At 38.6% G+C, this 57,671-nt stretch carries 44 protein-coding genes, 1 tRNA gene and 1 pseudogene (2 of these 46 running past the window's edge); 25 read left to right on the top strand and 21 right to left on the bottom strand.

The window, feature by feature from the left end; translation table 11 throughout:
• Together I6F42_RS09025 and I6F42_RS09020 are read right to left on the bottom strand one after the other, a co-directional pair.
• Positions 1–715: the 5' portion of an ABC transporter ATP-binding protein gene (locus I6F42_RS09025; RefSeq protein ID WP_010553107.1), read on the bottom strand. Its footprint begins 20 nt before the window's first position; 715 of the gene's 735 nt are visible here — the first part of the coding sequence; it begins with the start codon at positions 713–715; its stop codon lies beyond the left edge, outside the window.
• An 11-nt stretch (positions 716–726) separates the two neighbouring features.
• Positions 727–1,977, bottom strand: a complete 1,251-nt coding sequence (locus I6F42_RS09020; RefSeq protein ID WP_010553106.1) for an efflux RND transporter periplasmic adaptor subunit — start codon at positions 1,975–1,977, stop codon at positions 727–729.
• Positions 1,978–2,333: 356 nt separating this feature from the next.
• Between I6F42_RS09020 and I6F42_RS09015 the strand changes: the two genes are divergently transcribed.
• The 3 genes from I6F42_RS09015 to I6F42_RS09005 all read left to right on the top strand — a co-directional run bounded on the left by I6F42_RS09015 (position 2,334) and on the right by I6F42_RS09005 (position 5,384).
• Positions 2,334–3,683, top strand: coding sequence for a sigma-54 dependent transcriptional regulator (locus tag I6F42_RS09015; protein ID WP_010553105.1), 1,350 nt, complete (start codon positions 2,334–2,336; stop codon positions 3,681–3,683).
• Positions 3,680–4,963, top strand: coding sequence for a PAS domain-containing sensor histidine kinase (locus tag I6F42_RS09010; RefSeq protein ID WP_010553104.1), 1,284 nt, complete (start codon positions 3,680–3,682; stop codon positions 4,961–4,963). Before I6F42_RS09015 ends, I6F42_RS09010 begins: the two co-directional genes overlap by 4 nt.
• 336 nt (positions 4,964–5,299) lie before the next feature.
• A tRNA-Leu gene (locus I6F42_RS09005) sits at positions 5,300–5,384 on the top strand.
• Between the two features lie 218 nt (positions 5,385–5,602).
• Here the strand turns inward: I6F42_RS09005 and I6F42_RS09000 are convergent.
• The 4 genes from I6F42_RS09000 to I6F42_RS08985 form a co-directional block, all read right to left on the bottom strand.
• Positions 5,603–6,076: a VOC family protein gene (locus tag I6F42_RS09000; protein ID WP_010553103.1), complete on the bottom strand. Its 474-nt coding sequence runs from the start codon at positions 6,074–6,076 to the stop codon at positions 5,603–5,605.
• A gap of 100 nt (positions 6,077–6,176) precedes the next feature.
• A complete protein-coding gene (locus tag I6F42_RS08995; RefSeq protein ID WP_010553102.1) occupies positions 6,177–6,647 on the bottom strand; it encodes a GFA family protein in 471 nt (156 codons plus the stop codon).
• A 105-nt stretch (positions 6,648–6,752) separates the two neighbouring features.
• Positions 6,753–8,819 carry a catalase gene (locus I6F42_RS08990; protein ID WP_197151862.1) on the bottom strand — a complete coding sequence of 689 codons (2,067 nt, stop codon included), beginning with the start codon at positions 8,817–8,819 and terminating at the stop codon, positions 6,753–6,755.
• A gap of 242 nt (positions 8,820–9,061) precedes the next feature.
• Positions 9,062–9,895: a mechanosensitive ion channel family protein gene (locus tag I6F42_RS08985; protein ID WP_010553100.1), complete on the bottom strand. Its 834-nt coding sequence runs from the start codon at positions 9,893–9,895 to the stop codon at positions 9,062–9,064.
• 301 nt (positions 9,896–10,196) lie between these two features.
• Between I6F42_RS08985 and gss the strand changes: the two genes are divergently transcribed.
• The 5 genes from gss (at position 10,197) to I6F42_RS08960 (ending at position 19,052) form a co-directional block, all read left to right on the top strand.
• Positions 10,197–12,065, top strand: coding sequence for a bifunctional glutathionylspermidine amidase/synthase (gss, locus tag I6F42_RS08980; RefSeq protein ID WP_197151861.1), 1,869 nt, complete (start codon positions 10,197–10,199; stop codon positions 12,063–12,065).
• 133 nt (positions 12,066–12,198) lie between these two features.
• Positions 12,199–12,567 (top strand): DUF2237 family protein, encoded by a 369-nt coding sequence (locus I6F42_RS08975; protein WP_197151860.1) that lies wholly within the window; start codon positions 12,199–12,201, stop codon positions 12,565–12,567.
• 235 nt (positions 12,568–12,802) lie between these two features.
• Positions 12,803–13,327: a DNA starvation/stationary phase protection protein Dps gene (gene dps / locus I6F42_RS08970; RefSeq protein ID WP_010553097.1), complete on the top strand. Its 525-nt coding sequence runs from the start codon at positions 12,803–12,805 to the stop codon at positions 13,325–13,327.
• Positions 13,328–13,951: 624 nt separating this feature from the next.
• Positions 13,952–16,891 (top strand): TonB-dependent receptor, encoded by a 2,940-nt coding sequence (locus tag I6F42_RS08965; RefSeq protein ID WP_197151858.1) that lies wholly within the window; start codon positions 13,952–13,954, stop codon positions 16,889–16,891.
• A gap of 421 nt (positions 16,892–17,312) precedes the next feature.
• Positions 17,313–19,052 carry a SulP family inorganic anion transporter gene (locus tag I6F42_RS08960; protein ID WP_010553094.1) on the top strand — a complete coding sequence of 580 codons (1,740 nt, stop codon included), beginning with the start codon at positions 17,313–17,315 and terminating at the stop codon, positions 19,050–19,052.
• 52 nt (positions 19,053–19,104) lie between these two features.
• On the opposite strand, the gene I6F42_RS08955 is transcribed toward I6F42_RS08960, so the two are convergent.
• Entirely contained in the window at positions 19,105–19,782 is a 678-nt protein-coding gene (locus I6F42_RS08955; protein WP_197151856.1) for a glutathione S-transferase family protein, read from the bottom strand.
• A 488-nt stretch (positions 19,783–20,270) separates the two neighbouring features.
• Between I6F42_RS08955 and I6F42_RS08950 the strand changes: the two genes are divergently transcribed.
• Positions 20,271–22,448, top strand: a complete 2,178-nt coding sequence (locus tag I6F42_RS08950) for a response regulator (protein WP_197151854.1) — start codon at positions 20,271–20,273, stop codon at positions 22,446–22,448.
• Between the two features lie 284 nt (positions 22,449–22,732).
• The gene (locus I6F42_RS08945) at positions 22,733–24,091 is read left to right on the top strand and encodes a serine hydrolase (protein WP_197151852.1); all 1,359 of its coding nucleotides are present in this window, start codon (positions 22,733–22,735) and stop codon (positions 24,089–24,091) included.
• A gap of 161 nt (positions 24,092–24,252) precedes the next feature.
• On the opposite strand, the gene I6F42_RS08940 is transcribed toward I6F42_RS08945, so the two are convergent.
• Complete coding sequence (locus I6F42_RS08940) at positions 24,253–25,074, bottom strand: AraC family transcriptional regulator (protein WP_197151850.1); 822 nt, start codon at positions 25,072–25,074, stop codon at positions 24,253–24,255.
• Positions 25,075–25,200: 126 nt separating this feature from the next.
• Here I6F42_RS08940 and I6F42_RS08935 point away from each other — a divergent pair, with 126 nt between their 5' ends.
• The gene (locus I6F42_RS08935) at positions 25,201–25,671 is read left to right on the top strand and encodes a YHS domain-containing (seleno)protein (protein ID WP_008165251.1); all 471 of its coding nucleotides are present in this window, start codon (positions 25,201–25,203) and stop codon (positions 25,669–25,671) included.
• A gap of 112 nt (positions 25,672–25,783) precedes the next feature.
• Here the strand turns inward: I6F42_RS08935 and I6F42_RS08930 are convergent, their stop codons facing one another.
• The 7 genes from I6F42_RS08930 to I6F42_RS08900 all read right to left on the bottom strand — a co-directional run bounded on the left by I6F42_RS08930 (position 25,784) and on the right by I6F42_RS08900 (position 31,436).
• Entirely contained in the window at positions 25,784–26,125 is a 342-nt protein-coding gene (locus tag I6F42_RS08930) for a YajD family HNH nuclease (protein WP_007581433.1), read from the bottom strand.
• 37 nt (positions 26,126–26,162) lie between these two features.
• Positions 26,163–27,098, bottom strand: coding sequence for a hypothetical protein (locus I6F42_RS08925; protein WP_197151848.1), 936 nt, complete (start codon positions 27,096–27,098; stop codon positions 26,163–26,165).
• 85 nt (positions 27,099–27,183) lie between these two features.
• Entirely contained in the window at positions 27,184–27,798 is a 615-nt protein-coding gene (locus I6F42_RS08920) for an ACP phosphodiesterase (protein ID WP_197151846.1), read from the bottom strand.
• A 224-nt stretch (positions 27,799–28,022) separates the two neighbouring features.
• Positions 28,023–28,256 (bottom strand): ChaB family protein, encoded by a 234-nt coding sequence (locus I6F42_RS08915; RefSeq protein ID WP_197151845.1) that lies wholly within the window; start codon positions 28,254–28,256, stop codon positions 28,023–28,025.
• A 16-nt stretch (positions 28,257–28,272) separates the two neighbouring features.
• Complete coding sequence (sodC, locus tag I6F42_RS08910; RefSeq protein ID WP_197151844.1) at positions 28,273–28,842, bottom strand: superoxide dismutase family protein; 570 nt, start codon at positions 28,840–28,842, stop codon at positions 28,273–28,275.
• 663 nt (positions 28,843–29,505) lie between these two features.
• Positions 29,506–30,000 (bottom strand): hypothetical protein, encoded by a 495-nt coding sequence (locus tag I6F42_RS08905; RefSeq protein WP_169044172.1) that lies wholly within the window; start codon positions 29,998–30,000, stop codon positions 29,506–29,508.
• 221 nt (positions 30,001–30,221) lie between these two features.
• On the bottom strand, positions 30,222–31,436 hold the full coding sequence (locus tag I6F42_RS08900; protein ID WP_197151843.1) for a cytochrome C: 1,215 nt from the start codon (positions 31,434–31,436) through the stop codon (positions 30,222–30,224).
• Between the two features lie 337 nt (positions 31,437–31,773).
• On the opposite strand from I6F42_RS08900, the gene I6F42_RS08895 reads away from it, so the two are divergent.
• The 4 genes and pseudogenes from I6F42_RS08895 to I6F42_RS08880 all read left to right on the top strand — a co-directional run.
• Positions 31,774–32,019, top strand: a complete 246-nt coding sequence (locus I6F42_RS08895; RefSeq protein ID WP_002958040.1) for a DUF4235 domain-containing protein — start codon at positions 31,774–31,776, stop codon at positions 32,017–32,019.
• Positions 32,020–32,410: 391 nt separating this feature from the next.
• The gene (locus tag I6F42_RS08890; protein WP_007579961.1) at positions 32,411–32,719 is read left to right on the top strand and encodes a hypothetical protein; all 309 of its coding nucleotides are present in this window, start codon (positions 32,411–32,413) and stop codon (positions 32,717–32,719) included.
• A gap of 304 nt (positions 32,720–33,023) precedes the next feature.
• A complete protein-coding gene (locus I6F42_RS08885; RefSeq protein WP_197151842.1) occupies positions 33,024–34,172 on the top strand; it encodes a hypothetical protein in 1,149 nt (382 codons plus the stop codon).
• A 400-nt stretch (positions 34,173–34,572) separates the two neighbouring features.
• Positions 34,573–35,670, top strand: a pseudogene (locus tag I6F42_RS08880) (AAA family ATPase); the annotation flags it as partial.
• 73 nt (positions 35,671–35,743) lie between these two features.
• On the opposite strand, the gene I6F42_RS08875 reads toward I6F42_RS08880, so the two are convergent.
• Both I6F42_RS08875 and I6F42_RS08870 read right to left on the bottom strand, forming a co-directional pair.
• Positions 35,744–37,078, bottom strand: coding sequence for a hypothetical protein (locus I6F42_RS08875; RefSeq protein WP_197151840.1), 1,335 nt, complete (start codon positions 37,076–37,078; stop codon positions 35,744–35,746).
• On the bottom strand, positions 37,069–37,983 hold the full coding sequence (locus I6F42_RS08870; protein ID WP_197151839.1) for a TnsA endonuclease N-terminal domain-containing protein: 915 nt from the start codon (positions 37,981–37,983) through the stop codon (positions 37,069–37,071). The genes I6F42_RS08875 and I6F42_RS08870 overlap by 10 nt, the downstream gene beginning before the upstream one ends.
• A 249-nt stretch (positions 37,984–38,232) precedes the next feature.
• Here I6F42_RS08870 and I6F42_RS08865 point away from each other — a divergent pair, with 249 nt between their 5' ends.
• The 8 genes from I6F42_RS08865 to I6F42_RS08830 all read left to right on the top strand — a co-directional run bounded on the left by I6F42_RS08865 (position 38,233) and on the right by I6F42_RS08830 (position 49,151).
• Positions 38,233–38,469 carry a hypothetical protein gene (locus tag I6F42_RS08865; protein ID WP_197151837.1) on the top strand — a complete coding sequence of 79 codons (237 nt, stop codon included), beginning with the start codon at positions 38,233–38,235 and terminating at the stop codon, positions 38,467–38,469.
• Entirely contained in the window at positions 38,466–38,960 is a 495-nt protein-coding gene (locus I6F42_RS08860) for a hypothetical protein (protein ID WP_197151836.1), read from the top strand. Before I6F42_RS08865 ends, I6F42_RS08860 begins: the two co-directional genes overlap by 4 nt.
• A 141-nt stretch (positions 38,961–39,101) precedes the next feature.
• The gene (locus tag I6F42_RS08855; protein WP_197151835.1) at positions 39,102–40,031 is read left to right on the top strand and encodes a restriction endonuclease; all 930 of its coding nucleotides are present in this window, start codon (positions 39,102–39,104) and stop codon (positions 40,029–40,031) included.
• Between the two features lie 43 nt (positions 40,032–40,074).
• Positions 40,075–42,165, top strand: coding sequence for a class I SAM-dependent DNA methyltransferase (locus tag I6F42_RS08850; RefSeq protein WP_197151834.1), 2,091 nt, complete (start codon positions 40,075–40,077; stop codon positions 42,163–42,165).
• Positions 42,165–43,448 carry a restriction endonuclease subunit S gene (locus I6F42_RS08845; RefSeq protein ID WP_197151833.1) on the top strand — a complete coding sequence of 428 codons (1,284 nt, stop codon included), beginning with the start codon at positions 42,165–42,167 and terminating at the stop codon, positions 43,446–43,448. The genes I6F42_RS08850 and I6F42_RS08845 overlap by 1 nt, the downstream gene beginning before the upstream one ends.
• A gap of 69 nt (positions 43,449–43,517) precedes the next feature.
• Positions 43,518–46,733, top strand: a complete 3,216-nt coding sequence (locus I6F42_RS08840) for a type I restriction endonuclease subunit R (RefSeq protein WP_197151832.1) — start codon at positions 43,518–43,520, stop codon at positions 46,731–46,733.
• 8 nt (positions 46,734–46,741) lie between these two features.
• On the top strand, positions 46,742–48,289 hold the full coding sequence (locus I6F42_RS08835; RefSeq protein WP_197151830.1) for an AAA family ATPase: 1,548 nt from the start codon (positions 46,742–46,744) through the stop codon (positions 48,287–48,289).
• Position 48,290: 1 nt separating this feature from the next.
• The gene (locus tag I6F42_RS08830) at positions 48,291–49,151 is read left to right on the top strand and encodes an HNH endonuclease (protein ID WP_197151829.1); all 861 of its coding nucleotides are present in this window, start codon (positions 48,291–48,293) and stop codon (positions 49,149–49,151) included.
• A gap of 121 nt (positions 49,152–49,272) precedes the next feature.
• On the opposite strand, the gene gcvP is transcribed toward I6F42_RS08830, so the two are convergent.
• From gcvP to I6F42_RS08810, 4 genes are all read right to left on the bottom strand, one after another.
• The gene (gcvP, locus tag I6F42_RS08825; protein WP_197151828.1) at positions 49,273–52,164 is read right to left on the bottom strand and encodes an aminomethyl-transferring glycine dehydrogenase; all 2,892 of its coding nucleotides are present in this window, start codon (positions 52,162–52,164) and stop codon (positions 49,273–49,275) included.
• 161 nt (positions 52,165–52,325) lie between these two features.
• Positions 52,326–52,715: a glycine cleavage system protein GcvH gene (gcvH, locus tag I6F42_RS08820; protein WP_002958029.1), complete on the bottom strand. Its 390-nt coding sequence runs from the start codon at positions 52,713–52,715 to the stop codon at positions 52,326–52,328.
• A 73-nt stretch (positions 52,716–52,788) separates the two neighbouring features.
• On the bottom strand, positions 52,789–53,871 hold the full coding sequence (gene gcvT / locus I6F42_RS08815) for a glycine cleavage system aminomethyltransferase GcvT (RefSeq protein WP_121955113.1): 1,083 nt from the start codon (positions 53,869–53,871) through the stop codon (positions 52,789–52,791).
• A 117-nt stretch (positions 53,872–53,988) separates the two neighbouring features.
• Positions 53,989–54,588 carry a hypothetical protein gene (locus I6F42_RS08810; RefSeq protein WP_002958026.1) on the bottom strand — a complete coding sequence of 200 codons (600 nt, stop codon included), beginning with the start codon at positions 54,586–54,588 and terminating at the stop codon, positions 53,989–53,991.
• 126 nt (positions 54,589–54,714) lie between these two features.
• Here I6F42_RS08810 and I6F42_RS08805 point away from each other — a divergent pair, with 126 nt between their 5' ends.
• Entirely contained in the window at positions 54,715–55,566 is an 852-nt protein-coding gene (locus I6F42_RS08805; RefSeq protein ID WP_007579940.1) for a LysR family transcriptional regulator, read from the top strand.
• Positions 55,567–55,754: 188 nt separating this feature from the next.
• Positions 55,755–57,671: the 5' portion of a TonB-dependent receptor domain-containing protein gene (locus I6F42_RS08800; RefSeq protein ID WP_169044164.1), read on the top strand. 240 nt of this gene lie beyond the right edge of the window; the window shows 1,917 of its 2,157 coding nt (coding positions 1–1,917); its start codon is at positions 55,755–55,757; the stop codon falls past the right edge of the window.

The following is a 57,671-nucleotide window of genomic DNA, read 5'->3' as shown; positions in this document are numbered from 1 at the left end:
TTACCGCCATTTCGCCAAGCAATTCACCATCAAGAAGCTTTAGCTGACGACTTGCCATATCTGCATAGCGAGGGTCATGGGTGACCATGCAAATAGTTGTTCCCCCATTATTTAAGTCAGTCAATATTTGCATTACTTGGTCACCCGATTTTGAGTCAAGATTGCCTGTTGGCTCATCCACCAGCAAAATTGTGGGCTCCGCCACCAAGGCACGCGCTATGGCAACACGTTGCTGCTGACCACCTGAAAGCTGGCTTGGTTTATGGCTCATTCGATGTCCAAGCCCCACTTTTTCAAGGCACGCTTTTACTTTTTCAGCAATCTCATCCTTGCTCGGTTTAGAGTGATGGTAGCGAAGTGGCAATGCCACATTATCAAATACATTTAATTCATCAATTAAGTTAAATGACTGAAAAACAAACCCTATTTTAGCGTTTCTAATGTCAGCGGCTTGATTCTGCGTAAGCTTAGAAACATTCACACCATCAACAAAATACTCACCACTCGTTGGCATATCAAGTAAACCTAGAATTGATAATAAGGTTGATTTCCCGCACCCTGATGGCCCAGATATAGACAAGTATTCACCGCTGTAAACTTTTAATTCAATGCTACGAAGCGCATATGTTTGCAGCTCATCCGTTTCAAATACCTTACTAAGTCCTTTCATTTCTAGCACGACACTTTTAAGGGCTTTAGTTTTTTGTTCTGCCATTGTATTCATCCTTAATTTATATGAATTGTTTGGTTGGTTTGAGTAAGGTTGGCTAAATCTGAAATTATTAACTGCTGGTCAACAGCTACACCGCTTAATACTTCAATATAACGCCCAGCTAAACGACCAATTTTTACTTTAACTAGACTTGCATCGCCTGATATTGGATTAAGCTGATATAGCGTAACTTCGGTATATGGTTTAACGTTTGCAGGGCGCTCTATGTAGGTAACATTGGTGAGCTTTGCAATAATGATATTTGCATCAACACTCAGTTGCGGTCTCACGTTTTCGGGTAATATTTTAGGCAAAGCAAGCTCTACTTCTACCGTATTATTAACAATTACAGGGCTTATACGCGTAACGCGCGCATCAACTATACCTCGGCGTGTATCTACCTGTGCAACTTGCCCTAAGCTAATATTATCAACCTGGTTTTGAGGAACTTGAATCAAAGCAATTAAGCTATCAACCGAGCCAATTAATGCAATTTCTTGCCCTGCATTAACGCTTTGCCCAAGCTCCACAGGTAAGCGCTGTAACACACCATTTATCCCAGCCTTTATCGATAAATTAGTAAGCTTTGTTTGTGCCATAAAAACAATGCCTTGCTGTTGCTTTATTTGCTCCAACTGAATACTTTGTGCCTCTTTATGTACTTCTTTTAACTGCTCTGCACGTTGCTTGGCAATTGCCAATTGCTGGCTAAGTTGTTGCTCATCAAGCACACTACGCTGATAATTTAAGGCTGATACAATACCTTGCTTAACAAGGGCTTCTTCTGCTTTTAATTTTAGTTTGGCATTTTCATACGCTGCATAACTTTGCGCTACATGGGAGCGCTCATTTAACAGCTCTCGCGTATTATTGAGCTTTATTTGGCGCAAGTTTGCATTCAATTTATTAAGCTCTTGCTCAGCACTTTGTAACTGTTGATCGAGTTCTGGGTTTGCAAGTTGCACAATTACGGAGTCACTACTGACAATAGCGCCTGGCTTTAGCAAAATAGCTTTAACTGTGGCTGCTGTTTTAGCTGTAAGTAATTGCTGCTGTGCCGATTTTAATTCTCCATAACCCGTCACTGTAATGTCTAACGCGCCTTGCTTTAGCGTTGCAACAATAATATTACTACGCGAAACGGATACTCCAGCTTGGTTATTTTGTTGATAAATAACCCCAATTATCATAATAACAGCAGTGACTAAAATTAACTTTTGCCAAACAGCTAAAGCTTTTGTATTTGTTGTTTTTGCTATATCCATATTTCACTGCTTAATGCTTTGTATATTTAAGGTATAGCGAAACACGTGCCAACATTAAAAACTAAATAAATACATGAGATTAACTACAATATTACTTACTTTTTCTAATAAATAGCAGCAATAGCGGACCCTCAGTACCAATTTGAAACTCATAACCCTAATTTGCAAAGTTATATTTTTATTAACCTCTTCTTAGCAGTGCCGAAACCGAACCATCACAGTCCGATTTCGGACTAACATATTAGTATTTAGTGCTACTCAGTTATTAACCGTTTGAAATTCAATAAATAAAATCTCTGGCATAGAAATCGCTTTACGCTACAATAAATTAGTTTCCCCCTTTTACTTGGAAGTTTATGCCTGCCACTATTTTGATCATCGAAGATAGCCCCGAAATTCGTCTAAGCGCGCGATTTATTTTAGAAGATAGTGGTTATCTGGTGCTTGAAAGCAGCGATCCTTTTGAGGCACAAGCATTACTTGAAACAGGCCAAGCTGTGAATCTAATTTTGCTCGATATGAATTTCTCGCGCGATACAACGTCTGGTAATGAAGGAATGGCTTTTTTAAAGTACTTACAAAAAAAACAATTAACCATTCCTGTTATAGCAATGACAGCTTGGTCAAGCGTTGACTTAGCTGTACGCGCAATGCAACAAGGGGCATGCGACTTTATTGAAAAGCCTTGGCAAAATCAGCGACTATTAAAGTTACTTCAGCAACAGCTAACTCTTAATGATCTCACTAAAAAAAATAAAAAGTTACAGCAGCAATTAAACGATCATCCCTCGCAGCCTTTTATTTATAACTCAATAGCAATGCAACAACTGATTGGGCAACTAGAAAAAGTAGCCAAAACTGATGCTAATATATTACTAACCGGAGAAAATGGCACAGGTAAAAGTCAGTTAGCCCAATGGATACATCAACAATCAGCTCGTAAAACTCAGCCTTTTATTGCAGTAAATATGGGCGCAATTGTAGAATCGTTATTTGAAAGTGAAATGTTTGGGCATAAAAAAGGGGCGTTTACAGATGCTAAAAGTGAACGTATTGGTCGCTTTGAACTAGCTGAGAATGGAAGTTTATTTCTAGATGAAATTGCTAATATTCCGCTACCTCAACAAGCTAAATTACTGCGAGTGCTTGAAAGTCAAGATTATGAAATGGTGGGTGCAAGTTACACTAAAAAAGCTAATGTTAGGCTGATAAGTGCTACCAATGGGGATTTTAGTAAACTCATCGCTAGTAGCACATTTAGGGAGGATTTATATTATCGATTAAATACGCTTGAATTTGTTATTCCGCCATTGCGAGAACGTGTAGAGGATATAATCCCGCTATGTGAGCACTTTATAAGTCATCACGCCAAAAAGTATAACCATAATTTAATAAAGCTTACTGATTGTGCCAAACTTGCATTATTACACTACTCTTGGCCAGGCAATGTACGTGAGTTAAGCCACATTATTGAACGTGCTGTTTTATTAGCAACAACAGATACCTTAAGTGCAAGTCACCTTAACCTAAATAATAATCAAGCTAATAATACGCTACCGTTAATGACCCTAGAAAGCGCTGAACGCCAACTTATTGATTTAGCATTAAAACAAACTCAAGGCCACATTCCTAACGCTGCGAAGTTATTAGGTCTGGGTAAATCATCTATGTACCGTCGTCTTGAGAAATATGGTATTACGATATGAAAGCACGCTGGCTTTTTAGTTCTTCACTAGAGCGCAGTTTAGTAAGCTTTGCCGTATTAAGCGGCTGTTTATCTGCAATTGGTTGCTACTTCATTAGCCAATACTTTACCTTGTCGACCGCAACTTCAGTCGCAATTGCAGTGCTATTTTTAGTTATTTATTTTAAGTTATTTATGAGTACTTATAACAAAGTTATAAGTAGCTTTAATCGTAACCATGCTCACCTAGATGCTATTTTGAATGAGGACTACAACCAACTCGTTAAACCGAGCTACCAAGGCGGAAGCATCAACCGATTGCAGCAAAGCTTAATTACTTTAAGTGAAGAGTTATTTAAAAAGAAATCACGTTATGATCAGCATGTATTTTTGGTATATCAGCTAATTGAGCACTTTAATGTACCAATAATGGTGCTCGATCAAAGCAATAAGCTGAGCTATGCCAACAACGCATATAGCGAATTTAAAAATACACCATGGCAAACTATGCGCTACTCAAGCGCAGAGACATTAGGGCTTATAAAGCATGATGCTCATTGGCAACTTAGCGATGCGATTACTGCGCAACAATGGCAAATACGCCACAGTGAATTTATAGAGCAAGGCAGTTGCCATCAACTTATTGTAATGATTAATATCACCTCTGCTCTTCGCGAAAACCAACTACAAGCATGGCAGCAAATAATTCGCGTACTCGGCCACGAAATTCGTAATTCGCTTACTCCGGTGATTGGTATGGCCGAAAACCTCGCGGTAAAGCTTACCGAGCCACGTCAGGCACAAGCGTTAAACGTAATAAGTGAGCGTTGTAATCACCTAAATGAGTTTGTAACCCGCTACGGTGATATAAATAAAGCCCTTTCACTCAACATTGTTACTATAGATAGTAAGGTTTTTTTTAATCAAGTGTGCGCTATTTACCCTGATGTTGAGTTTGCTCGTAGCATTAACTGCTCAACTTTTAATGCCGATCGTACATTTTTAAATCAAGTAATTATTAACCTGATAAAAAACGCCATAGAAGCCAGCTCCAGCCCGGTTAAAATAGCATTGAAAATCAGCACTCAAAACTCGGTGAACTGCATTACCATCTCTGACCACGGACATGGCCTTGCAAACCCAGATAATATATTTGTGCCGTTTTACACTACTAAACAACAAGGCCAGGGCATTGGTCTCAGTTTTTGCCGTAACGTGATTGAACAACATAACGGCAGTTTAAGTTTAGTAAACAAAAGTAATGACTTAGGTGCTGTAGCAACTATTTTGTTACCGGTATAATTAATTTTAACAAGAGTTTGCGGGTATTTGCGGGTATACGTTTTGATATATAAAACTTAAAAAACTAATAACATAAAGTATTAGGGCAGGTTAAAGTTTGAAGTACATAATCGATACGTTTTTCCATTATAAAAACTAGTTTAGTGTTTGATGCCTTAACCGCAACCAAAAACGATTAATTATCAATCAGTTGTTATTACAAACAAAAGAAAATGCTTGCTGCATACTCTATTGTTTGTATAATGCGGATACAGAATAAGAGGTATATAAGTATCCTTTTTATTTTAAGTGGTTTTTCTTTATCTTTTTATGCTTAAAAGATTAAAGAAAAATTATGCCAGCGTGATGAAATTGGTAGACATGGGGGATTCAAAATCCCCTTCCGAAAGGAGTGCCGGTTCGAGTCCGGCCGCTGGTACCACTTTTTGAACCTCAGCTAATTATTGGCTGAGGTTTTTTTATGCCTAAAATTTAACTAGTAATTTATACTAATTCGCTTTACTAAGTGAGCTACGTTTAGGTAAGAAAACCATGTCGATAACAAGGTAAAACCTAGTTAAGCTGAAGCAAAAGCTACAAGCCTTTCATTAAAGCCGTCAACGTAATTAGGAAGGTACATAAATCTAATTAGCATGCTAGTTATGCGTCTTGCTCTTGATTTGTTATATTCCCGATTCGATTATTTAACTCTTCGTCACTAACATCTTCTTTGTGTGTACCAATGATCCATATATGACCAAATGGGTCTTGTAGCGTACCGGTCCTATCACCATAAAACTGGTCATGTACGGGTCTTATTTCTGTTGCACCAAGCTCAATTGCTTTTTTAAATACGGTATCAACATCTTCAACATAAAGCATAAGGCTTAGCGCTGTACCACCGAGCTCTTTTGGGCTTTTTAAATGCTCTTCAGAACCATTATCTGAAAGCATAATATGCGAATCACCAATTATTATTTCTGCATGGGCTATTCCACCATCAGGTAAAGGCATTTGCATTACGTGTTCAGCACTAAATGCATCACAATAAAAATCTATCGCTTTTTGTGCGTCATTCATAATTAAATAAGGTGTAACTGAATGAAACCCTTTTGGTATTGCTGAGACTGCCATAATATTCTCCTTTACTTACGCGGTGATTTTTAATATTTAATAAACTAAATATGCGTTTAATTGCCCCTAAATTTAAGCTTAGCTCATACAAAAAATTGCGTTACTTTTCGAGGTTTAAACGCTTATGCCAAGCAGCAATACTTTCATCAGGGTATTCTTCAAATTGCTTGTCACCTTCATTAATGGGCGCATTTACCCAATTTGCTTTACTACCAAGCATTAAATGAGTGCGCTCTGGCGGTATGGGTAACTCACTATCTATTGCACCAGCAAAGGGGTGAACTTGCTCAGGCCAACGTGCATCGTATAACCACAAGTTAGCACTACAATGCTTACAAAAATGACGCTCTGCAGGGCTGATTTTATCGCCTATTTTTGCATGATAAATAGTTATGTGTTCACGCCCTGTAACCTCAAGCGTGCTGAATTGCGCGTTTAAATTAATAACAAACCCGCCGCTCCCTGCGGTTTTACGGCATATAGAGCAGTAACATAAATTGTAAGGATAAGGGTGTTTTGAGTTGACCGTAAATACCACTTTGCCACAGTGACAAGCCCCATTAAGCTTCATAATATATCCAATTTTTTTATTGTTGGCTTGAACTAATACCTTAACTAGGTGAGCTAAAAAAAACCACAACAATTACATGCTGTGGTTTTTTAATTATTGAGCTTACTAGCGTTTCCAATATCTTAAATTACGCAATGTATTTATAAATTTATCGGCTGAATGTGCCTCTAAATCTATCCAACCATCATCTGCTTTTTCATCAAGGCCAGCCGCTTTAAATAAAGGCTTAGCCTCACTTGTAAAACCTATGTATTTCATATGTGCATACGCATCACTTACAAAGTCTTTAGCTTCTGCAATAGCTGCTAGTTTTTCGGCTCCCTCTTCAGTGGTGAGTACAAATACTGCATCGTATAAAACCGACGGACCACCATTAATAACCTGATCGGCTTCAAAGTGCTTACCCTTACTACATTTAGCACCGCCAACTTGTGGGGCAATAATTTCAAAGTTTGCACCTTCACTTTTAAGTGCATTGATAACCGATTCAAAAATGTCTACATTAAAGCCATCACTTACTAAAACACCTAATTTACGGCCTTTGAAGGTGTTGGGCGCATTTTTCAAAATACTTAACGCATCAGATACAGGTAAGTCTTTACGTGTTGGCATAGCAGCTTCAGCTGGGTCTGGCATTTCTTGCAAGCCAAGTCCTTCGGCAACTTTATTTGCGAGGGTTTCGTCAATATTTAACAAGTGCGATACCAAACGTTCTCGTATTGGCAGATGCTCAACTTTAGACAGCTCAAACACGTACGCAGATTGAATATGCGCCTGCTCTACCTCTGTTTGGCTTAAGTAAAACTGACGAGCTTGACTGTAATGATCGCTGAATGTGTCTGAACGATAACGTAGCTTATCCCCACTCATTTGCTCTGATGAGCTTTTAAACCCGTGCACAGGGCATTCACGAGGATTATTTTCGCCTGCGCTCCATGAGTTTGGCTCATAGTTAACACGTCCTTTAGGATTTTGCATCGCCATGTGCCCATCTTGCTGAAAATGCCTCATTGGGCACTTAGGCGCATTAACCGGAATATGCGTAAAGTTAGGACCACCTAAACGCTTAGTTTGAGTATCTAAGTATGAAAAGTTACGACCTTGCAGTAGCGGGTCGGGTGTAAAGTCGAGCCCCGGTACAATGTTTTGAGTACAAAATGCTACTTGCTCTGTTTCTGCAAAAAAGTTGTCTACAACACGGTCAAGCACCATACGGCCAACAATTTGCACTGGTACTTGCTCTTCAGGTATAAGCTTAGTGGCATCAAAAACATCAAATTCAAATTCATCAGCAAATTGCTGATCAAACACCTGTACACCTAGCTCCCACTCAGGGAAGTCGCCATTACCAATAGATTCCCACATATCTCTGCGATGAAAATCAGGGTCCGCGCCGTTTAATTTAAGCGCCTCGTTCCACACAACTGATTGCATGCCGCCTTTTGGTTTCCAATGAAATTTAACAAATTTCTCTTCACCTTTGGCATTAATAAATTTAAAGGTATGAACGCCAAAACCTTCCATAAAGCGTAAAGAGCGTGGAATAGCTCTATCAGACATTGCCCACATAACCATGTGCATTGACTCAGGCGATAAGCTCACAAAATCCCAAAAGTTATCATGTGCTGTTTGCGCTTGTGGAAAACCACGATCAGGCTCGGCTTTAGCTGAATGAACTAAGTCTGGAAACTTCATCGCATCTTGAATAAAGAATACCGGTATATTGTTACCCACTAAATCCCAGTTTCCTTCTTGGGTATAAAATTTTACCGCAAAACCACGTACATCACGTGCTAAATCTGGAGACCCTTTATTACCTGCAACTGTAGAGAAACGAGTAAATACTGGGGTTTTTTCACCTTTTCGCTGAAAAATATCTGCACAGGTTAAATCTTCAAGCGTGTCGTAAGTTTCAAAATATCCGTGTGCACCATAGCCTCTAGCGTGCACTACACGCTCAGGAATGCGCTCGTGATCAAAGTGAAAGATCTTCTCGCGCATTATGTGATCTTCTAATAATCCTGGGCCACGCTTTCCAGCACATAATGAATTTTGATCGTCACTTACAGGGCAGCCCTGCGCGGTGGTCATGGTAGGGTGTTCATCCGACGCTTTTTGATGCAATTCACCGCCATGCCCTTTATTACCTGAGTATTTAAATGATTCAGCCATGTTTAGTCCTTCATACAGTTTGATTTAATGGGTCAATAGTTTTTATGAGCTTTAAAGCTAAAAGCGACTATGCAAATGCAAAATAAAGACCAGCCATCCAACCTAGTAAAAAAGGGCTGTACAGATAACAATGTAGTATTTGAAGTGGTTTATAAAAGAAAAGGTTACACAGGTATGTAACTTTTTCACACAAAAAAAGAGCACTTAAAAGTGCCCTTAGGTTTAAATCGTTTTAAATTTAGTTAATCTTTGCTTTCGTTAACTAAAATAACTTTACGATGTGGGAAAGGTATTTCGATGTTGTTTTCATCCAGTGCTTTTTTAATTAACTCTGGCACCGTATAAAGAATATCGAAGTAATGCTCGCCCTTACAAAAAGGTCTTACTAAAAAGTCTACTGAGCTGTTGTTAAGAGTTTCTACTTCAACAAAAGGAGCTGGATCTTTTAGTATGTGTGGGTGCGCTGCAAGTACGGCATCTATAACTTTACGTACAGCCGTTGTATCTTCACCGTAAGCAACACCAAAATGCATATCCACACCACGAATTGGATGATGTGAATGGTTTATAATTTGCGCGCCCCAAATTTGACTATTTGGAATAATAACCTGTTGGTTATCGAACGTTTGTAAAATAGTAGTAAACATATCTACTTCTGTTACTTTACCAAAACGCCCTGCTGCCTCAATAAAGTCATTCACTTTATAAGGTCTGAAAACTAGTAGCATAACGCCTGCTGCAAGGTTCGACATTGCACCTTGTAACGCCAAGCCTATAGCAAGTCCCGCAGCACCTAGCAAAGCAATAATAGAGGCTGTTTGTACACCAAAGCGATTTAACACAGCAATAATAACGAACGCTAATATGATGTATCGAGCCATGCTGCCTAAAAAGCGAAAAAGCGTGTCATCAAGATGAGTGTATTTATGGCATAAGCCAATAATTAAATTGCGTACTTTGCCCGCTAACCATAAGCCCGCAAGCAAAATTGCAATCGCTAGTAATATGTTGGTTGCCCACGTAATTGCAGCGGGTAAATATTGATTAATATCAATGTTGTTTATTATGTCTTCCATTGTTTTTCCTGTTTTAAAAACTTTTAATTAGTTTTAACTAGTTTCAACTATACCAAGCGCAACAGTTTAACAAAAAATTAACTAAAGTACGAATATAGGTTCAGTTTTACATGTATAAGCGCTTTGAAGGAGGGATTTTTTAACTACTGCTTTTAAAACTATGGATTGATAAAATATAATTTTAAGCCCTATTTAGCGCCAATATTTAATTAAAAATTAAACCCAGTTATATCTTGCTATAACGCAGTTTCGCTCATATAGTCAGCAAATTATCACACCTTTATTTTGAACATCTTTGTTTATGAAATCTTCTGCTCCTGCTAGTGATTTTGGTACCTTATTAGGTTATGCACCTGGTAATGTTGCTGTTTACTCATCTGATTATGATACGGCTGACGAAAGTATTTATCCTAATCGTAGCGCCTATCGTAGTTACCTTGATGGCATTTACATGGGCTATAAATGGCAATGCGTTGAGTTTGCACGTCGATGGATGTATCTCAACCATAGCTATATTTTTGATGATATTGCTATGGCTTACGATATTTTTGAGCTGCGTTCTGTGCGCGATGTAAATAGCCAAAACAGATTGCCACTAAACGCGTTTAAAAATGGTGCTAAATATCATCCTCAAGTAGGTAGTTTACTTATTTGGGAGGAAGGCGGCGAGTTTGAAGAAACAGGCCATGTTGCTGTCGTTGTTGAAGTGCACGAAGATAAAATACGCCTTGCTGAGCAAAATGTAGGACATCAAATATGGCCAAAAGATCAAAGCTGGTGTCGTGAGCTAAAAGCAAAAGTAACCAAAGATGGCGACTATTGGATTGAGTGCTCTTACAGCGACGCCACTATTTTAGGCTGGATGACACAAACTGATGAAACAGAATATGCTGAGCCAACGTCTGAGCTAAACACTGATTTATTTATTATAGAAGCCCATAAAGCAGTAGATACAGGCCAAGCAAACAAGTCATGGTTAAATATTGCGAATGACGATGAAGCTGCCTACGTAGAAATGATGCAAGGCCATAAACTTACATCAGTAGCTGAGGATCAACATAATTACTTTGCGATATCTCAAACGGCGCAGCAAAGCATTGAGCATGCAACAAATGAGCTGCATGGCTTATTTATGCATGCAACCGACTATGTACTGCAGCACCCTGAGTTATTAAAAAAGTTTAATTTACCCGATGTTGTGATTAATAAAATTCGCCAATCGTGGGATAACCGCTTAAACCAATTAATTACCAGTCGGTTTGACTTTGCTTTAACAGCAGCAGGTTTAAAAGTTTACGAATACAATTGCGATTCGGCATCGTGTTACATGGAAAGCGGCAAAGTTCAGGGTAAATGGGCAAAACACTTTGGTGTTAAAACAGGTGTAGATGCAGGCCAAAATTTATTTAAAGATCTCGTAAAAGCATGGCGTAAAAGTGAAGTAAAAGGTCTTGTTCATATTCTGCAAGATGATGAACCAGAAGAGCATTACCACGCATTATTTATGAAAGAAGCTATTGAAGCCGCAGGCTATGAATGTAAATTAATCATAGGTTTAAGTTCACTTAGCTGGAATGAATCTGGCAACATAGTAGATGCAGATGGCGCACAACTGAGTTACGTGTGGAAAACGTGGTCGTGGGAAACCGCACTTGATCAAATTCGTGAAGAGTGTGAAGCCGACCAATCACTAACTGATAACTTTGAACCACAATTTCAAGCTGGTGAAACACCGCGCCTAGTAGATGTACTGCTGCGTAAAAACGTGATGGTATTTGAACCACTGTGGACACTAATCCCAAGTAACAAGGCTATTTTACCAATACTGTGGAGTTTATTCCCTAATCATAAATATTTACTTAATACCGCGTTTGAGCTTAACGACGAGTTATTACAAACCGGATATGTAGTTAAACCAATAGTAGGACGCTGTGGCGCTAATATTCAACTTGTTGATGAACAGCAGCAAGTTATAGAAAAAACAATGGGGCACTTTGCCGAGCAAGACCAAATATATCAACAGCTATTTGCACTGCCTAAAGTAGATGATTACTTTGTACAAATATGTAGTTTTACAGCCGCCGGTAAATACTCTGGTGGTGGCGTGCGTGTTGATAAAAGCATGATCATAAACGGCCATAGCGATTGTATGGCGTTGCGTATTAAATAAATAATACTAAGCCCGCAATTTTGCTGCGGGCTTAAGTTTGTGTAGACCTTCCTTCTTTTAAGTTTTATAGCTATCTCAAGCGAGTTACTCCTGATAGAGTAAATTTATTAAACACCACAAACTAAGGTATTTCATGGCGAATCAATTTAATATACTTGGCACACGTTTAAAACTATGTTGCGGTAATGGTGGCTACACACGTGAAGGATTTTGTTATGTACCAGAATCAGATCTTGGCAATCACAGTGTGTGTGCAATTATGACTGACGAGTTTTTAAAATTTTCAAAATCACAAGGTAACGACTTAATAAGCCCAAACCCTCTTTACGATTTTGAAGGTTTAAAAGCCGGTGATAAATGGTGCTTGTGTGCGCTAAGATGGCTTCATGCTATTTCAGCAAACGTTGCGCCACCAGTGGTACTTGAAGCTACAAATAAAAAATCATTAGAAATAGTGTCGCTCGATGTTTTAAAAGCGCACGAATATATAGCCAAAGTTTAAATACACTTAAGCGTTATTAAATTAAAGTCTGCAGATTTTACAAATGTATGCAGGCTTTTCAAAAATTCAATCCCCCCTCCAGCCTCTAAAATCTTAAATAAAAACATAACCACATGTTTTTAAATCACTTTTAAAAACAATCAGCTTACGGCATAACAGTTGCTTCATTAGGTTTAAGTCATGCTCATAACGCAACATATTATATGAGCAACACATTACTTAAGTAGGAGAAATTATGAGTAACAATAACGAATCAAACAAAACAACTAAATTTACCGCGCCAGGTATGAGTGACGAATCAGCTCAAAAAACAATAGCTACGCTAGATAACCGCATGGTTGCATTGATAGATTTACAGCTTACTTTAAAGCATATTCACTGGAACGTAGTAGGACCTAACTTTATTGGCGTACACGAAATGATAGACCCACAAGTAGACATTGTGCGCGAAATGACAGATACAATTGCAGAGCGAATTGCGACTCTTGGTGGAGTGCCCGTTGGTACGCCTAAATCAATTGTAGATCGTCGTACATGGAACGAATACTCAGTAGGTAAAGGGTTAGTAACCGAGCATTTAGCCGCACTTGATAAAGTATACAACGGCGTTAATGGCGATCACCGCAAAGCAATCGAGACTCTCTCTGAACTAGATCCGGTGTCTGAAGATATGATCACCAGCCAACTAGCTGACCTAGAGCAATTTCAGTGGTTTATTAGAGCCCATTTAGAATCATCTACAGGCGAGCTAAAAAGCTAATATATTTAATTTAAGAAAGCCCAGCATTAATATGCTGGGCTTTTTTTTGCGTAAAAATCCATTTATTTATAATCATATATAGATATGAATCAGTAAGCTCTAATACAAAATTCATATAAAAACAATAGAAAATTGGTATTACCAAAACAAATAACCAAAATAAAAATGAATGACTTTACACACCTCACTATTTCGAAAAGTTATAAGCCATACCCAACCTTTAATGAATACCTCATTATTTTAACATCACTTAAAAAGCAAACTAAACACGTATAAAATTACATCACAAAAGCTCAAAATAGCATCTAAATCTGCGTTAAATAGTACAAATGATATAAAAAAACGCCTTTGGTAAACATACTTTAATAAAATTCATTCAAAATATAAAAAATAAAAACACATCATAAGCCATTAAATTTATTAAATATAAACAAAAAAAACGAACACTTTGTAATACAGTTTGTGAATTTTTGGTAAACAAAGGTTGTAATAAAAGCTGAATTGGACTAATTTCAACCATACCACCTGTATGACACACTACAGGGAAATAGCAGTTAAATTGGTTAACCAAGCCAAGTAACAACACACACAATGACGTAAGTCGTACCCAAACGGGAGAGATACATGAAACTCAATCAAATTACTTCAACATTAATTAATAAACATAAAAGAAGTAGCTCTACAACAATCAGTGCAGCAGCCCTTTTATTAATGGCTTCTTCTACTATTGCAGCGCAAGAGGCTCCGGCAGCTTCAGAAACGGCAGCTGCAGATATTGAAGTTATTGAAGTAAAAGGCATGCTAGGTAGTATGAAAGCCGCCGCTATGCTTAAGCGTACTGACGGACGTATTGTAGATGCGATTGTTGCTGAAGACATTGGTAAGTTACCTGATAATAATATTGCAGAAGCACTGCAACGTATTACTGGTGTATCTATTAATACCGATTTTGGTGTGGGTGACAGTGTTTCGATTCGTGGCTTACCTCAAAACCGTGTTGAATTAAACGGTCGTTCTACTATTGGTGACTCTCGTGACGGTATTAGCTTACAAGATTACCCATCAAGTTTCTTAAAAACAGTAGAAGTAGTTAAGTCTCCTACTGCCGATATGATTGAAGGCGCATTAGGCGGAACAGTTAGCTTAAAAACAGTTCGCCCATTAGAGTTAGATAAACTAACTGGCGCAGTTTCATTAGATGGTGAATATGCAGATAAAACAGAAAAAGTAGCGCCTATTTTTAGTGGTTCACTTGGTAACAACTGGGACTTTGACGAAATGGGTACCTTTGGTGTCATTGCTATGTTTTCGTATCAAGATCGTGAAATTCGTCAAGATGAAACGTCTAGCCGTGTTAAACCTCAAGACATTGATATTAATGGCCAAGAAGGTAATACACCAAGTGGCAACGCTATCGTACGAGACGAGCACAGTGTTGAACAATATGTAGAACAACGTAAACGTACTGCTGTAAATTTATCACTTCAGTGGGCACCGCAATCTGGTAATGGCATGGTGTATCTTGATTTAAGTGGCACTAAACGCTCTGGTGAGCAAAGTGGTAACTCTATATTAGGTGTTGCAGGTTCACTATCAACAGATGCAAATACAACTCAAGATGCTAACGGCGTAAATAATTACACGCTAACAAACGAATTTGGTATCCCTAAAACATACAGTGACTTTCGTGAAACTGACTCGTTTTCAAATGCACTTGGTGCAGAGTGGAACCTTACTGACAGTATAAAAATCTCTGGTGAAATTGCGGTAGCATCATCAGAAAGCGTAAGACCTGATTCTGAATTTACTTTACGCCCAATCGAAAAATCAACATTCGAAGCAAGTGGCGGCGTTGATTTAGTAAATCATTTATATGATGGTGCGTTTTCGCAAGACGGTAATAAATTACCAAGCATCATACACTCAGATCCAAATGCATTTACTGACCCACAAAACTTAGCACTACGTACGTTCAAAAGTGAAGATAGAAGAACAGACAACGAAGAAACCGCCGTTCGTTTTGATGTTGAAATGTTTGAGCCACTCAGCAGCTTAAGCTGGGTGTCTAAAGTAAAAGCAGGTGTTCGTGTTACTAACCGCGATTACGAATATGAGCAATACAAAGTAGAAATTAAAGACATTTACAAAAATGCATTTAACGACTCAGATGGTTCATTAGCTACTTTATGGGTTGATGACTACAATGCTGCTTTTTCAAATAGCTTCACAACAGTTAGCCACGACAACTCTTTTGACCAATTAGGTCATTCGGGACAAAATGACCTACTAACGTTTTTAAGCTACAACGGTTTATCTAACCCTGCAAATACTTACGCTCAACTTCAGCAGTTACTTGCAGGTACTAACCTAGCGTCAACAGGGAGTCTTTCAGATAACCAAGAGTTCCAAGAAAGCGCATACCGTAACGTAGTTGAAGATACAGCTGCTGTGTACATATCAGCGTACTTAGACTTTGATAACATCACTGCGATTGTGGGTGGTCGTTATGTGACTACAGATTTAGAATCTAGCGTATTTCTTAATGGCGAAAAAGTAACTGGCGACAATGATTACAGCGACTTTTTACCAAGCTTAAACGTTACGTATAACTACTCAGACGAAACATTATTCCGCTTTGCTGCTGCAAAAGTTATGCGCCGCGCTGACTTTAGCGAGCTAAGCCCTGCATTTGACGTTAATAATGACATTACAGGTGCAACGCAAGGCTCTATTGATTTAGAACCATACCGTGCAACGCAATACGACTTATCTGTAGAGCATTACTTTGATGAAGGTAACGTACTATCTTTCGCAGTATTTTATAAAGATGTTGAGTCTTTCTTAAGTAACGAAAGTAGCTGTGTAGCTGCATCAAGCACTTCAACAGGTCAAAACGTAACTCAGTGGAACCAAGTATGTCAGCTTGACGTTGCAGGTGTATCTCAAGACAACCTAGTTTACTCAGATGCGACTGACTACCCTGTAGATATAGATGGCTTTAACCATGTTGCAGGCTTGCGTGACGCAGGACTAACGGGTATTGATACAGTTAAAAATGTAAACGGTGAAAACGGCTCAGTACAAGGTTTTGAAGTTGGTTACCAACAGTTCTTCACAAGCTTACCTGGTGCATTTTCTGGCTTAGGTGTTAATGCAAACTACACGTATGCAGACAGCGAACAACCAAACGGCAACCCATTATTAGATATTTCTAAAAATACGTACAACTTACAAGTATTTTGGGAATACGAAGGGTTCTCTACTCGTATCGCTTATAACTACCGTGACAGTTTCTTAGATACAGAAAACGAGAAACGCGTAGAAAATATTAACTCAGACGGCAGCATTTCAGCAGAAGGCACTGTTTACGGTAATAACTACCGTGACGACAGAGGCCAGTTAGATTTCTCTGCAAGCTGGGATATTAACGAAAACGTGACCTTAGTAGGTAATGCGACCAACTTAACGGGTGAGCCTTCAATCTACCTATCTGAACTAGGTGGTGCTTGGAAGTACACTGAAGCGGATCGCCGTTACAGCTTTGGTATTCGCGCTAAATTTTAATTTTCCCTAGGGCGTGTTGTTCTTTGGTGGTTGAATTTGCAGCAGTGTGTTTGGTTTTTAGGCAAGGCAGTGCCTATGTAGTGTGGTTATTCCCCATAAATAGGCGATAACGCAGCATAAAGACCAAACATGCGCTGCCCAAAGGGTTCTTTCTAGGGACGATTAACTTTTTGTTGCTCGGTTTTTACTTAGCCCACTAGGTTACAAACCTCGCGCCGCGATTTAATCGCCCCTAGATTGAACAAATTTCAATCCACAAAGGTCTACACGCCCAAGACACTAAAGCCTGCTTTTATGCAGGCTTTTTTACGTCTATAAAAAAGTGGCTTTATATTACGTAAAAAACACTCCCTCCTAGCTATACTTATTTGAATATTAAATTTACTATCAAAACGTTGTAACTATTAGCAAGGATACTGAAGTGCTGTCGCGTTTATATAATTTTATGCCGGGTTTAGATACATTGCTGCACTACGAGCGACAATGGTTTGCTGATGATGTAAGAGCGGCGCTATCGGTAGCTGCGGTAGCTTTACCTGTTGCCATAGCCTATGCACAACTAACCGGTGTTAACGCCGCCGTAGGGTTATATTCTTGCATACTGCCAATGATGCTATATGCTCTTTTTGGCACTTCTAAACAATTAATAGTCGGCCCTGATGCCGCCACCTGCGCCGTTATTGCAGCAGTAGTAACACCTCTTGCTGCAGGTGACAGCTTTAAGCATTGGCAACTTGTTGTCACCATGACCGCCATGACCGGCTTTTGGTGCTTTATAGCCAGTAAATTTAAGTTAGGTGTATTAGCCGACTTTTTATCTAAACCTATTTTAATGGGATTACTAAACGGCGTAGCTATCACTATTATTGTGGGTCAATTTTCTAAAGTATTCGGTTTTACCTTTGATGAGCGCTACTTACTTGAACGCCTAGGCGGTGTACCCACATACCTAGCGCAAACACATGTTCCCACCTTACTAATGGCTTTGTTTACACTGGCGGTTTACTTTGCCATGAAGCGCATAAGACCCACGTGGCCTGCATCTATGTTTGCCATAGCTTTTGGTGCGCTTTTGGTATGGATTTTTGATTTAAAACAACTTGATATAAAAACTATTGGCACCGTAACTGGCGGGCTTCCCGTTTTTAATACCCCTGTTTTTGATTTAGGGATTATTCGTGAGCTAGTGGTACCCGCACTTAACTTAGCCATCGTGAGCTTTGTTAGTATGATGCTAACTGCGCGTAGCTTTGCTGCTAAAAATGGCTACGACATAGACGCCGATAAAGAATTTAGAGCGTTAGGTATTGCCAATATTGCGTCGGCTCTTTCGCAAGGTTTTGCAGTCAGTGGCGCCGACTCACGCACCGCTGTTAACGATGCAACGGGTGGTAAAACGCAGTTAGTATCAATAATAGCAGCGGCCATTATTGCGGTCATAGCCGTATTTTTAACTGCGCCACTTGAATTTATTCCAAGCGCAGCGCTAGGTGTTGTACTCATTATTGCCTCTGTTCATTTACTCGATTTAAAAGCGGTTTGGCAATTAAAACGAAAAGATAAACAGGCATTTTATCTCGCCTCAGCCACCTTACTTGCGGTGTTATTTATTGGCGTTATACCAGGGATCACACTTGCTGTATTACTGGGGTTATTTCAATTTATTCGCACTGTTATGCGCCCAACTGACAATATACTCGGCGTAGATGTTAACGGTGTAGTAAGAAGTTTAGACGCCACAGATAAAGCAAAAGCAGTGCAAGGCGTGTTTATCTATCGCTTTAATTCACCTTTAACTTACTTTAATGCCAGCTACTTTAAACGCAGATTACTTGAGCAATACGCAAGGCAAAAAGACGACACCCACTGTGTAATAATTGACGCTGTGCCCTGCTTTACTCACTTAGATTTAAGCGTAATGGCAATGCTTGCCGATCTAGATGTTATATTTAAAAAGCGCGATATAAGGCTTGAACTTGCAGGTAGAAAACGCCAACTACTTTCGTGGTTTGAAATTGCAGGAATGAAGTCGGGAAAAGAAGGTATATATATTCACTCAGACCTATACATCGCCCTAAAAAGAAATAGCGTAAGCCAGCACACAGAGGAAGTTAATTTATTCGTGGCAGATGAAAATAAAGAGGTGCTAACACAGCCATAAAATACTAAACAGCAGATCAGCTAGCTGATCTGCTTATTGTATTAAGTACTTTTTATACTTTAGGGTAATTTGAAGGGAAAAATGCTTTTTTAGCATCTTCATCAAACTCTTTTTTAAATGCTACATCAGTACCAATTACGCGTGCACGCGCAACCGCTGGGCGACTATCAATACTTTCAAACCAACGCTTAAGATTTGGGTACGGCGCTAAACCTTCTTCGCCCAATACAACCGGTGCTTTATCAATCCAGCCCCATGCAGATACATCAGCAATGGTATACGTATCACCCACAATAAAGTCACGACCTTCAAGGTGAGTATCAAGTACTTCGTAATGGCGCTGCGCTTCACGTAAATAGCGATTAACCGCGTAATCAAGCCCTTCTGGCGCCATGTGTCTAAAGTGTACACTTTGCCCTGAATACGGACCTAAACCAGATGCGATAAACATTAACCACGACAGCATTTCAGCGCGATCATCGCCCTTGCCTGCTAGCTTTCCATATTTTTCAGAAAGGTACATTAAAATAGCGTTCGAATCGAATACACGCGTTTCACCATCAACTATTGCAGGTGCTTTAGCATTTGGATTAATTGCTTTAAATTCAGGTGTATGTTGCTCACCTTTTAAAGTATCAAGAGGAACAAGTTCAAACGGTAAGCCTGTTTCTTCTAAAAAGAGTGCAACCTTCATTGGGTTAGGAGTATGGTGAAAATAAAATTTAATCATGTAAAGTTCCTCAATAATTGAGACATGATTAAAGCACAACTTGAGCGGGTGTTCAAATTAAGTTTTAACTAAGTAAAATATACAGTTAAAACGTGATTTAATTGTAAACATTTCGTGATACTTCATTAGTGAATATCACTTATGCCAAGGAAAATATCAGCCTTTTCGAGCCATCACATGCTTTTAGAAATTTATGATTCACAAGGTTGCAGAATTTGCCCACCAGCAGAGCTGCTGAGTTTCAAAATTTACAGATGATGTAAAACTATAGACTGGTTTAATCCCTATTAATTCCGATGTTAATTACTGAGAGTGTTCAGTATGGAAAGATCCTTTTTACTTTCGCTGGTTTTATAAAAAACACTTCAAAAAAATAATAAGAGAGTAACAAAATACAGAATCTATTTATTAGCCTGATTTACATGTTAAAGTTGTCATTATCACTAAATTACTCTTATAGTGAATCTATATAAATATTGAGCAATACTATGATAAAAGCACAAATACCAGTAGACGAAGAATCTAGATTAAAAGCCCTGTATGAGTATGAAATATTAGATACTGAAGCCGAAAAAGTATTTGATGATTTAACTCAACTTGCTTCTGATATTTGTGAAGCCCCCATATCACTTATAAGCTTAGTTGATCCACAAAGGCAGTGGTTTAAATCAAAGTATGGTATCGATGTAGACTCCACCGAAAGAGATATCGCATTTTGCTCTCATACAATACTGCAAGACCAAGTATTTGAAATACAAAACGCTCTACTTGATGAACGTTTTTATGATAACCCTCTAGTAACCAGCGATCCAAACATTCGGTTTTATGCGGGCACACCGCTAGTTACACCTAGTGGCAGCACAATTGGTACATTATGTGTTATCAGCGACCAGCCAAAAAAGCTAACTCAAACACAAATTAACGCACTGAAAATACTTGGCAAAGAAGTTATCGCACAACTTGAGCTCAGGTTAAACAACAGAAAGCTGGCCACTGCATTAAAACAACAACAAATACATAATAAAAATCTTGAAGAACTAAAAAAAGAAGCTGATACAGCTAACACTCTAAAAGGTCGATTTTTAGCAAATATGTCGCACGAGCTAAGAACTCCGCTGCACGGCATTTTAAATTTAGCTGAGTTTGGACTGGCAGAGACTTCAAATATAGAAAAAGATAACGCCTTAAAAAGTATTTTAAGCTCCGCGAATATACTCTCAAATATTGTAAATGACATTTTAGACTTTTCAAAAATTGAAGCGGGTAAATTAAATATTGAGAATATTAACTTTAACCTGAGCGAAGTCATTAACAATGTAATTAATCCACTAACGAAACAAGCCACAGATAAAGGAATAAAATTTATTCCATCTATAGATAAAAATATCGCTACAACCTTAAAAGGCGATCCTGTCAGAATTTCACAAATTTTAAATAACTTATGCTCAAATGCGATTAAATTTACACAACAAGGCCAGGTAGAGTTTAAAGTCACTGTAAAAGAGAACTCCTTAAACACGCAAAATATTGTATTTGAAATAATCGATACAGGTATTGGTATTAGTAAAGCTGCACAGCAAAATTTATTTAAAGAGTTTCATCAGGCTGATTCATCTACATCTAGAAAGTACGGGGGCACGGGCCTTGGCCTCTCCATTTGCACCAAGCTAAGTGATTTAATGAATGGCAAAATCAACTTCACGAGTAAAGAAGATAAAGGTTCTGTATTTACTTACCAACAAAGCTTTGAAACATCAGAACTCGATGAATTATTAAAACCAAATAAAGAAATAACCGATTTACAAGGGTGTACTATTTTGGTTGCCGAAGACAATAAAGTAAATCAAGTTATCGTAAGTAAAATGCTACAAGCCCATAATGCGAAAGTAATATTTACCGAAAATGGCAAAGAATGCGTTGATTACTTTTTTGCCAACCATGTTGATTTGATTTTTATGGACATTCAAATGCCAGTGATGGATGGAGTGCAAGCCACTAAAATAATTAGAGCGCAACAAACAGGTAAAACAACGCCAATTATTGCCATGACAGCCAACACCATGAAACAAGATATTGAACACTATTTAGATATTGGTATGGATGGCTATTTAACGAAGCCATTTAATAAAGAGCATTTAAACAGCTTGCTCAATGTCTATAATCCAAAAAACTCAAATCTCAAAAATTTAGCAGTTAAAGTTAGTAACCCAAACATTACGAGTGAACGTAAGCTAAAACAGATATGCAATGAGCTAAAAAAGTTAATTCCAAATGCCGACAGAGTCAGTCTCTGGTTGTTTAATCACGACTATACTGCCATTAATAGCTTAATTTGCCTTGATGAAAAAAATGAAATAGTAAGTAATGCAGTTTTAAAAGCTGAAGACTTTCCTGCATACTTTGACTATATTTTAGATCATAAAGTATTAGACGCATCAGATGCGAGAAACCACGAAATCACTAAAAACTTCACCAAAGTTTATTTTGAACCATCAAACATTTACTCCTTGCTTGATTACATCTACTTTATTGATAACAAGCCACTAGGTGTTATTTGTTGTGAAAGTGTTGGCTCAAAAATTTCATGGAGCCATGCAGATAAACTGTCACTTATTAAAGTAGCTGATGTAACAACCTTGTTTTTATCCAAACAGTTAAAATCATAGTAGCTACTTAATATATATAAAATGGGAGGAGTGCCTAATTACTTAAACTATTTAACTAAGCGGCATATGCCACCAAGTTTATGCGCGTTTATTGATTTAACAAAAAATTTGAATGTATATGGGTAACTAAAGCGAAGCGTTGAGTTTACTTTTTAGCTGTGCAATATTAACTGGCTATAAACTAAAAATAATACTTATAAATTAAAGTAAATAACCGCTTAAATGAAGCACAGGGATCGCTAAGCCTATCTACAGGTTTGGTATAAAAACTAAAAAGGATGAATATGATTAAGCCATTTTACGTTAGCTGTTTGTTAGCCCTCTCGCTATTAACACCCTGCCTTGTAAAAGCAAACCCGACAGCCTCGCAATATCAGGAAATTCTTAACGAGAACCTTGCTGAAAACGAGCCTGGGGTATCGGTAATTATAAGTAAAAATGGCAAAGTACTTTTTAAAGGAACGCGCGGGCTTGCCAACCTTGAGCATAACATTGCACTTAATGAGCAAAGCGTTTTGCGTTTAGGTTCTATTTCAAAACAATTTACTGCAGCTGCAATTATGATGTTGCAAGAGCAAGGTAAGCTAGCGGTTACCGATGATATTCATAAGTATGTTGCAAGCTTTCCAACAGAGGGCAACCTCGTCACAATCGAAAACTTATTAACCCACACCTCAGGCATCGCCAACTACACAGATGACGACGATCTCTTTGATAAAGAAATACAAGTCCCCACCAGCGTTGACGATGCACTAGCGCGATTTGCTAAACACCCAATGGTGTTTAAACCCGGCGAAGCGATGGCTTATTCAAATACCGGTTATTCACTGCTTGGGAAAATAATTGAAGTAGCAAGTGGCCAGTCTTACAAAGACTTTATTGAACAACACATATTTAAAAAATTAAAAATGAATCAGAGTAGTTATGAAGGGCAAGAACTTGTTACCCATCGCGCATCTGGCTATGAGCAAACAGAACAAGGATTTATCAACACCAGCTACATTAATATGGATTGGCCATATGCCGCAGGTGCGCTTATATCTACTCCAACTGACTTAAACATTTGGTTTAGTGCGTTATCGTCTGGCAAGCTTATTAGTAAAGCAGGTTATGAGAAGATGGTAAGCCCTTTTAAACTAAATGACGGCAGCTTTTCATCCTATGGTTACGGATTAATTATTAAGCCTTTGAATGAATACACCGTAATTAAACACACTGGCGGAATAAATGGTTTTTTAGCGCATGCACGCTATATTCCAGAGCAAAAGCTATATGTAGCCGTACTGGCTAATTCAAACCACATAAACCCTATTTTTATCAACGAAAAACTCACAGCCAAAGCATTGGGTATTGCACTCCCCGAGTTTAAAAAAGCAGAGGTAACAGAGCTGCAATTAGCGCCCGTATTGGGTGATTATCGTATTGATGAAAATACCTTACGCAGCCTAATTTTTGAAAATGACGTTTTGTATTCAAAGCGCACTGGTAGCGATAAAACAAAACTTATTACAATGTCTAAAAATAGCTTTTACTACCCTAATTCAAACAATTACTTAGTAATAGAAAAAAACAGCCAAGGCCAATTGGTAATGAAGTATTTTAGTGGATTATCAACAACGCCTACTGAGGCGATTAAGATTTAATTTCGACGTTATCTTAAATAACAATGCCCGAGGATGACTCAAGTCGTAATCTCGGGCATGACTAATTTTATCGTGTTCCTGAGGTAAATTAGGACCCTATTCATGTGATATTACGAAAAACTTCACTAAATTATAAAAAAGTGTATTAAGCACATAAAAACTTACTGCTGATTTAACAACCACTCTTTTGGCGCTTGCCCTGTTTTTTTTCTAAATACACGGGCGAGTGCAGAGCCATTTTCGTACCCAACCTGATTAGCCACTAAATCCATATTTTGATTTTTTAAAATAAGCTTTTTAGCAACCGATAAACGCCAATCAGCCAAATAGTCAGCCGGTGTTTGCTCAATTACTCGCTTAAAGGTATCGGCAAATTTAGAACGCGACATACCACATTCCTCAGCCATAGCGCTAAGTGACCAGCTTTGCTCTGGGGTTTGGTGTATTTTTATTAATACCTTAGCCAACTGAGGATGGGCAAGCCCTGCCATCATCCCGCTTTTAATTGTGCCTTCTTCTAGTACTTTACGAAGCACACTAATTAAAAATACATCGCATAAGCGATCTATAATTAAATGCTTACCGCTGGCGTCTTTAAATGCCTCTTCAAAAATCCAAAAAGCGCTCTGCGTTAATAATCCATCACCCGTTAATTCGTAATTTAAGCAAAAAGGCAGCGCCTGCAATAAAGGGCTATGCCCTCCACTTTGATAGCTAATTTGTGCACACACTAAATCAGCAACGTCACCCTTATCCGAAAATAAACAGTGCCCTGTAGAGTGAGGAAAAAAAATAACCGAAGGCGTAGACAAAACCACTTCAAAACCACTATTACTGCGCACTTTTAACGTACCTGAGCGTAATAAATGTAAATGCCCAACACCTTGATCGTCACTAAAGTCACTCGTACCGCACATATTCCCACTAAAAAACACATTGGCATTAAGTGAAAAATGACTCAGTACACTCGAAAGTACATCCATAAACGCCTCTTTGGATTATTGGTATGAAAATACAGACTAATAGACGCATATTAACCAAACAATAACGATAAAGTACAGTTGAGTTTTAAACAAACACACTAATTAAATTACCCTTTGGAGATACACATGAAATTTTCGACACTCACTAAATCAGCTTTTTTTGCAGCATCAGTCCTTGCAAGTTCACTAAGCTTTGCAGCAGACATAGACGCAAATGCCGACGTTAACGACATTGCAATTAGTGGTTACGATACCGTTGCTTACTTTACCCAAAACAAAGCGGTAACAGGCAGTTCTGAATATACTGCAACACATAAAAATGCCATTTATAAGTTCAGCTCAGCTAAGCATCGCGACTTATTTAGAGCTAACCCAGAAAAGTACGCACCACAATTTGGTGGCTTTTGTGCGTTTGGTGTATCAATGGAGAAAAAGTTTGACGTAGATCCAGAGGCTTTCAAAATTGTTGAAAACAAACTTTATTTAAATCTTGATAAATCGGTTCAAAAACAATGGCTAAAAGACGTACCAGGCTTTATTACTTCAGCCGATTCAAACTGGTTTGACATAAAAGACAAAACAGCAAAAGAGCTTTAATAAAACCAATTTAAAGTTAATTTTTGAGGTTGCTTCGGTTTATAACCGTTCACCCTCAAAATGCCATTTAAATTAATAAAATTTTAGGCTTAAGCTCTTAATTTAACTAATATTACTTTGATTTATTAAGCATCGCTTTTAAATCGGCAAATGGAGAATGCGTCGCAGCCTCAACTTTGCGATCTGTAGTCGACCCGCCATACATAATATGCTCGTGGTATTTATTGTGCTCATTGTCGTGGCAATAAATACACAATAACTCCCAGTTACTTCCGTCTTCAGGATTATTACTGTGGTTATGATCAACATGGTGCACCGTTAACTCACGTAAATTTGAGTATTCAAACTCACGAGCACAACGCCCGCATACCCAAGGATATAATCTTAAGGCTTTTATTCTATAACCTTCCTCTTGCTTAACATAAGCCTGAGGTACATCGTTATTCTTACTCATAATATTCCTGGTAAATTCACTATTTCGGTGCTCAATACTAAAAAAACTTAATTACTGACAAATCACCAAAAGAAGTATCTATATGCCGGCCTGTTTGCTCCCACGCACGTAGTACAACCATAAGTTTTTTATTGTCGGAAGTCCAAGAAATTCCACCGCCGTATGCCGCTACTTTTTCACCGCCCGAATCTTTTAACCCCAGTCCAGGGTCTGTATTTCGAATATTTCCCTTACCTACTTTGTATTCAGCAAATACGTGAACATTATGCGGTAACGAAAATGATAAAAGCGAGCCAATACTCGCCCCATACGAATTAGAAATTAACTTAGTGACCTGTGGTGCAGATGAATTTAAAAAATCAGCCTGAAACACAATATTATCTTTATTCTCAAGAGATACATGCTTAAAAGACCACGCGCCAACAATACTTAACGACAAATCAAATTTGCTGCTTAGCTTTGGCCTATTAAGAAAAAAATGCTCAAACAAAGACTCTTTATTATTGAAGGTATAAAAGTTGTGTTGGCCAGATAGCTCAAACTTGGTTGAACGTGTATTTTGCGAGAAAATTTGATCCGTTTGATTGCCGCTTAAATTGCTAGCCGTGCTTTGCAGCCCTCCAAGCGTTTGATAGTTAAATGTGATTTTAGAATTTTTAAATTTTCTATACGAAAGCAGTATATCTTGTGTTTTTGTTTCAACATCATCTTCGAAAATATCGGCTGAATAACCAATTTCAATGTCGTTAATATCAAAAAACACACCCACACGTTGATTGTTTATGGGCTCTAACGAAAACAGTGTTTTTTGATTACTCCCAGCCAAGTCATCGTATATTAACGCGTGACTAGTGTTAGGGTTTGAAATAGTGGTGCGTATCGACTTTAAGTCAAAGTCAAAAGCCAATACAGCACCAGATTGAAATGCCGCTAAAACGGCAAAGCTCACAATAACCAAGTAATTGCGATTCATTAAAAACACTCAAAAATTAATTTGTATTAGAGTAGCGTTTTTTCCACCTTAAATTATCACAAAAGGTTAACAATTGATGAAAACTTTAAATAATGCGCTTTATGTCATTTTTTGGAGTGCTCTCAAGGTCAAACTCACTTACATGCTTAATTAGCTCCGGGAAGAACGCTAAAAACACGGCTTCTAATTCGCCGTAGTTACGCGTTATATCATCAGCCGCCCCCGCAAAGTTATTAGTAAAACGGATGCGGTTAGCAATATTATCAAGTGCTACTCCTATTCCCTCAACGGTTTCGTACTCTTTAAACCAATCGTTTTTAGTCATACTTGTTACAACATGCTGCATACGCGTTGGCATAACAGGTATGCGGTTGTTTAAAAGCTGATAGCTGGTGTACTTAAAATCACTTAAAGGTTGCTTGCTAAATCGCTGCCAATGCACAATTAAAAAATGATCAAACACCACATCAATAGCCACACCAGCAAAACGTTTACGCTCAGGTGAAAAGTACTGCTTGGCGTGTTTAACTGCGCGGTGGGAGTCGGTAAATTTATCGACTAAATAGTGGTTATCGAGCCCATTTTTAACCGTATTTGGTAAGTGCTCTATATGTCTTTTTCCACCAAAGTCGCCCAACAAGTTCCCAAAGTGAGAATCGGCTGTGGGCTGTGCTAAATAAAGATGAGCTAAATAATTCAAAGTGTTCTCTGATTGGCTAATACAAACAAATAATAACGTAAATTTAAACCAAACTCACATTCGTGTTTAAAGCAGTACTTATGGTTTTGCTTACCAATTTTCACTCAAACATACTGTAAATTATTGTATAAACAGCGCAAATATAAAAACGAGTATATAAAAAACCGCTACATCAGCTATAGCGGCTTTTTAATGCTTTAGCTTTGTTATTAATTTGATCAAAGCTAGTTATTCGACTTTACCCAATTTCCATTGTCATTTTTGCTATGACTGTTTTTAACCGCAGACCAAGCCACTTTGTGCGCAGTGGTTTCGCGGTCGTCGTCGTTTTTTCTATCGCTTGGGTCCTTGTAGGTATCCCATGCACTATTAAACGCCTCTTGATATATTTCTTGAGCATGTTTAGGTAAGTTACTTTTTACCAACTCAGGTAGTTCGTCACGGTTTTTATATGGCATAACTTTCTCCTTATATTTACTTAATTACGCCACAAGCAACACGGCTACCACCGCCACCTAATGGCTTTGGCTCATCTGCATAGTTATCACTTCCTTCGTGGATCATCACTGCATGTTGTTTAAGTTTTTCAAGCGTGAGCCTTGGCGCTAAAACAGGCGATTTAGCTTGGCCACTTTCATTTACATACAACGCCGGTAAATCGCCTAAATGGCCGTTAGCCCAAGGAGAATCATGATGCTCGCTAGCTTTTGGATCGAAATGCCCACCAGCGGCACCACCTGGCACTACCTTATCGCCTTTTTTCTTGGGTTCACAACTAGCAAATTGATGAACATGAAAGCCATGCTGCCCCGGCGTTAAACCTTTTAAATTTGGTGAAAAAACAACGCCATGATCATTTTCTGTTAGTGTAATTGTGCCTAGTAATTGCCCCTGGCCCGACTTAGTAACTTGGTGCATTTCAACGTTTACATTAGCCAGTGCACTATTTTGTAGTAACACGCTGGTAAATAATATTGCAAAAGCAGGTTTTAAAACGCGGTTTAAACTTCTTTTAGTTTTTGAATCAAACTGCAAACAATTCATCATCATCTCCTGGTTTAGTATCAAATTAATAAAACAATATCGCTAAATTAAGCGGCTATTAAACAAGTAGTTTCAATGTCTATACCAGTCCTATGTGTAAACGTAAATTTATGTTTTTTTAGTCGCAATCTATTGATTAGAAGTCATTTTAACTAAACATCTATTTAATTAATGAGCTAACTTTTACTCAAAGATTAAGTAAAAATCGAGGCATATTTACAAAGTAAATGGCAACTTTACAAAGCTCGTGAGAAAAGATTACCAACATCCCTACCAAAAAAGACAACCCAAGTGAAAAAGACGATATTAAAGAGGCTGTTATTACTTAGGCGGTAGTCTCGAGGGTTGGTGTTGGTTGAATGGCCGTACGTTATGAAATAAAGAAGCGCCAATCTAAATAAGTCTTCTAAGATACTTTTAACGCGTTATATCTATAAGGGGTATTTATTTTTATAATCAAAGCATGTTTAAAACCAACCCGCTTATAAATGGGTCCATTTAATGACAAAAATTACGTTATTTAGTTGTTTTATATCAGAATTTTTAACGCAGTTAGCGTAAGATTTAATCCTTAAAATTAATTAAGTATTATTGCTTGGCACTAAAAAGCGAGCACAAAAAAAGGTGAAACCAAGTTTCACCTTTTTAATTAATTAGCTAGCGTTACGCTGTAGAAACGTTACTTGCACCTGCATTGTTAAGTATTTCTTCAATAGCATTTTTGTTGTCACTATCGTACTTAACACCAATTAATATAGAGCCTTTTTCAATGGCATCTTCATAATACTTAATTTCGTGCTCAGGGATAAACGCACCAATTGCGGCACCTAAAGTACCACCTACTGCGGCGCCTGCGCCACCAGCGGCAAATGCAGCGACTAACGGTCCGGCAACTAATAAACCAGTACCACCAGTTGCTACAGTCCCTACGGCAGTGAAACCGCCAATAATTGCAGCAAGAATACCACCCGAAGCCGCGCCAATAAGGCCACCTTCAGAAGCTTTAGTACCTTCGTCTACAGCAAAATCTTCCTTTGCGTATGAGTCGTTGGCTACAATACTAATATCAGCTTCATTAATACCTAAAGCTTCTAGTCTATAAATTGCGAGTGTTGCTTGTGATGCACTTTCGAATAACCCAGTAATAACGGTACTCATAATAACTCCTTTATTTATTTAAGAAAATACACTTACTACCAAGCAAAACTCAAACCAATTAAATTATAATTTAAAATCAACAACATAAAGCAAAACCCCGTACTAACACTCTTATTATTAGAGTAAAAATTGCTAAATTTTGTAAAAAACTCCTATCTACATAAACAAACTTACTAACAAGCGGTATGCCGTTTTTAATATAAATATATTAATTAAAATTATTACTTAGACCATATAATTTCAGCTAATTGGTTAGTCGCTGTTTGGTGAATAATCAGCCCATTATTCCCCATGCGCATATGCCTAATTAAGCCAGAGTAAACACCCTCTTTGCTCGGAATTTGCCAGCTTTGCATGGTTTCGGTATTAAGGTCGAACCGTACTAAGGTTTCAGGGCGTTTAGCTGACTCGTTAAACCAAATAGCGTTATCTGCATATTCAATTGCATACGGGTGGCTGTTTTCACCGCTGGGATTATCCCACTGGGTGATCTTCTTGGTTTTTGGGTTATAGCGGCCAAGTTTACCCATGCCAGAGTTCACATAAAAAACCATATCGTCAGGCGTAATGGCAAGTCGCCTTGCATGCGTTTTAGCGCCTGGGAGTTTAATCTCACTAAGCTCCATAGAGCTTTTATCAACTTTAACCAAACAGTTACTACCATTACACGAGACCCACGGTGACCCGTTTGAATCAAGCTTAATACCATATGGCCGTGAGCCTTTAGTGGGTAAAGTAGCTAATTGAATATCGCCAGTTGTAGGGTCTAGCTTGCCAATCATATTACTGTGTTGCAGGGTAAACCAAAATATACCGGTATGCGGGTCGCGGGCGTTTTTATCGGGCATTTTATATACTTTAAATTTTTCGGTTTTTAAGTCTAAATATCCAACCGTGCCATTTTTATTGCCTAAAAACCAAGGGGTTTGATTTTTATCAAGCGACACACTGTGCGCATAGGTGCCACTTGGCAGTGTGTACTCTTTCATATCGCCGGTTTTAGGGTCTAACCTACCTAAAATATTACCCCACTGGCCAACCCACCAAATAAGTCCGTTTTTACCTTGTACCGGATCGCGAGCGCGCTGCCCAAGCGTAGGCACTTGCCAGTACTTAAAGCTAAGCTTTAAATCGCCCGTAACAACCTTAGATTCGCGCTTGGTATTAACAGGATAATGCTCAGCTAAATAAGCGCTTATATCTTTACTAAGCGCAGTACCCTCGCCCGTATCAACCATATAGCTTATTAATGTTTGCCAGTCCTGCTGACTATAACCCGCGCTGCGCTCAAGGTTAGTTAAACTATGGCAACTAGCACAAAGCTGCTCAACTAGCGGCCCCCTATCGTTGCTCAGCACTGGTAGCGGTGCAGCCAAAGTGCCCGACACAGCCATTACCGCAACGTATTTATTAAATAAAAATCTATTTTTACTCATAACGCCCTCCCTTGTTTTTAATATTAAAGCATAGGATAAAAGTGTTTACTATCTGTACAACAATGAGTGCGATAAGCCGGCTAGAAGGTAAGTTAAATTGCAGGATTAATATCTAAAAAAATATTTCAAGTAGAGTTGTGCACGCTCTACATTGGTTATTTATCTTGTGTGTAAGCGTGGTGTGAGCGTGGTTTTAAACGACTAATTTGCACAAATACAAAACGCCCTAATTTAAAAGCTCCTCAACCTATCGGTATGTAAATTGCTGGTACTACTGTTCTTACTTAAAGAGTTACATATTGATAACTCACGCTACAACTAAATAATCGAGGGTAATATGAGTAATAAACAACTAATTACGACGATAGGTATAGGTCTGGCCGCTGCATCTGCAGGTATGTTAACAAGGAAAACTTTACAAAAATCGTGGGAAAAGGTTACCAACGAACCAGCACCAAAAGATAGACCAAGCGAAGAAACAGATCTTAAAGAGGCCGTTACATGGGCAGTGGTCTCAGGTATTGGTGCGGGTGTTGCAAGAATGGCCGTACGTTATGTGCTAGACAAGCGCCGATCCAAATAAACCGACCCGATTGATACCTCTTATAAGTATTAATCGTAATGCGGTGAGGCTCTAAAGGCGGCTTGCGACAGCTACTCCTTAGTTGTTGCAAGCAACCTGGCAAACACCTTGAATAAGGTTTTTTATCATTGAGTTAAAACACGCGTTTAGATTAATATCTAAAAGGGGTTCTGTGGTGAAATTTAAAATGTCGGATGGCACGGCTGCGCTGCTTATCCGACCTACGTAGGTTGGAAAAGCTAAAGGCGCCTTCCAACATGACCTCCTAGATTTTAAGCAGATACACTCTATTAAACATTAACTCCCTTTCAAAGTTGTTGCCTGCCTACAAGCTTGCGTATAATGCCCGTATTCCGGCTGCATTTTTTAGCCGCTAACTTGGATTTTAATAATGAAAAAACTCTCTGCAGTGCAAATAAAACAGCAAGCACTTGTACTTAATACTGCTGAAAAATTAGAAGAACAAGGCCGCGCTGAGCTCCCAGGCATGCTGCAATGCTGGTTTGATGTGGAATATCACTTATTTCCAAGTACACTACTGCTGTGCTTTCAGTTTGAAAACGAGCAAGCCTTAGCGGCCGCAGAGCCTGACTTATTAAAGTGGCAAAAGCGTTTAAGCGGCGCAATGCTTAAAAAAGGCGTTATTTTAAAAGATATGCGTAAACATTTAGTGTTTACCTTAAAAGGGCCAGATGATTAATAGAGGGTTTTAAAGGGATATAAGGCCTTTCGCTCGTATTGCCGAAGCGCATAAAACCATAATGAAAAGCCGCTGCATTACTGCAACGGCTTTTTACTTTTATGAGCACTTAAAGTAGAACTCATAAAGATCAATTTTTGACTCAGAAATTTTTATTAGCCGATAATGCTAATTGGCCAGTTAAACAATACCAATGCTCGGAAAAAGCAAATTTCAGTCGATTCAACGTTAATTGGTTGCCCTAAGTTAGCAATAGTAGGATAGTAAATTACACATAAAACAATAGCTTTATCTTAGGAGTATTATGATCAAAGTATTATTAGCGACCAGCTTAATTGCCTCTTCATTCGCTGCTTTAAGTAATCCTTTAACTGTTGAAGAACAGCGTATCAACAAAGCCCAATCAGCAATGCCAAATGTTTTAAAAGCATTTACCCCACAAGTATCAAGTTTTGAGCAACAATTTAAAGAGTTAAACGACTTTAAAAGTGCAAAAGCATTAGTACAAAGCTTTAGCTTTAAACTGTGGGAAAACGCCAAGCAACGCTTAGTAACAACCAGTAACTACGACGACCGAGAGCTTTACTGGGCACGCCTGCTTTCAAGCAAAGTAATACGCACAACGTCACCTAAATTTTCAATTACACAGGCTCAACTAAATACTTTACTAACCATGCTTGAGGACGGCAGCAGAGGCCGTACCGACCTTGCTTTTTCATCAGGCAGCACTAAAAAAATATTACTAACTGGCTTTGACCCATTTTTACTCGATAAAAACATAAACCAAAGTAACCCTTCAGGTGTTGCGGCGTTATTACTCGACGGCCAAGTTATTAATTACAACGGCATCAGCGCAGAAATTAATACCGTTATGGTGCCGGTGCGCTACGAAGACTTTGATCAAGGCATAATAGAGTCACTACTTGCCCCCTACTACGCACTTAATAATGTAGACATGGTAGTCACCGTAAGTATGGGCAGAACAGAATTTGATTTAGAGCACTTCCCGGGTAAACGTCGCAGTGTAACTGCCCCCGATAATGCCAATATTGTGTATGGTGGCACGCAAACAAGCCCAGTAATACCAAAGCTTAATGGCCGACCACTCCCGGGCAACGAGTTTGTAAAATTTAGCTTGCCTGTAAATTACATGCAGCAAGCCAAAGGCCCTTATAAAGTTATCGACAATCACGAAGTCACCACGCTTGAAAAAACCTATAAAGCGGGTTCGTACGGCGAGCTTAAAAATAGCATTGCGGTTAATGGCGGAGGCGGTGGTTACCTGTCTAACGAAATATCGTACCGAAGTATTCGCCTGCGCGATGCGCTTAATTCAAGTATACCAACAGGGCATATTCATACCCCACGTATACAACAATTCGAACCTGAAACAGAAGCTAAAATAGTAAAACAAATAAAGGCAATGCTAGAGCAAAGTCTAGTAGCGCTATAGTTTATAACGACTAGTTTGAGCACATAATAATGGGCAATAATATTGCCCTTTATTTTCTCATGCACTCTCCCACGGTTAATCACATGGTAAACGCATTCTTAAACTCTACTCGTCGTGGTCTAGACAGAGTAATTGACTCGATGAGCAATAAACTAAAAAGCTAGGTATTTGATGTGTAATAAAAATTTAGTGCCTTTGGTTCTAATGAGTGTACACATTATTTAATTTATAAAAAATAAAAAAACTAATTTTTTAACTTCAAATAGTTAATAAATAAAGACTATACATTTCTAAACATCTATCATGCCCTAATAATAAAAAAGTTGTTCTGGATCTATCTATCTCCTCCACATTTGAATTGTCTAAATAAAAAATTAATAAAAACAAGGATTAGTGTTTTATGCATATATCAAAATTATCGCTCATCAACTATAGAAACTTCTTAAATTCTAAACTAATTTTTAATAAAGGTATTAACACTCTCATTGGTGAAAACGGTACTGGTAAAACAAATATCTTTCGAGCTATTCGTCTTTTGCTAGATAACGAATTGCCTAGAGCTGCCGTTCGTTTAAATGAAAATGATTTTTGCCGTCAACTTGTTAGTTGGCAAGGGCACTGGATAATTATTAGTATCGAGTTTGATGAAATTGCAACCGATGAAGTAAGCCAAGCTCTATTTCTACATGGCACTGGAGCAATTTCAGGTAACAGAGTTGATAAAGCAACATACAACTTTATTTTTAGACCTAAGGCAAATATTAGAAACGCCCTTAGTCAAGTACCTACTGGAGATGGGGCGGCGCTAGAAACCTTGCAAAAAAGCATCACTATTGCTGATTACGAATCTATTTTTACAGGAAAAAGTAATGCAGATTTTAATGATCCTTTGATATATAAACAGATCGTTGGAGATTTTGAAAATGTAGCGTTTCCGACCCAAGTAAATAACTTGTTGATTGGAGTCAAGCTTCCGAACATTCTTTCTATATCTGATGAGGTCGCTTTTACTTTTGTAAAAGCGCTTCGAGACGCGGTATCAGATTTTAGAAACAATAGAACAAACCCTCTCCATAAGTTACTCAAATTAAAGAGTGAAACAATAAATAAGACAGAATTTGCTCCCATCGTTCAAATTGTCGAGGATTTAAATACATCGATAGAAAGTTTAACTGATGTTAAAGAGATAAAGTCAGATATTAAAGGAACAATTAATGATGCTTTAGGGGATACATACTCACCATCTTCTATTGCAATAAAATCTGACCTTTCAGCCGAAGCTGAAGAGTTATTTCAATCTCTCAAACTGTTTGTTGATGAATCGAATGATGGATATGAAGGAAATATTCATGAAATGAGCCTAGGTGGAGCTAATCTAATTTTTTTGACTCTTAAATTGTTAGAGTTTAAGTACCAACGTCCAAACGAAACTATAGCGAATTTCCTTCTTATAGAAGAACCAGAAGCTCATATTCATACTCATATACAAAAATCGCTATTCGATAAAGTTAGACCGCATCATTATAATGCTGGTTTAGCGCCAAATGAATCTGAGATTAGATACAAAGACTCTAAAACTGTGGCCAAATTTTATTGACCACTACAGTTGGAAGAGAGACCGTTTTGATGCCGATATCTCCATCAATCATACTTTCTATATTACTTTTTTTAAGCTCAGTACCACGATCAAAAACAAGCTCCCGACACACATGATGACAGGGCCAATCTCCATCTTTATATTCGACGTTATGCTTCTTGCATAAAGCTGACTTCTCAACAAACGAATTAAATAAAGCCATCCTGAATGACTCTTCTGATTGACCTAGATGAGTCAGATAAAAGCCCACAATACAACTACTAAAAACGTCTATAACAAAATAGAGAGTAAGCCTAGGTACTGCTTTAAAGTTAAACTCTGACACGACATAAGCATCTATAGTAGTTGAGTCAATCTCATAGCGCTCAGATACACAAGATAAACCAGATCTAGACGTAGAGGTTCTAGTCGCATAGCTATTATTAAATTCCTTAGCGCCGAATATACGCTTTCGATGCTCTGCTTTTGTTACAAACTTATAATAAAGCCGCCTAAATTGACTTAGTGTGAGTAACTTTGAATAATCTATTTCTCTATCAACCTGCTCGCTAACCGCAAATCTCTGGTTAAACTCATCACACAAAATAGACAGTGAACTTTGTCGTTTAATTCTTTTTATGAAATGAGACACATTGATTTCATCTTGCTGATTAACAACTCGACGTTTCTCATTATGGGACATAGGAGGCCTTCCGAGGCCTTTTGAAAACTTTTTCTTAGCTTCAATGGCATTTTTAGCTATGCTGCGAAATTTTCCTATATTTTTGTATAGAGGTATAAATGAGTCACGACATTTACCAAATGCTAAGTAAATATTCAGGATTCGGTAAGCTGAAGATAAGTGAAACCCAAACTCAGCACTTAAAGTTTTAATTTCACTGTGTAATAGGCCATTAAGGTATAGTGGAATTCCATCTGGTCTTTGGAAAAGTAGTTTAGAGAACTTGTACTTATGATTCGCTTTAGAAAGTACCTTTTCATAACTCAATTTCTTTTTAAGCTGTATTGATTTGCATTGCCCCTGAGATAATTGATGTTCTTTAAACCACCGTACACGTTCAGAATTAGCAAAATCGCAGTTACGTACCTCATAATCTTGAAAATAAAAACCACCGAGTACATCACCAATCGAATATATAAATGGCTTTTTAGGTTTTGCATAATTTTGCTCAATTAAAATTAGGCACTTAACACCACTCTCATATAAAAGATCGAGTACTGTATAAGTATCACAAACATATTTACCATTTTTCTTGTACTTCGGTGAATATAATTCCTGGCCAATAGTAATAGCTTCTGTTACTCCCATAACCACGGCTCCTCTGACTTATAGAGTAAACCGAATGGTTTGATCTTTCGGTGCATATTAAATGGGAGCTGGTGTTCCCTCATTAAAACCCAAAAGCACCCTCTAATCTTACACTCAGCGATTTTTAAAGACGCAGCAACTAATTCTATTAAGGCGTGAAATTCGATAAATGCAGCGTGTTTAGAGTAAATTAAGAGGATTTTTCTTCTAACTTTTTTTAGAAGAGTTTTGGGGTAATTAACATCATCATACACACTCATTTGCGAAAGGTTATCTTGAAAGTCTTTATTGATAAGCGGATGTTTTTGTGTGATCTCAGACCATTTCACCTCTTTTATTTCCCAGTAGATTGCCTCTATTTGTAACTTATTTTTAGTATTAAGTTCTTTATTTTGAGTGCTGCGGTAGCAACCATCCTCTGAAATATACTTAAGCGAAAAAGCTTCTTTACAAGTATTCCCTCTAGAATCAATATATGTAATGAGCACGTCAGTTGTCATAACTGAAACTTGCTCGTACCTAGACCGTTTATTAGAAACTATATTTGAGGGATGCCTTACACCTAAATTTTCTGCTATGGATAAAGTTTCAGTAATTTTTAATAAAGGATATTGAGTGCTAATAGCGACTATATTTTTATAATAAGCTAGTCCTTTAACAAACTTAGTTTCTAACTTGGAGAGTGTATCTAGCTGAACATCATAACCCTTAAGTAAATTAACTGATGCAAATCCACTGGTTGGCACAGTTTTAATCGATAAAAAAGGGACATGCCTACCTTTAACTTCACACTTATGATTCCAAGTAGCAATACTGTTTAATACACTTAAGCTAATTGGCGGCTGCGTCTCGTATAATTTGAGCAACTCTTCATTTTCATCTTTAATATTTTCATAATTTTTCATACCCGTAACCTTCTCTTGATATGTATTCAAATCTATATACACAAAAAAACTGTGTCAAGTACAAAAAACAGTCTAAAATAAAAATTAACACATAAAAATCAATAACTTAATAACACGGATTTCAAGTTTGTCAACCAAGCTCATTCTTACAAAGTATAGTTTTTTTAATACAACAAAAGATTAAAAAAACGACAAATAACAATAATATAAGCAGTAGTTAATCAATAATAAATCGGAAGGGGAAACCAAATGGTAATAACTGAATCGAAGCTAAAACTATTCGAAAAACTGATTAAAAGTAGACTTTTTTCTCAAAAAAAATATTTTTATTTTTTTATAAAAAAGCAAAAAGTTAACAAAATGACAACGCTAATTGATCTACTTGAATCACCTGAGGGGCAGGATAAGCTCGAAAAGGAGCTCGATTTTTTTATTCGTACTAATAAAAAACAACATATAAAGCGCTTTTTAGGAGCATTAAAATGAATGATTTCTCGCGAACTCAGCAGTACATTCAGTTTTTTACTGAAGTGCTCAAACTTAATAAACTTACAAATGCGCCTACTGAGCAACACCGTATTTATTACAACCAAATCAACTTATTCTTATCGCATCACGCTCTTTTATCGGCGGCTCAAGTCATTGATTTACTCTCGACACCCACTAATCTATTTACTGAACAAGATTTAAAAAATTTAGTCGATGAAAATAAGGCCTTTTTTGTAACAGCACCAAATTTCGCAGGCTATGAGGGCTACCCCGCCTTTCAGTTTGATATCTATAAACGACGCGTTAAACCTATTTTAGAACCTATTATTGAGCAGGTAAGTAAATACTATTTCGACTGGGATATTGTACTTTGGTTAGGGTCATACTTTGGCGATCTGAATAGCTCAGCGATTGAAGCAATAGATAACCCTAAGCAACATTACTTGTTGATTCAATTAGCTAAGAATATTGAAAATGAGTGTTTGTAGCTAAAATTCAGTTCTATTTATACGCTATATAACACATAAATATTGAGCTTTTAGCTAAATTACAATACTGTACCTAGATAGTATAAAAGTTACAGTGCGCAGTATTGTCGGCCATTGTACTAACAACACAAAGGACTGCTAGTGATACCTAATTACCAGCAATTTATGCGCCCATTTTTAGAGGTTGCACATAGAGCCCATGGAAGAGAAGTTAAGCTAAGGGATGTAATTAACGAACTGGCTGAACAGTTTAACCTTACTGACGAAGAAAAAACTGAGACACTCCCAAGTGGGAGGCAGCCTATTCTCGATAACCGAGTTGGCTGGGCACGCACATACCTGACAAAGGCTGGACTTCTAGAAGTAACAAGACGCGCGCACTTTGTAATCACTACACGAGGCATAAAAGCACTCGAAGATGAATCAACTGTAATAGATAAAAACTATTTAAAACAATTTGATGAATTTGTCGCCTTTTCTGAACAAAAAAATGAGGCAGCAGTAATAACTGCCCCAATAAATCCCCAAAGTAATGATAATATAGAAGACATAACGCCAGATGAAGCATTAAGAAACGCCTACAAAGCAATTAATGACGCCCTTACATCGGACCTTTTATCTAGAACACGTAAAGTTACACCTGCATTTTTTGAGGAGCTGTTGATAGAGCTACTAATTGCTATGGGCTACGGAGGTACTGGTGAGGGTGCAGCTCATGCATTAGGTAAAACTGGAGATAATGGCATTGATGGTGTTATAGACCAAGACCCTTTAGGTGTCGATCAGATATACATACAAGCTAAACGTTATGCCAAAGGTAACAATGTGGGCGCTGGTGATATTCGTGACTTCTTTGGTGCATTAAACCTGAAAAAAGCACAGAAAGGTATTTTCATTACAACATCTGAATTTACATCATCAGCCATCGAAACCGCACAAAACTTAGGTACTCGTATCGTACTTATAAACGGCACCGAATTAGCTAACCTCATGCTGCGATACAACATCGGCAGCAGAGACGAACAGGTATTGCACCTGAAGAAAATAGATGAAGAATTTTTTGAAATATAAGTTGAAATATACATTGATAAATAAGCTAGAGAATTAAATAAACATGAACCAACAAGAAATCAAACAATTAGAAACTGAACTTTGGGATAGTGCTAATTCTCTCCGTGCAAACTCAAAACTTACCGCCGCTGAATATAAAGATCCTGTTCTTGGTCTAATTTTACTGCGTTATGCGCAAAACCGATATGACCAAGCAAAAGGCAAAATTGAAGCAAGTATCCCTGATGGCCCTCGTGGCAAACGTGCGCCTACTAAGGAAGACTTTTTAGCTGCTGGTGCAATGATGTTGCCTGAAGCATCACAATTTGACTACCTAGCAGACCTGCCAGAGTCAGAATCCTTAGATGAAGCCATTAACAATGCAATGAAGCTAATTGAAGAGGCTTATCCTGATTTATCAGGCGTATTACCTAAGAACTATCAAGAGTTTGATGCAGACTTACTACGCGAGTTAATTCGGGTATTTAATAAAGATTCAGTAAAGAAAGTTAAAGGGGATGTTTTCGGTCGAATTTATGAGTTCTTCTTAATGAAGTTCTCAATGGATGGTGCCGGTGCGCAAGAAGGTGGAGAGTTCTTCACACCACCTTCACTGGTACAACTTATCGTAAATATGATAAAGCCCGATCACGGTATTATTCATGATCCAGCCTGTGGTTCTGGCGGTATGTTTGTACAAACCAGTCATTTTATAGAAGAACAAGAGTTAGACAAAGGTCAAAGCGCATCGGTTAATTCAAAAATCACCTGTTATGGCTCAGAGCTAAAATCGAACAACCACCGTTTAGCAAAAATGAACTTAGCCATTCATGGTATTGAAGGCAAAATTATTGAAAGCAACAGCTTTTATTCTGACCCTCATGGGCTTGTGGGTAAATGTGATTTTGTTATGGCTAACCCGCCATTTAACGTAAAGAAAGTCGATACGAAAAAAGACTACGTGAAGACGGATGTACGTTTATTTAAAGATATTGGCATTCCTAAAGCAGATAATGGAAATTACTTATGGGTTCAATACTTCTATCATTATTTAAATGATCAAGGCCGTGCCGGTTTTGTTATGCCTAGCTCTGCTACCGATGCAGGTAATACTGAAAAAAATATTCGTAAAAAGCTGGTTGAAACAGGCGCTGTTGATTGTATTGTGTCGGTAGGCAACAACTTCTTCTATACCCGTTCACTACCATGTCACGTTTGGTTTTTGGACAAAGGTAAGCGAAAAGAAAACAAAGACAAAATCTTAATGATCGATGCTCGTAATACCTTCCGAGTTGTCACCAACACCATTAACGATTATTCACCTGGGCAGTTAACTAACTTTAACGCCATTATGGAATCATATAGAGGAGATGAAAACGCAATCGCTTCAGCGCAAGCCATTCATAATCAAGAAGCCATTTCATTGGCTAAAGACATTGCAATTGAAATAAACCAACTGCGTGCAGCATGTAAAATGATTATTGCAGCACCTAATGCAGCAGATTTCACCGGTGACAAACCTAACCTAAATTTCAGCTCAATTGCAGCAGAATTAAATGAACAACTTAACATTGCTGATGTCAGTGATTTTGAAACCTGTCAAACATGGAACGAGCGCTTTAACCTACCCGTTGAAAAGCTATTTTCTTTAATTGAACTATACCAAGCACAGTCTGAAAAAGCCTTGGCTGACTGTAAAGTACAAGCGAAAGCGATTAAAGAAAGCCCTTCTAGCACTTCTGATGACAAAGCGACAAAAGACCAAGCCAGTAAAGCAAACAAACTAGTAAAAAAACAACTTGATGCGAATAGCCGCTTACTTAAATCACTAAGTGTCGCATTAAACACGCATAAGGCATTGCTTAAACAAGAATTAGCCGATTATAAACAGCTTATTAAAGACTGGAGTTCACTAAGAGAAAGCTTTCCGAACGACCAATATAAAGACGTTGAAGGCCTATGTAAAATAGTGAGCCGTGATGAAATTGAGAAGAATGATTACAGCCTTTCTCCTGGGCGCTATGTCGGTGTGCCAATCGTTTTTGAACAAAAGTTTGACTACAAAAAGCGAATGGATGAAATACGCTCTGAGTTAAATTCACTTCAATCCCAATCAGTAGAACTTATGGCTCAAATTCAGACGGTAAAAATATAATGAACGGCTGGAAAAAAATACGAATATCAGATATCGGACAGATTATAACGGGAAATACTCCGCCTAGGAAACAACCTGAGCTATACGGTGATCATACAATTTTCGTTAAGCCAACAGATATGAATATTGGTGAGAGGTATTGTTATGAACCCGAAGAGTCCTACTCTGATTTGGGGTATAAAAAATATAAGAATAGCCTTATTCCCCAAGGTGCAACTTGTGTTGTAACCATTGGTAGTATTGGGCAAAAAATGATCTTAGCTCATCAAGATCTATTTATAAATCAGGCTGTGAATGCAGTAATTCCTAGTGACCAATTTGACAAATTATTTGTTTTCTATTTATTGAAACTAAACCTATTTCAGTTAAAAACTTTTGACTCGGGAACTGCTTCAGGGAGGGAGAACGTATCCAAGTCTTCATTTTCTGCTATTGAAGTATCTATACCTACGTCCCAAGCAATTCAATCAAAGATAGGTGCAGTTTTATCAGCATACGACGACCTTATCGAAAACAACCTAAAACGAATTAAGTTATTAGAAGAAATGGCGCAAATTACTTACGAAGATTGGTTCGTTCGCATGAAATTCCCCGGCCATGAAACCGCTGCTTTTGAAGAAGCAACTGGACTGCCTGAAGGTTGGTTTTCTGGCTCTGTTACAGATATTTGTCAGGTAAATAAAGACACGGTTACAGCCAAAAATGCTCCAGATAAGATTAAATATATAGATATTGCTTGTGCTTACACGGGTGGATATGAATCACCAGAGGAATTAGAGTTTTCTGAAGCTCCCAGCAGAGCAAGACGTAGAGTAAAATTCGGCGATACTATTTTTTCTACTGTTCGCCCCAACAGAAAAACTTACAGCATCATCTTAGATGATGAGACCAATTTAGTTGCATCATCTGGTTTTGCAGCTCTCCGTCCAAAAACAGAGAATACGTTTTCTTTTGTATATCTTACAGTAGCAAATCAAGACTTTGTTGATGGTGCTGTATCTGTAGCTGGCGGTGCAGCATATCCTGCTGTCAAGCAAAGCGACTTTGAGAAAATAAAAATTACTGTGCCAAGTTCAAATGTAATTAGAGATTTTAGTAGTAAAGTAAATTGTCATTTCGAGGCTATTTCATCACTTAAAAAACAGAATCTATTACTTACTGAAGCAAGAGATATTCTGCTACCACGATTAATGACTGGCATGATCGATATCGAGCAAGTTGAACTACCTGAAGCTATGCTACAACGTCTTGAACTACAAGAAGCTGAAATGGCAGAAGCATAGCCAGAAATAGAACAAACATAAAAAAACGACTTAAAACAAGAAAAAGCGTATTTAATGGAGTATCAATAAATGAGTTATGAGTATTCTGAAGATGGTTTAGTAGAAGCAGCCAGTGAAGAGGTACTGCTAGACTTGCAATGGCAAGTTGAAACCGCTTGGCATAAAGAAATATTATCAGTACAGACTGACCGCAGCGACGGTTTGCTTGGTCGTGCTAATAAGTCAGAAGTCATACTCATTCGCTACCTCAAACAAGCGCTTGTTAAGTTAAACCCTGAACTACCTGACATGGCTTATCAAAATGCCATTGATCAAATAACCCAAGTTGAAGCCGATAAAAGCTTGGGTGCAATTAATAAAGCCAAACACGAGCTATTAACTAAGGGTGTGCAAGTTAGCTACCAGGACGATAAAGGCAAACTTCAAAAGAAACGCCTTAAAGTATTCAACTTTAACGAGCCAACAGAAAACCATTTTCTCGCGATTAGGCAGTTTGAAGTCGTCGGAAAATTATATAACCGCCGCCCAGACATTGTTGGCTTTGTTAATGGTATTCCGCTAGTATTTTTTGAGCTTAAAGCTCATCACACAGATTTGCGAAACGCTTATGAAGATAACCTAACTGATTATAAAGATACTATTGAAGAAGTACTGCATAGCAATGCCTTTATCATTTTAAGTAATGGTACAGATTCTCGCGTAGGTACAATAACCAGCCCTTATAAATTCTTCCTTGAATGGAAGCGTATTGAAGAAGATGACAAAGGTGAAGTAAGCCTAGACACCATTTTGCGTGGCACCTGTGAAAAGCATCGATTACTCGATTTGTTTGAAAACTTTTTACTGTTCGATGGTGAAGGCGATGACGTTGTAAAAATCATGGCAAAAAACCATCAATTTATTGGTGTAAATAAAGTGGTCAACAAAGCCAAAAACATTAATGACTTAAAAGGTAAGTTAGGCGTTTTCTGGCATACCCAAGGCTCTGGTAAATCATACTCTATGGTGTTTATCTGCCAGAAAATATTACGTAAGTTTGGCAAAAGTTACACCTTCTTAATTGTGGTTGACCGTACAGAATTAGAAAATCAGCTTTATGACACCTTTACTGGCTGTGGCGCTTTGACCGAAGAAAATATGCGAGCTAAATCGCGAACCCATTTACGTGAATTACTCAGTGAAAATCATCGCTATGTATTTACCCTTATTCATAAGTTCGCCATTGATAAGAAAAAAGAAACCGAATACCCGAAGATCACTGATAGAGATAACATCATTGTTATTTCTGACGAAGCACATAGAACGCAAGGCGGTACATATGCACAAAACATGCGTTTTAAAGCCATCCCTAATGCGTCTTTCCTTGGCTGTACGGGCACACCGTTAATCGACGATGAAGTTGAATTAACTAAAAAAATCTTCGGTGGTTATGTGTCTATCTATGACTTTAAAAAAGCTATGGATGATGGTGCAACTCTGCCACTACGTTATTTAAATCGCGGTGAAAAGCTCGATATCGAAAACCCAGACTTAGACGAGCGCATGGCTGAAATCATCAATAATGAAGATTTAGATACCGACCAAATTGCTAAGCTGAGAAGAGAGTTTGCTAGAGATTACCCTATTCTTACGTCAGATGAGCGCCTTGATAAAATAGCCAAAGACTTAGTGTGGCACTTTAATGATCGAGGCTATCAAGGTAAGGCGATGTTTGTCGCCCTTGATAAACCAACCGCTGTCCGTATGTATGAATTAGTGATGGGTTACTGGCCTGATTATATTAAAGACTTAAAACAGCGCATAGAAGATGCGAGTGATCAGCAAGAAGAACTCACGATTAAAAAACATTTAGCTCGTGTTGAGGAAACCGAAGTTTGTGTTGTAGTAAGTAGTGAGCAAAACGAAGTTAAGAAATTTAAAGCGCTTGATTTAGATATCGAAACCCATCGTAAGAAGATAGTGGAACGTGATCTTGAAACTGAGTTTAAGGATGAAGACAACCCGTTCCGCTTAGCTATAGTGTGTGCCATGTGGATCACTGGCTTTGATGCCCCTTGTGTATCAACCGTTTACTTAGATAAGCCGATACAAGGCCATACCCTGATGCAGACCATCGCTCGTGCCAACCGAGTATATGATGATGAAAAAGAAAACGGTTTAATTGTTGATTACGGTAATGTGTATACCCAATTAGAAAAAGCCTATTCGGTATACGGCGAAGGAGATAAGCCTACTTCACCAAGTGGTAAAGGTAATGGTGGCGAAGAAAAACCAACTAACCCTGTTGAAAAGCTAGAAGAAATGGCCGATGAACTAGACGCTGCCATTCTCGCTGTTGCTAACTTTTTATCGGAAGTTGACTTTAACCTTGATGATCTCGTTAACGCTAAAACTGCTATGGAGCGTTTAACTTCACTGGGCAAAGCAGCAAATGCAGTGAGTTTAAATGAAACCACCAGAACTCAATTTGAAGTAGCAGCTCGTGAGGTAATGCGTAAATATAAAGCACTTTACCCAGAAGAGATTGTTAGGCAGTTTATTCCTCGTTATAACGCTGTTGAAGCTATTTACAGCCAACTAAATCAAAAAACCAAATCTGCGGATATATCATCAGTCATGCGCAAGCTTCAACAGGAAGTCAGCATGAGTGTCAGTACACAGAAAAATGAAGTCCGTGAAGATGATTATGTTGATTTAGGTAACTTGGACTTTGATCGCCTTAAAAAAGCCTTCGCTAAGTCTGAACAAAAGAATGCTGTTGTTTTTGATCTTCAAGAAGCGATAGAGAAGCAGCTTGAAAAAATGGTACGGGAAAACCCTATTCGTCTTGAGTTTTACGAAAAATATAAAACCATTATTGCTGAATATAACGCAGGCAAAGACATTCAAGCTGTTCAGAAGGCATTTGACGACTTGAATGACTTTATGAAAAATGATTTGAGCCCTGAACAAGATAGAGCTATGCGTGAAGGTTTAGATGAAGAAACCTTAGCCATTTATGACCTTCTTAAAAAGCCAATGTTACAATCGGCTGACGAAAAAGCAGTAAAAAAAGTTGCAAAAGAAACGTTAGAAAAACTTAAAGCAGAAAAACTTAAAGTTGACCGATGGCGTGAAAGCACGCAAGTTAGCTCTCAAGTTAAAACCATGATCAAAGATAGCTTAGAGTGGTTGCCACAAGCACCTTATCCTGACGATGAATTAGCTAATTTGAACCTTGTTGTTTATCAGCATGTTTATGCAAACTATCAAGGTGCTGGCAATAGTACATACGGAGCATTCTAGGTACAAAAATGGAATTAACTTTTAAAATAATAAAACACAAAGCTTACCCGCCGCAAACTGGAAATTTGATAGCCTATTTGTGTGAAGATAACTGGGATGACTACTCTTTCAAAACAACATTTTCACTGATTGTGTTTGATGAACATGGCAATAAACATAGTTTTGGGAATGTAAAAATCGGTATCGTCGGCTTTGAAATCGGCTGGGTTTCGGAGAAGCTAGGTGATAACACTTTTTCTCACTTTAATGAAAATGCATTTAGTTTAGGCCAAGACGAAGAGTACTATAAAAATATTAGAAGCCTACTTAGTGAAGTACTTGGTAATCAAATATTCGAAAAATTAAATGATATAGCATATTCACGCAAAAGTTTTGATATAGCATTTGATGAAGCTGTTTTTAAAACATCACTATTACGCTCAGTAAGTACGTCTGTCATTCACGGACAGTTCTCTAGAATAATTAAAGGCGAAGCACCATTATCTGAATTCGATTTCTCATATAAAAAAGTGCAAACTGATAAAAGCGCCCAAATAGATATAAGTTTTAAAGTAACTCCTGGCTCCTTGCCTTCTAGCAATATACACGTGTTGATTGGTCGTAACGGTGTCGGTAAGACAACTTTACTAAACAATATAGTGAAAACAGTTATTGATGATTCAGCCGCTAAAGAAGAAGTTGGCGTGATGCTCTGTAAACAAAATCCCTGGCAAGAAATAAGACTTCCTAAAGATTATTTCAGTAGTATATCTTCTGTTTCTTTCAGCGCATTTGACCCATTTATTCCACCAAAAAACAGACCAGATAGAAGCTTAGGAACTTGCTATTTTTACATTGGTTTAAAGAAAAATGATGATGCAAACTCAAAAGAACTGAAAGGTGATGAAGCGATAAGAAATGACTTCGTTGATAGCTTATTAGTTTGTTTCGCTTTACAGACCAAGAAAAAACGATGGCTACGAGCGATTAAAACGCTAGAATCTGATATTAATTTTGCAGAAATGAACCTCACCCGTTTAGGTGGTTTAGAAAAAGCCGGTGAAGTAAAAAAATCAGCGTTAAAGTTAGTTCGCCTGATGAGTTCAGGACATACTATCGTTTTGCTTACCTTAACAAAACTTATTGAAACAATAGAAGAAAAAACTCTGGTATTGATTGATGAACCTGAGAGTCATCTTCATCCTCCATTACTTTCAGCATTTACAAGAGCTCTATCTGACTTACTGGTAGACCGAAATGCTGTTGCTATTATTGCTACCCACTCCCCTGTAATATTACAAGAGGTACCTAAAAGCTGCGTCTGGAAGTTAGAAAGAACGCGGAATGAAGGTGTTTCTTTTCGCCCTGAAAATGAAACTTTTGGTGAAAATGTCGGTGTTTTAACTCGTGAGGTATTTGGTTTAGAAGTCACTAAATCAGGTTTTCATGCATTGTTAATCGAGTCAGTTGAAGCAGGTAAAAGTTTTGACGAAATAGTAGACCTATACAAAGGACAAATAGGGTTTGAAGGTCAGGCAATTCTCAGAGCTTTAATTGCAAATAGAGAGGCCGATTAATATGCGAGCTCTTGCGCCGCCTCAATTTACTTTTACTGATGTGTTAAATACCTGTGTTGGAAGTATTAGCTGCCAAACGCTTACGCAGAATATTAATGCTATCAACCTACAATTGACTACTGCTGTTCAAGACTTTGATACAAAATCTGCTACTGCTGACTTATTTCAAATCCCCCCCTTTATCGGTAATAATGATGCTGTGGTAACAGGCCAAGTAACTAAAGCTGAGCTCAAAGGACTTTATACATTACATATGGTCCCTACTAAAAAGCCTGCTAGACAGTATTATGATCAAATAATGATGCAAGCTCCGCTGCGAATTTGCCCTTTTTGCGGATTTGGGCAAGTAACAACACTAGACCATTATTTACCTAAAGCTAAGTTTCCACTTCTATCAATCTTTCCTAAAAACCTAGTTCCTAGTTGCGCCGATTGTAATAAAGGTAAAAGTGCAGGAATAGCAACATCGAAGAATGAGCAATGCTTACACCCATACTTTGATCAAGGCCATTTTATAAATGATCAATGGTTGTTTGCTGAAGTCATCCATACGACTCCTGCAACTATCAGATATTTTGTGCAAGCACCAAACTATTGGTCTACCTCTGATCAAGCTAGAGTAAATAGTCATTTTGATGACTTTAAACTAGCTAAACGCTTCAGTATTCAAGCGGGAGATGAAATATCTAACTTAAGAGGTGAATTAGATATAGATTTTCAAATAAATCAACAAACAGGTGTAGAGCAAGCTTTACTGAAAAAACATGCAGGTGCATCTCTACAACATACAAACAGTTGGAAGACAGCAATGTATCAAGCATTAGCTGCTAGCAATTGGTATTGCAGCGGTGGTTTTAAATAATTTATTACTCTATTAATTGAAATAGTTAATCAAAAGGTGAGCTATAAAAGCTCACCTTTTTGTCCATTCGCAAACTTATTTATTCACGTTCGCAAACTTATTTATCATGAACACTCAATCCTTAATCGCGATAAGTCTCAACCGCTGGGCATGAACATACTAAGTTACGGTCGCCATATACGTCATCTATACGTGTAACTGTTGGCCAAAACTTATTTTTAGCCACTGCAGGCACAGGGAATGCAGCGTAAAAACGGTCGTATGCGCGGTCCCATTCGTTACCTAATACGTCGCCTTGTGTATGCGGTGCAAACACTAGCGGGTTGTTTTCGATTGACCATTCGCCAGAGATTACTTTTTCAATTTCGCCTTTAATTGACACCATTGCTTCGATAAAGCGGTCAATTTCACCTTTTGATTCAGACTCAGTCGGCTCAATCATTAATGTGCCTGCTACTGGGAACGACATAGTTGGTGAATGGAAGCCGTAATCTTGCAGGCGCTTAGCTACGTCCATTTCAGTAATGCCTGATAGCTCTTTAAGCGGGCGTAAGTCAACAATACATTCGTGAGCAACACGGTTGTTACGACCACGGTATAAAATTGGGAAGTGCTTGCTTAGCTCATGCGTTAAGTAGTTAGCATTAACAATTGCCATTTCAGTGGCTTGTTTTAAGCCCTCTGAACCCATCATGGTAATGTAAGCCCATGAAATAGGTAAAATAGCGGCTGAGCCATAAGGCGCTGCCGATACCGCACCGTTACCGATGTTAGTACCTGGTACGTTAATTACGCTGTGGTTTGGCATAAACGGCGCAAGATGCGATTTAACACCAATTGGGCCAACACCTGGACCACCGCCACCGTGTGGAATACAAAACGTTTTATGCAAGTTTAAGTGCGATACGTCTGAGCCAATAAAGCCTGGGCTTGTTACGCCAACTTGCGCGTTCATGTTTGCGCCGTCCATGTAAACTTGGCCGCCGTGCTCATGAATAATGTCACAAATTTCGCGAATTGTTTCTTCGTATACGCCGTGCGTAGACGGGTATGTGATCATGATGCACGATAAGTTTTCAGACACTTCCTCAGCTTTCGCTTTAAGGTCGCTCATGTCTACGTTACCGTTTTTGTCACAGTTAACTACCACAATTTTCATGCTTGCCATTTGCGCTGATGCAGGGTTTGTACCGTGCGCAGAGCTTGGGATCAAACATACATTGCGGTGTGCGTCGCCGCGTGACTCGTGGTATTTACGAATCGCGATTAAGCCTGCGTATTCACCTTGTGCACCAGAGTTTGGCTGAAGTGATACTGCATCGTAACCGGTAATGTTTACTAGCCAGTCGTGTAGCTCGCCAATCATTATTTGGTAACCTTCTGCTTGATCTAGCGGGCAGAATGGGTGAAGGTTTGCAAACTCAGGCCACGTAATTGGGATCATCTCGGCGGTCGCGTTTAGTTTCATGGTACATGAGCCTAACGAGATCATTGAGTGATTAAGCGATAAGTCTTTGCTTTCTAGTCGCTTAATATAGCGAAGCATGTCTGTTTCGCTGTGGTAGCTGTTAAAGTTTGGATGCGTTAGTACTTCGTCGTCACGTACTAAACTTGCAGGAATTGACTCGCTGCCATTTGCTTCAACGTCTGCTGCAATAGCGTCAACACTTAGGCCATGGCCTTCGCCTAAAATAATATCGAATAACTGTGCAATATCGGCGCGTGTTGTTGTCTCTGATACCGAAATTGAGTACTCGCCTTCGTGGTTTGTTGCAAAGTTTACGCCTTTTGCAATTGCACGTGCTGTTACGTCGTCTTTGCTGTCGCTTACTACTGTTAGCGTATCAAACCAAGTACTGTGCTTAAGTGCGATGCCTTTAGCTTTAAGGCCAGCAGCTAAAATATCAGCAAAGCGATGTATACGCTGCGCGATAGTTTTTAAGCCTTGTGGGCCGTGGTACACCGCGTAAAACGCTGCCATGTTGGCAAGTAATACTTGTGCTGTACAAATGTTTGAGTTGGCTTTGTCGCGGCGAATGTGTTGTTCGCGCGTTTGCATTGCCATACGTAGTGCGTCGTTACCTAAACGGTCTTTAGATACACCAATAATACGACCTGGTAATGAACGCTTGTATGCGTCACGTGTTGCAAAAAATGCTGCGTGTGGGCCGCCGTAACCCATAGGTACGCCAAAACGTTGAGCCGAACCAAGTACTACGTCTGCGCCTAGTTTACCCGGTGCTTTTAACAGTAATAAACTCATTATGTCGGCAGCAACACAGGCAATGGCCTTTTTGCTTTGTACGCCAGCAATTAGGTCTGTTATGTCTACCACTTCGCCTGATGTAGTTGGATATTGGAACAATGCGCCAAAAATGTCGTGGTTAACGGCATCTTCTGCTTTACCTACAATTATTTCAAAACCAAACTGCTCGGCACGTGTTGTTACTACGTCGATTGTTTGTGTGTGTACGTCGTCGGCAATAAAAAAGGCATTGGCTTTTTTAGCTTTTGATACGCGTTTTGCAAGGCCCATAGCCTCTGCAGCGGCTGTTGATTCGTCAAGTAGTGATGCGCTTGCTAAATCAAGACCGGTTAAATCTAGGGTCATAGTTTGGAAGTTTAATAATGATTCTAAACGCCCTTGAGCAATCTCTGGCTGATACGGTGTGTACGCTGTATACCAACCTGGATTTTCTAGTACGTTACGTAAAATTACGTGCGGTACGTTAGTTGGGTGGTAGCCTTGGCCAATGTACGATTTGAAAACTTTATTTTTGCTGGCTACTGATTTTAGGTAGCTTAGTGTTTCAACTTCAGTACGGCTTTCGCCAACTGTTAGCGGTTGTTCTAGACGAATGCTAGCCGGTACAGTTTGGTCAATGAGCTCTTGCACACTCGATACTTCTAAAGCACTTAGCATATCGCTTACTTGTGCTGGGCTTGGCCCAATATGGCGGCGAATAAAATCTTGCTTTTGCTCTAGTTCTTCAAGAGATTTGGCGTTTGACATGAATCCAGATTCCTATGATCCTAAATGCTAATGGGTAACTAGCATTAATTAAAATATTTGACGATTTAACAGTTCACTCAGTATGGGGTGGTGAGCTGTAAAATCATAAAAGCCCCATTTTTATACATTAAACGGGGCTTTTAGTTATCTTCAAAAAATGATTATTCTTCGTCGATAGTGTGCGAGTAACCTTCAGCGTCTAATAAGTTGTCTAGCTCAGACTCGTCAGATGCTTTAATACGGAATAACCAACCGTCGCCGTAAGCGTCGTTGTTTACTGTTTCAGGTGAGTCTTCAAGCTCTTCGTTAATAGCAACAATTTCGCCACTGATAGGTGCGTAAATGTCTGATGCTGCTTTAACTGACTCTGCTACTGCACAGTCTTCGCCAGCGTCTACTTCGTCGCCAACTTCTGGTAATTCAACAAATACCATGTCGCCAAGAAGTTCTTGTGCATGCTCAGAAATACCAACAGTAAATGTACCGTCGCCTTCGTTACGAACCCACTCGTGTGAAGGTGCGTATTTTAACTCGCTAGGAATATTGCTCATTTTATTTGTCCTTTGGTTTATATTGGGAGGATACCAATCGCAATAATTATTGTGATTGGTATAACCAAATTATTTAAATTATTGATTTACCGTTACGTACAAAGCTAGGCTTTACTACTTTAACGTTTACTAATTTTTTACGCATTTCTACTTGAGCTGTATCGCCTGTTGAACGTGGTACACGTGCAAGGGCTACACTAAAACCAAGTGTTGGTGAAAAAGTACCTGATGTAATAATACCTATCCCACCGTCAACAATTACTTTAGAACCGCTACGCAAAACGCCTTTTTCTTCAAACACTAAGCCAACTAGTTTGTCAGTGCTTTTTTCTGCGCGTTGCTTAACAAGTACGTCACGGCCAATAAAGTCGCGATCTTCTGGTTCCCATGCAATGGTCCATGCCATGTTAGCTGCAAGTGGTGATACGCTTTCGTCCATATCTAGGCCGTAAAGGTTCATACCTGCTTCTAAACGTAGCGTGTCGCGTGCACCTAAACCAGCAGGCTTAACACCTGCGTCTAGCAGTTGTTGCCATAAATCGGCTGCTTGGTCGTTCGGTACTACTATTTCGTAACCGTCTTCGCCAGTATAACCCGTTGTGGCAATAAATAAATCACCTACTTGAACACCAAAAAACGGCTTCATACCTTCAACAGCTGCTTGTTGCTCAGCATTTAAAAGAGTGGCTGTTTTTGCTTTAGCGTTAGGGCCTTGTACTGCAATCATTGCAAACTCAGGGCGCTCTGTAACAGTTACGTCAAAGTCGCTCGATACGTTAGCTAAATGCGCTAGGTCTTTTTCGCGCGTTGCTGAGTTAACAACTAGGCGGTAAAAGGTTTCGCTAAAGAAATAAATAATTAAGTCGTCTATTACACCGCCTTGCTCGTTAAGCATGCCTGTGTAAAGCGCTTTACCTGGTACGGTTAATTTTGCAACGTCGTTAGCTACTAGCTTACGTAAAAATGCTTGTGCTTGAGGCCCTTCAATATCAACAATAGTCATGTGTGATACGTCAAACATACCTGCGTCGGTACGCACGCTATTGTGTTCTTCTATTTGTGAGCCGTAGTTGATTGGCATTTCCCAGCCATGAAAATCAACCATTTTAGCGCCCGCTTCTAGGTGCTTAGCATGTAGTACAGTTTTAGAAGTCATAACATTCCTTCACGTTTAAATTAACCCTGTTTAGGGCGTGGCTTAAATAGACTTTAATTGCTTAATCGCAATTAAAAACAGGTAAACATTGTTATGTTCACCTGTTGTTTGTATTCGTTATGCGGCTTCACTATGCATAAGTGCAAAACCTTGCGCTTGCATGTAGCTTTGCCATTTTTGTAATTCTTGTTGTTTAGCGACTAATACAAAGTGTTGTTCGTCGTTTTTATCAATGGCGGTAATAAATACATCACCACTTTGCGCACCGTAGCATAGTTGCGCGTCAGAAAGGCGCAAACCGGGTGTTAATTTAAAAGCATTTACTAGAGTATCAAACGCGTTGTCGCCACTTAAAATAAAGCTTGCTAGGTCAGTGCGTACTACATAATCAATATCAAAACGTAGCTGTTGCTCGTTTATAAGTGCTTGTAGTTGAAGGCTTGCGTTGTGTGGAAGTACAAATCTAAAGGCGGTTTCGCTAAAGTAATAAACAGCAAAGCTGTAGTCAGAATTATAGTCGCCATCAAGCGTGCCTTTTAAGCCTAAACCGCTGGCGGTAAGCTTAGTTAAATCAAGGCCTAAAATAGTGCTTAAAAATACACTGGTTTCGGTGCCGCTAAAATCCATTACAACGTGATTGTTGTTAGTTTGCAAAGCGTTAGTAACCGCACTACTTGCGTTGCTGTGGCGGGCAAACATTATTGGGTTAAAAGTCATAACAAACACCTGTGTATTTTCGATTACAAAAGTATATTGCCCACGCCTACCAACAACAAATTGTAATTTTTTATCAATTGATAAATAATACTTATATATATAGCTATATAAATTGTAATTTTAAATATGAAAAACATATCAACAGACGGTTTACGTACTTTTGTAATGGTAGTTGAAATAGGTGGCTTTGCTAAAGCAGGCGATTTACTTGGCCTGTCGCAACCTGCTGTCAGTTTGCAAATAAAGCGCTTAGAAGACGTGCTTGGCTATAAACTATTTAAAAAACAAGGACAGCGCCAAGTATTAAACCAGTACGGCGAGCTATTATTGCCTATGGCAAAACAAATGATGCAACACAACGATGCTATTTTGCAGCAGTTCACATCAGAAAACATTGCAGGTAAAGTGCGCTTGGGTATTCCGAGCGAATTTGCTGCGCGTATTTTACCTTCTATTATTGGCGACTTTGTGGCGCTCTACCCAGAGGTGTCGTTAGAAGTTAAGTCGCGTTTAAGTAAGCATTTACTTTCAGCGTCTCGCCAAGATCAGTTCGATTTAGTACTTGCGCTAAATGAGCGACTCAACTCTGATAAGTTTCCTATTTTTATGCAAGACGAACTGGTGTGGGTGGGCGACCTGTCACTTGCGCAAAACGACGTGGTTACGCTAGTTACCGCACCAGAGGGGTGTATTTATCGTCGCCGTGCAATTGATGCATTAAAAAGTGCGGGCATAAAATACCGCATTGTATATAGCAACGCCGATTTAACCGGCCTTATTGCTGCATTAAAAGAAGGCTTAGGTATTACCGTACTTGCTAAAAGCACAGTACCGAGTGAGCTTAACTATCAAGTTCAAACCAAACATTTACCCACTCTTGGTAATATTGGTATTAGTTTAATTAAAAGTTCGGGTGAATCTGACCATGCAGTAGATAAGCTCGCGGAGTTTATAGCGCTACGTTTAGGTTATAGCTAATCAAAACTTTATAACGAGTAAAGCAATTACAAACTAATACAAAAGAAACAATTTAGTTAACAAGGTTGCATAAGTAGGTGCTTTTAGTTCTATTAAACTGAATAATTAAATACTTAATAACATTGATTCGTATTCGTTAACGTGTTCAAATTACGCCAATTAAGATAATTGACATGATTAGGAACACAATGAACCCTAAGTTTTTAGTATCTACCCTGGCAACTGCGGTTGCTTTGTCTTTTAGTGCTACTGCAATAGCAAAAGACACCAGCAATAAAGAACAACGCTTTGAACAAATTACCGTTATTGGCTCAGAACAAGCAATTAACGATATTCCTGGTTCGGCTACGTTTATTTCTGATGAAGAACTTCAAAAATTCAAATTTACTGATATTTCTCGCGTTTTAGCGTCTGTTCCGGGCGTTTACGTGCAAGAAGAAGACGGCTACGGCCTTCGTCCTAATATTGGTATGCGCGGCACAGGTACTGGTCGTAACGATAAAATATCAGTAATGGAAGACGGTGTATTAGTTGCACCAGCACCATATTCAGCACCTTCTGCTTACTACTTCCCTACTACGGGTCGTATGGAGTCTATTGAAGTATTAAAAGGCGCGGCATCAGTTAAGTATGGCCCGCGTACTACGGGCGGTGTTTTAAACTTACTTTCGCGCAGCTTACCTACTGAGCCAAATAGCTCAAAGGGTATGGTAGATGCAGCCCTTGGTGGTGATGGTTACTACAAAGGTCACGCTTACTTCGGTAAAGAAAAAAACAACACAGCAGGCTTAATTGAAGTATTTACTTACGGCGCAGATGGCTTTAAAGAGCTGCCAGTAGGTAATGACAACACCGGCTTTGAAAAAACAGATTTACTATTAAAGTTTGGTCATACGTTTGGTCAAAACGATGCGCATAATCTTGAGCTAAAAATTAAGTACTCTGACGAAACATCAGACGAAACATACATGGGCTTAACTGACGAAGACTATCAAGAAAGTCCTTACCGTCGTTATGCTGCATCGCAAAACGATGAAATGAATACTCGCCACAACGCATACCAACTTAACTACGCGTACCGTTTTGGTGATGGCTATGAGTTTTTAGCTACGGCTTACTTAAACGATTTTCATCGTAACTGGTATAAAGCCAGCAAAGTAAGCGAAAGCTACCTTGAGCAATACAGTGAATTTGAAGCAAACCCGACAAGCGAAGGTATTGAAGGTATTGGTATTAAAGCTAATAACCGCGATTACCAAGCTAAAGGTATTCAGTCTGAATTACATATTCCTGCAGGCGATCACTATGTGACTGTTGGCGTACGTTACCACGAAGACGAAATGGATCGTTTTCAATGGGAAGACAAATACACGCTTAATCAAGACCTAAGCTTAACGCTTACAGAGCAAGGCGTTCCGGGCTCTGACAGCAACCGTGTAGATAGCGCAGAAGCAAGTACATTGTTTATTCAAGACGAGTGGACAATTGATGCATTAGTAGTAAGTGCAGGCCTTCGTTATGAAGACATTACTATTACGCGTGAAGAGTGGTCTAAATCAGATCCAACACGCAGCAACGGTTTAACTAAAGATGTGTCGAACGACACTGAAATTTTAGTGCCGTCACTAGGTGCTACTTACACGCTTAACGAAAACGTAACGCTACTTGCGGGCATTCAAAAAGGTTATGCACCAGCAGCACCTGGTAATGCTGACCAAGAAGAAGAAGAAAGTGTAAACATTGAGTTTGGCTCTCGCTTTAATATGGATGGCTTTAGCGGTGAAGTAATTGCGTTTTACTCTGACTACAGCAACATGCACGGTAACTGTACTGCAGCTGTTGGTTGTAGCGACGACAACATTGGCGACCAATACAACTACGGTGAAGTAGAAGTAGCGGGCTTTGAATTTAGTGCAGCACGTACGTTTGCAACTGATACAGCTATGTTCCCAGTTAAATTAACGTATACCTACACAGACTCTGAGTTTAAAAACGATTTTGATTCAGAAATTTGGGGCACGGTAGAAAAAGGCGATGCAATGCCTTACGTACCAGAAAACCAAGTAGCGTTATCGTTAGGTGCTGAGTTTTCTGCGTTTGTAGTT

Origin of the sequence: Pseudoalteromonas sp. SWYJZ12 (genome assembly GCF_015864395.1) — a bacterium.
GTDB classification, from domain to species: Bacteria; Pseudomonadota; Gammaproteobacteria; order Enterobacterales; family Alteromonadaceae; genus Pseudoalteromonas; species Pseudoalteromonas arctica.
Note: the sequence above shows the minus strand (reverse complement) of the source record. Positions and strands in the feature narration are given on the sequence as shown.

Bases quoted from the DNA above. Each gene is read 5' to 3' on its own strand.
- I6F42_RS09020 (WP_010553106.1), bottom strand. From the start codon at position 1,977: ATGGATATAGCAAAAACAACAAATACAAAAGCTTTAGCTGTTTGGCAA.
- I6F42_RS09015 (WP_010553105.1), top strand. From the start codon at position 2,334: ATGCCTGCCACTATTTTGATCATCGAAGATAGCCCCGAAATTCGTCTA.
- I6F42_RS09010 (WP_010553104.1), top strand. From the start codon at position 3,680: ATGAAAGCACGCTGGCTTTTTAGTTCTTCACTAGAGCGCAGTTTAGTA.
- I6F42_RS09000 (WP_010553103.1), bottom strand. From the start codon at position 6,076: ATGGCAGTCTCAGCAATACCAAAAGGGTTTCATTCAGTTACACCTTAT.
- I6F42_RS08995 (WP_010553102.1), bottom strand. From the start codon at position 6,647: ATGAAGCTTAATGGGGCTTGTCACTGTGGCAAAGTGGTATTTACGGTC.
- I6F42_RS08990 (WP_197151862.1), bottom strand. From the start codon at position 8,819: ATGGCTGAATCATTTAAATACTCAGGTAATAAAGGGCATGGCGGTGAA.
- I6F42_RS08985 (WP_010553100.1), bottom strand. From the start codon at position 9,895: ATGGAAGACATAATAAACAACATTGATATTAATCAATATTTACCCGCT.
- gss (WP_197151861.1), top strand. From the start codon at position 10,197: ATGAAATCTTCTGCTCCTGCTAGTGATTTTGGTACCTTATTAGGTTAT.
- I6F42_RS08975 (WP_197151860.1), top strand. From the start codon at position 12,199: ATGGCGAATCAATTTAATATACTTGGCACACGTTTAAAACTATGTTGC.
- dps (WP_010553097.1), top strand. From the start codon at position 12,803: ATGAGTAACAATAACGAATCAAACAAAACAACTAAATTTACCGCGCCA.
- I6F42_RS08965 (WP_197151858.1), top strand. From the start codon at position 13,952: ATGAAACTCAATCAAATTACTTCAACATTAATTAATAAACATAAAAGA.
- I6F42_RS08955 (WP_197151856.1), bottom strand. From the start codon at position 19,782: ATGATTAAATTTTATTTTCACCATACTCCTAACCCAATGAAGGTTGCA.
- I6F42_RS08950 (WP_197151854.1), top strand. From the start codon at position 20,271: ATGATAAAAGCACAAATACCAGTAGACGAAGAATCTAGATTAAAAGCC.
- I6F42_RS08945 (WP_197151852.1), top strand. From the start codon at position 22,733: ATGATTAAGCCATTTTACGTTAGCTGTTTGTTAGCCCTCTCGCTATTA.
- I6F42_RS08940 (WP_197151850.1), bottom strand. From the start codon at position 25,074: ATGGATGTACTTTCGAGTGTACTGAGTCATTTTTCACTTAATGCCAAT.
- I6F42_RS08935 (WP_008165251.1), top strand. From the start codon at position 25,201: ATGAAATTTTCGACACTCACTAAATCAGCTTTTTTTGCAGCATCAGTC.
- I6F42_RS08930 (WP_007581433.1), bottom strand. From the start codon at position 26,125: ATGAGTAAGAATAACGATGTACCTCAGGCTTATGTTAAGCAAGAGGAA.
- I6F42_RS08925 (WP_197151848.1), bottom strand. From the start codon at position 27,098: ATGAATCGCAATTACTTGGTTATTGTGAGCTTTGCCGTTTTAGCGGCA.
- I6F42_RS08915 (WP_197151845.1), bottom strand. From the start codon at position 28,256: ATGCCATATAAAAACCGTGACGAACTACCTGAGTTGGTAAAAAGTAAC.
- sodC (WP_197151844.1), bottom strand. From the start codon at position 28,842: ATGAATTGTTTGCAGTTTGATTCAAAAACTAAAAGAAGTTTAAACCGC.
- I6F42_RS08905 (WP_169044172.1), bottom strand. From the start codon at position 30,000: ATGAGTACCGTTATTACTGGGTTATTCGAAAGTGCATCACAAGCAACA.
- I6F42_RS08900 (WP_197151843.1), bottom strand. From the start codon at position 31,436: ATGAGTAAAAATAGATTTTTATTTAATAAATACGTTGCGGTAATGGCT.
- I6F42_RS08895 (WP_002958040.1), top strand. From the start codon at position 31,774: ATGAGTAATAAACAACTAATTACGACGATAGGTATAGGTCTGGCCGCT.
- I6F42_RS08890 (WP_007579961.1), top strand. From the start codon at position 32,411: ATGAAAAAACTCTCTGCAGTGCAAATAAAACAGCAAGCACTTGTACTT.
- I6F42_RS08885 (WP_197151842.1), top strand. From the start codon at position 33,024: ATGATCAAAGTATTATTAGCGACCAGCTTAATTGCCTCTTCATTCGCT.
- I6F42_RS08875 (WP_197151840.1), bottom strand. From the start codon at position 37,078: ATGGGAGTAACAGAAGCTATTACTATTGGCCAGGAATTATATTCACCG.
- I6F42_RS08870 (WP_197151839.1), bottom strand. From the start codon at position 37,983: ATGAAAAATTATGAAAATATTAAAGATGAAAATGAAGAGTTGCTCAAA.
- I6F42_RS08865 (WP_197151837.1), top strand. From the start codon at position 38,233: ATGGTAATAACTGAATCGAAGCTAAAACTATTCGAAAAACTGATTAAA.
- I6F42_RS08860 (WP_197151836.1), top strand. From the start codon at position 38,466: ATGAATGATTTCTCGCGAACTCAGCAGTACATTCAGTTTTTTACTGAA.
- I6F42_RS08850 (WP_197151834.1), top strand. From the start codon at position 40,075: ATGAACCAACAAGAAATCAAACAATTAGAAACTGAACTTTGGGATAGT.
- I6F42_RS08845 (WP_197151833.1), top strand. From the start codon at position 42,165: ATGAACGGCTGGAAAAAAATACGAATATCAGATATCGGACAGATTATA.
- I6F42_RS08840 (WP_197151832.1), top strand. From the start codon at position 43,518: ATGAGTTATGAGTATTCTGAAGATGGTTTAGTAGAAGCAGCCAGTGAA.
- I6F42_RS08835 (WP_197151830.1), top strand. From the start codon at position 46,742: ATGGAATTAACTTTTAAAATAATAAAACACAAAGCTTACCCGCCGCAA.
- I6F42_RS08830 (WP_197151829.1), top strand. From the start codon at position 48,291: ATGCGAGCTCTTGCGCCGCCTCAATTTACTTTTACTGATGTGTTAAAT.
- gcvP (WP_197151828.1), bottom strand. From the start codon at position 52,164: ATGTCAAACGCCAAATCTCTTGAAGAACTAGAGCAAAAGCAAGATTTT.
- gcvH (WP_002958029.1), bottom strand. From the start codon at position 52,715: ATGAGCAATATTCCTAGCGAGTTAAAATACGCACCTTCACACGAGTGG.
- gcvT (WP_121955113.1), bottom strand. From the start codon at position 53,871: ATGACTTCTAAAACTGTACTACATGCTAAGCACCTAGAAGCGGGCGCT.
- I6F42_RS08810 (WP_002958026.1), bottom strand. From the start codon at position 54,588: ATGACTTTTAACCCAATAATGTTTGCCCGCCACAGCAACGCAAGTAGT.
- I6F42_RS08805 (WP_007579940.1), top strand. From the start codon at position 54,715: ATGAAAAACATATCAACAGACGGTTTACGTACTTTTGTAATGGTAGTT.